Below are 47,211 nucleotides of genomic sequence, written 5' to 3' on the forward strand. Positions count from 1 at the left end.
AAGGAGCGCGGCGACGTGTCCTTCCTCGCGCAGGTGCTGTTCTACCCGGTGACCGACGCGAACTTCGACACCGGCTCCTACGAACGGTTCGCCGAGGGCTACTTCCTCAGCCGCGAGGGCATGCGCTGGTTCTGGGACCAGTACACCACCAGCGAGCGGGACCGCGCCGAGATCACCGCCTCCCCGCTGCGGGCGAGCACCGAGCAGCTGGCCGGCCTGCCGCCCGCGCTGGTCATCACCGCCGAGGCCGACGTGCTGCGCGACGAGGGCGAGGCGTACGCGGCCAAGCTGCGCGCGGCCGGGGTGCCGGTCACCGCCGTGCGCTACGGCGGCATCGTCCACGACTTCGTGATGGTCAACGCGCTGCACGACACCCACGCCGCCCGCGCCGCCGTCGCCCAGGCGGTGGCCACCCTGCGCACCGCACTGCACCCGGCCTGAATCGTTTCGAGGAGTACCTTCCGTGAGTACCGAAAACACCACGCCCACCGTCGTTCTCGTCCACGGCGCATTCGCCGACTCGTCCAGCTGGCACGGCGTCGCCCGGCGGCTGCGCGAGGCCGGGGCGACGGTGATCGCCGCCGCGAACCCGCTGCGCGGCCTCGCCGCCGACGCCGCCTACGTCGCGGCGGTGCTCGACGCGATCGACGGCCCGGTCGTCCTGGTCGGGCATTCCTACGGCGGCAGCGTCGTCACGGTGGCGGCCGCGGGCCGCGAGGACGTCCGCGCGCTGGTCTACATCGCGGCGTTCCTGCCCGATCGCGGCGAGAGCGCGCTCGAGCTGACCGACCGGTACCCCGGCTCGACGCTGGGACCGGCCACCACGCCGCGGTCCTACCCGCTGCCCGGCGGGGGCACCGGCACCGAGCTGACCATCCGGCCGGAGCGCTTCGCGGCGCAGTTCGCCGGCGACGTCGAGGTCGAGACCGCCGAGCTCATGGGCGTCACCCAGCGCCCGGTCGCCCTGGCCGCGCTCCAGGAGGGTGCCGACGCGGTGGCGTGGCGCGACACCCCGTCCTACGCGCTGCTCACGACGCGCGACAACAACATCCCGATCGAGGCGCAGCGGTTCATGGCCGCGCGTGCGGGCGCGGTCACCGTGGAAACCGAGGCCTCCCACGCGGTCTCGGTGTCGCGGCCGGACGTGGTCGCCGATCTCGTGCTGCGCGCCGTGCGCGCCTGAGCGACGGTGCGGGGCGGCCCGCCCGCCGCCCCGCGATCCGCTCACAGCAACCTCCCAGCGCGTTGCCGGCCATGCGCCCAGCATCCGCTCCTAGGGTCGTCGCCGAGACCACCGACACGAGGAGCACTGATGCACGAGCACGACCGGGGACTCCAGCACGACCTGCGCACCCTGTCCCGCAGGCGGGCACTGTCGATGTTCGGGCTCGCCGGCGCCGCGGTGGTGGCGGCCGGGTGCGCGAACGCCGCCGACGACACCAGCGCCACCGCGAGCAGCGGCACGGGGACCCCCACCGCCGCGACTCCCGCGGCGGCCCCGCAGGAGACCCAGGGCCCCTACCCCGCCGACGGCTCCAACGGGCCCAACATCCTCGTCGAGTCCGGCGTCGTGCGCTCCGACCTCACCACCAGCTTCGGCGCGTATTCCGGGAGCGCGCAGGGTGTTCCGCTGACGTTGACGATGACGATGCGCGACCTGGTGCGGGGCGCGGCCGGCACCGGCATGGCCGTCTACGTGTGGCACTGCGACCGCGAGGGCCGGTACTCGCTCTACAGCGAGGGCGTCACCGAGCAGAACTACCTGCGCGGCGTCCAGGTCGCCGGGGACGACGGGACCGTCCGCTTCACCTCGATCTTCCCCGCCTGCTACGACGGCCGCTGGCCGCACATCCACTTCGAGGTCTACGACGACCTGGCCACGGCGGTGGCGGGGAACAACGCCCGGTTGACCTCCCAGATCGCCCTGCCCCGGGACGTCTGCGAGCAGGTCTACGCCGCCGACTCCGGCTACGCGGCGAGCGTCCCCAACCTGGCGCGGGTCAGCCTGTCCTCCGACATGGTCTTCGGCGACGGCTGGGACGCCGAACTGGCCACGGTCGCCGGCACACCGGCGGGCGGGCTGTCGGCGTCGATCACCATCGGCGTGGCGGCGGCGTCGGAGAACACGCAGGCGCCCGGCGCGCCCGGCGGGATGCCGCCCGGTGGCGGGATGCCGCCGAGCGGCCGCGCGCCGCGCTGACCCCGCACGCGCCGTCGTCATCGGGCACAACCGGGGACCGGCCCGGCGGTGACTCGTCCCGACGTGCTGGGTCCACCCGCGCCGAACTCCTAATGTCGGCACCGTGTCACCGCAGACCACAGCTCCCGCGCCCCGTCATTTCGACGTGCTCGTCGTCGGTTCCGGCTTCGGCGGCAGCGTCACCGCGCTGCGCCTGGTGGAGAAGGGGTACACGGTCGGGGTGCTCGAGGCGGGCCGCCGTTACGCCGACGCCGACTTCGCGGCGACCAGCTGGGATCTGCGCCGGTACCTGTGGGCGCCGCGCGTGGGCTGCTTCGGGATCCAGCGCATCCACCGGCTGCGCGACTGCTTCATCCTGGCGGGCGCCGGGGTGGGCGGCGGATCGCTGAACTACGCCAACACCCTCTACCGGCCGGGCCCGGCGTTCTTCGGCGACCGGCAGTGGGCCGGGATCACCGACTGGGCCGCGGAATTGGGGCCGCACTACGAACGGGCGAGCCGCATGCTCGGCGTGGTCCGCACGCCGCGCCCCACCCCGGCCGACGCGATCATGCGCGAGGTCGCCGAGGAGATGGGCGTGGGCGACACCTTCGTCCCGACGCCGGTCGGGGTGTACTTCGGGGCACCCGGGCAGACGGTGCCCGACCCGTATTTCGGCGGAGCGGGCCCGGAGCGCACGGGCTGCATCGAATGCGGCGAGTGCATGACCGGGTGCAGGCACGGCGCGAAGAACACGCTGGTGAAGAACTATCTCGGCCTGGCCGAGGCGGCCGGGGCGCAGGTCGTGCCGATGACGACCGTCACCGCCGTACGGCCTCGGCCGGGCGGCGGCTGGCAGGTCGACACCGAACGCACCGGCGCGTGGATCCGTAAGGGCCGCACCGCGTTCACCGCCGACCGCGTCGTCCTGGCCGCGGGCACCTGGGGCACGCAGAATCTGCTGTTCCGGATGCGCGACCGGGCGATCCTGCCCGATCTCTCGCCGCGGCTGGGCGTGCTGACCCGGACCAATTCCGAGGCCATTCTCGGCGCGGGCCGCACCACCCTCGATCCGGCCACCGACCTCACCACGGGGGTGGCCATCACCTCGTCGTTCCACCCGACCCCGGACACCCATGTCGAACCGGTCCGCTACGGCAAGGGTTCCAACACCATGGGCCTGCTGCAGACCTATCTGGTCGACGGCGGGAAGCGCACGCCACGCTGGGCGCGGGTACTGGCGATCGCCGCGCGGCATCCGGCCCGGACCGCGCGCCTGCTGCGGACCCGGCAGTGGAGCGAGCGCACCCTGATCCTGCTGGTCATGCAGAGCCTCGACAACTCGATCACCACCTTCACCCGCCGTGGCCTGTTCGGCCGCCGGTTCACCAGCAAGCAGGGGTACGGCGAACCGAATCCGTCCTGGATCCCGGCCGGGCACGAGGTGACCCGGCGGGTCGCCGGGAAGCTCGGCGCGACCGCGGGCAGCACCTGGCCCGACATCTTCGGGGTGCCGGTGACCGCCCACTTCATCGGCGGCTGCGTCATCGCCGCCGATCCCTCCGGCGGGGTGATTGATCCGTATCACCGGGTGCACGGCTATCCCACGCTGAGCATCGTGGACGGCGCGGCCATCTCGGCCAATCTCGGCGTGAACCCGTCGCTGACCATCGCGGCCCAGGCCGAACGCGCCGCCGCGCTGTGGCCGAACAAGGGCGGGACCGATCCGCGCCCGCCGATGGGCGCGCCCTACCGCCGGATCGATCCGGTGCCCGCCCAGGCGCCGGTCGTGCCCGCGCACGCGCCCGTCGCGCTCGGGCTGCCGGTCGCCCGGCACGACTCGGCGTGACCGCGTCGCCGCGCCCGATCCGGGCCCGGGATCCGATCCCGCACACGGTCGCGGCCGAAACCTGCGACGATGTCCATCACACCGACCGGTACCTTCCCGGCCGGTCGATCGTGTAGCGGAGTCGGGACTCCCCGAGGACCAGGTAAGGCAGGTCGTGGCGTGGGTATCAGGAAGCAGGCCACGCGTGTCGGCGCGGCGGCGCGGACGCGGGTGGCGAACTGGGCGGCGCGCGCACGCGCGGGCCTCGGCGCGGGACGGCGGCCGGAGGGCGAGCGACTCCGGGATCAGCCCGGCGCATGCCCGGGGCACCCGGCCACCGCCGCGACGGTGGCGGAGACGACGGTGACCGACCCGGCCGCCCCCGCGCCGGTGGCCGACACCGAGCCCACGCAGGCGCCGCAGGCCGCCGACCCCGGAATCGCCGGCGTGCCCGCGGATCCGGAGCCGGGCGGGCTCGTCGCCGGCCGCATGCGGGAACCCGAGTACCGCCTGCGCCAGAGCGCCCTGGTCTACGCCGACCACGTCGCCCCGATCAACCGCCTCGTCGACGACCTGCGCGCCGAACACGGCGAGTGGATGCCCTATGTCGCCCCCACCTACGGCGGGGTCCGCGCGCGCGTCCTCGCCGTGTTCCGCGACCCGGGGCCGGGCAGCAGGCAGGACACCGGCAGCGGCTTCGTGTCCCTCGAGAACGACGACCAGGCCGCGGAACGGCATCTCGACTTCGTCTCCGCCTCGGGTGTCACCCCCGCCGACCTCATGGTGTGGAACACCTATCCCTGGACCATCGGCCGCAACCCGACGGTGGCCGAGATCGACCGCGGGCTCGACCCGCTGAACCGCCTGATCGGGCTGCTGCCCGACCTCGAGGTGATCATCGTCCACGGTGTCGCCACGCAGAACGCCTGGAAGCGCTTCGAGCGCGAATATCCGCAGACCGCCGCGCGTTTCACGGTGACGAAGACCTATCACACCGGCAAGCAGGCCCTGTGGACCCCCGACGCCGACGAACGCGACCGGCGCCTGGCCCACATCGCCGACGCCTACGACCGCGCGGCGCAGGCGATCGGCGTGGTGCGGGCAGGCTGAGACGAACCGCCGGCCGGGTCTAGGTCACCAGTTCCAGCACCGCCCGCGGCGCGGACAGCGAGACCTCCGTCGGGAAGCTCATGCGCACCAGCCGGTGCGGCTGAGCCGCGTCGAAGTGGGCGAGGAACGGCGGCAGCAGGCCCCCGACGATCTTGTCGACCAGCGAGTTCACCTGGGCGAAGCTGGGACGGATCCGGACCTGCCAGCACGGCAGCTCGCCCGCGGGCACGGTGACGGTCGTCCGCTTCTCCACCTTCGCCACCAGCGGCCAGGACACCGAGAACGCCAGCCACGCGTCGAGATCGCGGCCGGCGCCCTCGGTGAAGTCCAGGCCGCGCAGCAGGGTCAGCCCGCCCGCGACGGGCATGATGTGCACCGGGAACGGCGCGAGACCCGCGCCGAACTGCAGGTGCACCGTGTCGGCGAAGTCGACCTCCTCGCGGGAGACCACCTTGCGGCCGGAGCGGGTCTCGGCCCGGTAGTGCTCGGCCAGGATGTGCCCGTCGCGGCGGTCGAACCGCTGCTCGATCATCATGGTCAGTTCCGGGCCACGCGGGCCGGTTCCGCCGACGCGCACGTCGAGCGCGGTGCGGTAGCCGCCGCGCTCGCAGGCCACGATGTGGGTGAGTTCGGCGACGGGACCGCCGTCGCCGACGCGCACGGTGTAGACCGACTTCTCCCCGTCGGGGATGCCGGGGTCGCGGAAGGCGTGGTGCACGAATCCTCCTGTGGTCAGCCGGGATCGGCGGGCAGCCCGGCGACGGCGCGCATCGCCGCGCGCACGCTGCAGACGTAGCGGCGCACCGAGTCGTCGGCGATGTCGGTGCCGGGATAGATGGCGCTCATGGAGGTGCCCGCGGGTAGGCGGTTGATCCAGAACAGCGCCTCCTCCGACGCCGCCCGGTTGGCGTAGACGCCGGCGGTGACCAGGTCGAAGAACTCGTGTCCCGCGAAGTCGCGGGCGTCGACGAAGGAGATCATCGGCGTGACCCACCCCGGTTCGACCTGTATCTCCGAGTCCGGGGGCAGCAGTTCCAGTACCCGGTGGAACGACGTGGGCGCCAGCAGGAGCCCGGTCTCGTAGGCGCGCTGGGCCAGCGGCAGGATCCGTTCGGCCGTGGCGCGCGCGCCGATCGGGAAGGCCACCGGGACCAGCGTGACGTACCAGCCCACCGACGCGTTCTGCGCGGCCGAGGCGCGGGTGCTGATCGGGGTCATGCCGAAGTAGTAGTCGGCGCCGGTGAGTTCGCGCTCGGCCAGCGCCGCTGCGGCGAACACCCCGCCGACGAAGTCCGCGCCCGCGGCCCGGCACGCCCGCTCGAACGCCTCGCCCTCGGCCGCGTCGAGCAGCGGCACGGTCAGGTGCGCGCTGCGGTCGTAGCCGTCGGCCCGCCTGCCCAGGTCGAGCGGGAAGGTGGGCAGGGCGTTGTCGTTGCCCGCCAGCAGCGCCAGCCAGCGCTTGACCCCCGGCGAGGCCAGCGTGAGCTGGTCGCTGTGCGCCCGTTCGGCCGCGCAATAGTCGAGATAGCTGGCCGCGGGCGGCAGCGGGGGCGCGTCCTCCCACATCTCGGCCGCGTAGAGCTGCACGAAGTCCGAGGCCGACAGGTACTGGCCGAGCCCGTCGCTGTGCAGGTGGTCGACGGCGAGGTAGACCGTCGTCGACTCGCCGTGCTCGATCGCCCCGAAGGTGAAGCAGTCCCACTGGAACGGGCCGGGCGTGGTCTTCTCGACGTGCCTGCACACGGCCTCGGGGTCGTCGATCCAGCCGTAGTCCACCGGGACGAACTCGACGTCCTCGGCGGGCACGAGATGGCGGCGCAGCTCGGGTCCGTCGAAGTCGAACCAGGTGCGGAAGGTGTCGTGGCGCAGCAGGAACGCGTTGACGATCCGCGTCATCACCGCGCGGTCGATGTTCCCGGCGGGGATCTGCGCGGTGACCAGCAGCAGGCCGGAGAACCGGAAGTCGGCGCCGCTGTGGCGCGCCGCCAGGCGCAGGTACTGCTCCTGCTGCAGGGACGCGGGCACGGGATGCACGGGGGCCCGGGCCGCGCACGCCAGCGAAGCGGGCGAGGCGGTCCAGGTGACCAGCCGGCCCGGGGCGGGCCGCCAGTCGTCGATCAGTCCGAAGTCGACCATGCGCTCGCCCCGGTCACCGGGTGGACCCGGCGAGCTGCCGCTCGTCGAGTGGTTCGGGCCGGGGGGCCGCGGGCGCGGGGGCCGGGACCGCCTGCGCGGCACCGGGTTCGGAGGCGAGGATGAGTTCGGCGACCTTCGGCCCCGCCTGTTCGAGGCTGAAGGAGCGGCCCATCTGCAGCGACATCAGGTCGATGCCGAGGGTCTTGGTGACCCGGGCGCCGAGTTCGACGGCCATGAGCGAGTCGAGCCCGAGTTCGGGGACCGGCACGGTCATGTCGATCGATTCGACCGGCACGCTCATCACGACCGCCAGTTCCTCGGCCATCTTCCTGGCGATGTAGGGCCCCCGTTTGGCGTCGTCCATGGCGGCCAGCTCGCCGCGCAGCCGGGCCAGTTCGGAGGTGTCCTTGGCCGAGGCCTGCGCCAGGGCCGAGGTGCGGCCGGTGCGGGTCAGCTGCGGGAAGGTGCCGGTGAGTTTGGCCCAGTCGGTGGGGATGATCGCGGCGCGGGTCGCGCCCAGGCGCAGGGTCTGTTCCAGGTAGGCGGTGGCGTCGGCCATGTCGATGGGGCCGAAACCCACCAGATCCAGGTACTTCTCGGCGGTCTCGTCGGCCGCCATGCCGCCGGTGACGCCCGAGAGGTGCCCCCAGCCCACGCACAGCGCGCGTTCGCCCGCCCTGGCCCAGCGCTCGGCCAGCTGCTCGACCGCGACATTGGCCGCGCAGTAGCTGAACTGACCGTAGATGCCGTACATCGAGCCGCCCGAGGAGCACAGCACGAACATGTCCAGGGTGATCCCCGCCTCGGCGACGGCGGCGTGCACGACCTGCGCGCCGTGCACCTTCGGCCGGTACACCTTGTCGAGCTGGCCGAGGCCGAGCTGGCTGATCCGGTTGTCGGCCACCGCGCCCGCGGCATGGAACACCCCGCGCAGCGGATGCTCCGGCCGGTGCGCCCGGCCGACGACCGCGGCGACGGCCCGGGGATCGGTGACGTCGGCGAGTTCCTCGACGACCTCCACCCCCATCGTGCGCCAGGCCTCGAGCTGACGGCGCGCGGTCTCGGTGGTGGCGCCGCCGCGCCCGAGCAGCACCAGCCTGCGCGCGCCGCGCAACGTCAGCCAGCGGCCGATGGCCAGGCCGAACCCGCCGAACCCGCCGGTGATCAGGTAGCTCGCCGCCGGGTCGATCTCGACCTCGGGCAGCAGGGGCCGCACGGCAGGCGCGGGGGCGTCCATCCGCAGCGCGATGCGCGCGGGCCGCGACGAGCGCAGGGTCTCCTCGAACGCCTTGGCCACGTCGTCGGTGTCGTACATCTGGTACGGCAGAGGCGTGTACGCGCCGGTGGTGACCTTGTCGAACACCCGCTCGAGCAGCGCGGCCAGGCGCTGGGGGTCGACGGCGACCAGGCGGTCGAGGTCCATCGAGTAGTAGGCCAGGTTCTTGTCGAAGTTGGCCAGTTCCAGCAGGCCGCCGGTGTAGATGTCGGCCTTGCCGACCTCGACGATGCGCCCGAATTCGGCGGCGGCGTGGAAGTTCTGGCGCAGGATCTCCCCCGGCGCGCTGCTGACGATCACGTCGGCGCCCTTGCCGCCGGTCAGGGCGAGCACGTCGTCGACGAAGTCGAGCGACCGGGAGTTCACCGCGTGGTCGGCGCCCATGGCCAGCACGTGCGCGCGCCGTTCCTCGGTGCTGGCGGTGCCGATGATGCGGGCGCCGCGGGCCTTGGCGACCTGGATGGCGGCGGTGCCGACGCCGCCCGCCGCGCCGTGCACGAGGACGGTCTCGCCCGCCTCCAGGCGCGCGAGGTCGAGCAGCGCGTATTCGGCGGTGCCGAAGGCGATGGTGCTGGTGCAGTGGCCGGGGTCGGTGTCGGGCGGGACGACCACCACGAGCTGCCTGCTGACCACCGCGAACCGGCGCATCATGCCCTTGGAGGCCACCGCGACCAGGTCGCCGACCGCCACGTCGGTGATGTCGGGTCCGACCCGCACCACGGTGCCGACGCCCTCCATGCCGGGCACGGTGCCGAAATAGGTGGGGGCGAGCTCGCGTTCGCCGAGCAGGCCGATGACCTTGAGCGGGTCCTTGTAGTTCAACCCGATGACGTGCATCCGGATCTCGACCTCGCCCGGGCCGGGCGCCGGGCGCGGGCACCGGCGCCAGGCCAGCTGGGACAGCAGCCGGTTGCGTGGCATCTCCAGCGCGAAGTTGGCGTCGGGGTCGGTCAGCGGGGTGGCGGTGTCGAGCTCCTCGAGCCGCTCGGGCAGCGGCTTGGTGATCACCGGCGCCCAGCGCTTGCCGTCGCGCAGCAGGATCTCGTCGCAATTGTCGCCGGTGAACGCGCCGGGGACGGCGAGTTCGGCGACGACGGCCGAGACCGGGGTGGCGGTCTCGACGTCGATCAGCCGCCAGCGCAGCGGGGTCTGCTCGTTGAGCAGCACCCGCCGGGCGCCGGCCAGGGCCGAGCGGGCCGGGTCCGGCGGGACCGGGCTGCCGGGCAGGCTGAAGGCGTGTTCGGTGATCAGCGTGCAGTGCACGCGGCCGTCGCCGAAGACCGACTGCGGGGCGCCGCCCTCGACCGGGGGGTTGGCGTACTCGTCCACCGCGACCGCGATCCGCTTGAGCGTCCACAGCGCGGCCAGGTCGTCGGGGATGTCGCCGGCGACCACACAGACGTGCAGCCGCCCGGCGCCGTCGTCGACCGCGCGCAACCGATCGGCCAGTCCCGCTTCCAGATCCGCGTCGCCGGGCAGCGCGGTGAACAGCTGCGCGCCGGGCACGGCGTCGGCCAGTGCGAGCGCGAGGGTGCCCTCGCCGAGGGCGACGAGCAGGGTCGTCGCAGGCTCGGCGGCGAGGGTGGCCGGGTCGACGGGGTCGCGTTCCTCCATGGTGTCGGCGTAGTAGAAGTCGGCCATGCGGTGCAGGGGGTCGTCGCCGGGCTTGAGCGCGCCGATCTGCAGGCCGGCGAGCCGGGCGACGAGCCGGTGCTCGGGGTCGAGCAGGTCGACGTCGGCGCGCAGCCGGGCGCCGGGGTCGCGGCGGGCGACGACGGTGATCGTCTCGGGCAGCTCGCCGAGCAGCCGCACCGCGTTGACGCCCACGGGCACCATGACGCCCTCGTTGATGCGTTCGTCGGCGAAGAGCATGGCCGCGCACTGCATGGCCGCGTCGACCACGGCCGGATGGGCCAGGTGGCCCGAGTCCGCCGCGATGGCGCCGTCGACGGTGGCCACGACGACGTCGCGGCCCACCCGCACCGAGGTCACCCGCCGGAAGGCGGGCCCGTACTGCAGACCGGCGGCGGCGAGCCCGGCGTAGAACATCTCGGGGTCGATGTCGACGCCCCGGTCGATCTCGGGAACCTCGACGACCCGCTGTTCGTGGCCGCCGGTCAGGGTGCGGCCCGAGGCGTGCAGGGTCCAGGCGGTGCCGGTGGCGCTGCGCGAGCGCAGCAGGAACCGGCCGCTGGCCTCCTCGACCTGCAACGCGACCAGCGGCACGTCGGGCGCGCCCATGATGAGCGGCGCGACGAACCGGACCTGTTCGAGGGCGACCTGTTTCGATCCGGTCCGGGCGGCGGTCGCGCTCAGCGCGGCGTCGAGATAGGCGGCGCCGGGCATGATCTTGATGCCGTTGACGACGTGATCGGACAGCCACGGCAGCAGTTCGGTGCCGACCTGGAGCAGCCATTGCGACCGGCCCTCGAGGTCCGGGTCACCGAGCATCGGGTAGGCGCCCGGCGTGCCGAGCCGGGCCTGTTCGAACAGCGGCAGCGGCGCGTGCAGGCGGGTCCGCTGCCAGGGGTAGCGCGGCAGCGGCAGGTGCGGGGTCGCCGGGCGGGAGGGTGGGAACAGCAGGTCGCGGTCGAGCACCCCGGCGGCGTGCAGTCCGATCACGGTGTGGCGCAGGCTGTCGTGATCGGACCGGCCGCGGTCGAGGGTGGGCACCGTGGTGCCGTTGACGTCGGTGTCGATGAGGGCTTCGCGGATGTTGCCCGACAGCACCGGGTGCGGGCCGATCTCGAGGAAGACCCGGCTGCCCGCGCCGATCAGGCGGGTCACCGCGTCGTGGAAGCGCACGGGCCTGCGCACGTTGGACCACCAGTAGCCCGCGTCCCAGTCGCCGGCGGTGACCTGGTCGCCGGTGACCGTCGAATACAGCGGCACGCTGGGCTGCCGCGGCGCCAGATCGGCCAGGGCACGGCGCAGTTCGTCTTCGATGGGGTCCATGAGCCGGCTGTGATAGGGCACCTCCACCCGCAGCATGCGCGCGAAGACGCCCTCGGCGGTGAGCCGCTCGGCGATCTCGTCGAGCTGGTCGACGGCGCCCGCGAGGGTGACCGCGGTCGGGCTGTTGACCGCGGCGATGTCGACCCGCGGGTCGACATCGCCGAGGAGTGCCACGGCCTTGTCGCGGGTGAGGCCGACGGCGAGCATGCCGCCGGAGCCCGCGGTGGTGGCCTGGAGTCGGGAGCGGTGGTAGGCCACCCGCACGGCCTCGGGCAGGGTGAGCACGCCGCTGACGTAGGCGGCGGTGACCTCGCCGACGCTGTGCCCGACCACGGCCGCGGGGGTGATGCCCAGCGCGGCGAGTTCGCGCACGAGCCCGACCTGGACCAGGAAGTTCGCCGGTTGCGCCACGTCCGTGCGGGTGACCCGGGACTCGGCCTCGGGCCGACGCAGTTCCTCGACGATCGACCAGCCCGCCACCGCGCGGAACTCGGCGTCGATCAGGGCGGCGGTGTCGGCGAAGACGCCGCCCGCGTCCAGCAGGTCACGGCCCATCCGCCAGTGCTGGGGGCCCATGCCGGAGAACACGAACACCGGCTCGGCGGCGGCCGAGACGACGGTGCGGGCGGCGTCGCGGCCCTCGCCGTCGGCGTAGGCGCGCAGGTCGCGGACCAGGTCGTCGGTGGACCCGCCGACGAGCACGCCGGTGCGGAAGGGGTGGTGGGCCATGCGGGTCCAGGCGGCCTCGGCCAGCCGGTCCGGGTCGGCGCCCCCGGCGATCAGGTCGGCGAAGCGCCCGGCCAGGTCCCGGACGGCGCGGGTGCTGCGGCCCGACACCGGCAGGATGCCCAGGTGTTCGGGCGCGGGCGGCTCCGCCGCCGCGCCCACGGGGCGGTACTCCTGCAGGATGGCGTGGGCGTTGGTGCCGCCGTAGCCGAACCCGTTGACGGCCACCGCCATCGGGGCGGCACCCGCCGGGAGCGGCTGCGCCTCGACCTGCAGGTGCAGGCCCAGCTCGGCGAACGGGATGTCGGGATTGGGGGTGTCGAGCCAGCCCTGCGGCGGCAGGGTGCGGTGCCGGATGGCCAGGGCGGCCTTGATGACGCTGGCGACACCCGCGGCGGCCTCGGTGTGCCCGATGGTCGCCTTCACCGATCCCATGCCGACCGTGCCCGCGCGTCCGGAACGCGCGCCGAAGACGCGGCCGAGTGCCCGCGCCTCCACCGGGTCGCCGACCAGGGTGCCGGTGCCGTGCGCCTCGACGTAGGTGATCTCGTCGGGGGCGAGCCCGGAGCGGGCGCAGACCTCGCGCGCCAGCGCCTCCTGGGAGTCCACGTTCGGCACGGTGATGGCGGTGGTGCGGCCGTCCTGGTTCGACCCCGTCGCCTTGACCACCGCGTAGATCCGGTCCCCGTCGCGCACCGCGTCGTCGAGGCGCTTGAGCGCCACCATGCCCGCGCCCTCGCCGCGCCCGTAGCCGTCGGCGGTGGCGTCGAAGGACTTGCAGCGGCCGTCGGTGGCCAGGAAGCCGCCCTTGCACATGAGCACGAAGGTCTCCGGCTGCAGCATGACGTTCACCCCGCCCGCCAGCGCCACCCGGCAGTCGCCGTTGTCGAGGGCCTGGCAGGCCAGGTGGAAGGCCACCAGCGACGACGAGCACGCGGTGTCGACGGTGATCGCGGGACCGACCAGGTTGAGCGCGTAGGCGATCCGGTTCGACAGCATCGTGTAGGAGGCGCTGGCGGGGGTGTGCATGTCGGTGTGGAACAGCGCGGGCCCGACGACGCCGATGACCGACTGGTCGACCACGAAGCCACCGACGTAGACCCCCACCGATCCCCCGGCCGCCGCGCCGGCGATGCCCGCGTCGTCGAGGGCCTCCCAGGTGACCTCGAGCAGGAGCCGCTGCTGGGGGTCGAGCACGGTGGCCTCGCGCGGGGAGATCCCGAAGAAGTCGGGGTCGAAGGCCCACGGGTCGCCGGTCATGAAGGCGCCGCGCTTGGTGTAGCTACGTCCCGGCGTCCGGGGTTCGGGGTCGTAGTAGCGGCGGTAGTCCCACCGGTCCGCGGGGATCTCGACGACGCCGTCCCGTTTGTCGACGACGAAGTCCCAGAACGACTCCGGCGAATCGATCCCACCGGCGAACCGGCAGCCGATTCCGACAATGGCAATATCCGACACGAATTTCCTCCGGGCTCGGGCTCTCGGTTTCTTTGGCACCTGGCCGACACCGTCAACGTAGGAGCCCCGAATTCAGCGGGAACGGGTTTATCGAAGCTCTGGAGCCTCCGACGTAATTCAGGGCCCTCCCGTTGTGACGGCGCCCAGACCGCCCGGAAGAGGCCGCACCACAACGGAGATCGGGCATCGTTGTGAAGCGCCGGAATTCCGCGGCGGTACCGCCGTCGCGGCGGCACGCGGCAATATCGTGCGAGCGGTGTTCCCCGATTCGAGGCGGTGGGCCGCCGTCGTGGTGCGCCGCCGCTACACGGTCATCCTGGTGGTCGTCGCCGGGCTGCTCGCCCTCGGCGGCTACGGCCTCGGCCTCGGCCCCCACCTGGACTCCGGCGGCTGGGACGATCCCGGTTCGGAGTCGGTGCGCGCCGCCCAGATCCGCGAACGGGTGTTCGGGCGCGATCACAGCGCCGACGTGCTGCTGCTGTTCCGGGCGCCCGCCGGGTCGACGGTCGACGATCCGGCCTTCGCGGCCACCGTGGTCGCGGCCCTGGACGACCTGCCGCGCCGGTTCCCCGACCGGATCGGCCGGATCAACGGCGCGTACTGGCCGACCGCGACCGGGCAGGCGCTGCCGGACATCTTCGGCACCCCCGACCGCACGAGGGCCTTCGCCTCCGTCGCCATCCGCGGCGCCGACACCACCACCCAGTTGCGCAACTACCGCGCGGTGGCCGGGGAGTTCGGCGTGCCCGGCGTCGAGGTCGAGGTGGCGGGCGCGCAACCGGTCGGCGCGGCGCTGACCGACACGATGGCCCACGACCAGCGGCGCATGGAACTCGTCGCCGTGCCGCTGGTGGCGGTGCTGCTGTACGTCTTCTTCGGCGGGGTGGTCGCCGCCGCGCTCCCGCTGATCGTCGGCGGGCTCACCGTCGGCGCGGCGTGGGGCGTGCTGCGCCTGCTCACCGGGGTCACCGACATCAACTCCTTCACCTCGCCGGTGGTGTCGATGATCGGGCTCGGCCTGGCGATCGACTACGGGCTGTTCGTGCTGAGCCGCTTCCGCGACGAACTGGCCGACGGCCACGAGGTGGACGAGGCGGTGCGCCGGGCGATGGTCACGGCGGGCCGGACCGTGGCGTCCTCCGCCCTCGTCGTGGCGGTGGCCGCGGGCGGGATCCTCGTCTTCCCGCAGGGCTTCCTTCGTTCGTTCGCCTACGGCGCGATCATCACCGTCTGCCTGGCGGCGCTGACCTCGATCACCCTGCTGCCGGCGCTGCTGGCCGTCGTCGGCAGGCGGGTGGACTGGCTGGGCATCGCCTGGTTCCGCGGCGGCGCGCCCCGCCCGGACAACGCGTGGGGTCGCGTCGCCGGATTCGCGCTGCGCCGGCCGCTGGCGGTGACCGCGGTGGTGTGCCTCGCCCTGCTGGCGCTGGCACTACCGTTGCGCGTCATCGTGTTCGGCTCGGTGAACGAGCGCTTCCTGCCCCCGGATCACCCGACCCGCCTCGCCCAGCAGCACTTCGACGAGGTCTTCCCGCTGCGCCGCATCGATCCGATCGATCTGGTGCTGGTCACCATGGACACCCGCGCGGCCGCCGCGGTGGTCACCACCGCCGGCGCCGTGCCGGGGCTGGCCGCGCCGTTCCCGGAGCCGCTGCGCTGGCCCGACCGGCCCGACGTCCTGACCACCCAGACCGTCCTCGCGCCCGGCGCCGACCGGGCCGCGACCATCGATCGGCTCCGGGCGCTGCCGACGCCGCCCGGGACGACGCTGCTGGTCGGCGGACAGCCCGCGGTCGAGAAGGACAGCATCGACGCGCTGCTGCGACGGCTGCCGCTGATGATCGGGCTGGTCTTCCTGAGCACGACCGCCCTGCTCGCGCTGAGCTTCCGTTCGGTGGTGCTGCCGCTGAAGGCAGCGGTGCTGAACCTGCTCGGTCTCGGCGCGACCCTGGGCGTGCTGACCTGGATCTTCGTGCAGGGCAACGGTTCCGGCGCGCTCGGCTTCACACCGCAGCCGATCATGTCGCTCGTCCTCGTGGTGATCGTCGCGGTCGTCTACGGGCTGTCCACCGACTACGAGGTGTTCCTGCTCTCCCGCATCGTCGAGGAGCGGGACGCGGGCGCCGACACCCCGGCCGCCATCCGCGCCGGGGTCGCCGCCACGGGCCGGATCATCACCGCGGCCGCGCTCATCCTGCTGGTCGTCACCGGCGCGTTCGCGTTCTCGGATCTGCTGATGATGCAGTACATCGCCTTCGGAATGGTGACCGCGCTGCTGATCGACGCGACCGTGATCCGCCTGCTGCTGGTGCCCGCGGTGATGCGAATACTGGGCGACTTCTGCTGGTGGTCACCGATACCGTGGCGGCGCACCGAACCCACCGACCGGGACGACACGGAATTCGCCGTCGCGGTCACCCCCGACTCCTCGGAATCCTCGGACTCATCCCGGGAAAAGCCCCGGAAACCGGTCCGGCGAGAAGGAATACGGCACGTCCGCGTTTCCCGGTGACGCGGCGGGTCGATGCCGTGTCCGCCGGCGACCGGCTCGTCGGCAAATCGCGGGCACACGCGTCGACGACGACCCGATCACCACCGGTCGGACGGCCCCGGCCCCCGGTCCACCGGCGAGCGCCCGTGCACCCCTGCACAATCCGGACAAATCAGTACGCTGGGGAGCGTGATCACGCTCAAGAAGGAAGACGGCGCAGCAGATCTCGCCGGTATCACCAAGCTCAGTGTCGGCGTCAGCTGGGATCCCTCGGCGGGCGCCAGCGGCGGACTGCTCGGCCTGGCGCGGCGCAAGCGCGGCGTCGACCTCGATCTCATCGCCGTGCTGCTGCAGGGCGGCGACCCCGTCCGCTTCGCCGGGCTGGACTCCCTCGACCCGCTCGGCAACGGCGCGGTGCTGCACTCCGGCGACGAACAGACCGGCGCGGCCTCCGGGGACGACGAGACCGTCCACGTGACGTTCGCGAACGTGCCGCCCGCCATCGACTCGATCGTCTTCGTCGCCGCCGCGTTCAAGAAGGGATCCAGCTTCGAGAAGGCCAACAACGTCTCGTTCAAGATCTACGACGCCACCGGCGCCGACACCCAGCAGGTCGCCGACGTGTGGCCCTCGCTGCTCGGTACCGAGAACGCCAACGCCATCGCCCGCGCCTTCCGCAACGGCGCCGTCTGGCAGCTCGAGGTCCTCGACCGCAAGGGCAAGATCAAGCAGGGCGATCGGCAGGCGCTGCTCCGCTTCGCGATCGCCTGACCGGCCCCGGACGGAACCGCCGGGACGGCCTCCCCGGTACTGTGGCCAGAGCCCGCCGGACGCGGCGCGGGCGAACCGATACGACAATCTGGATGTAATTGATGAGTGCTACTGCCGAAAAGCTTGCCGACCTGCGCGAGAAGCTGGAGCTCGCGCAGGAACCGGCCGGAGAGGCGGGAGCCGCCAAACGTGCCCGCAAGGGCATCCCGTCCGCCCGGGATCGCATCAACATGCTGATGGATCCGGGCACGTTCGTCGAGATCGGCGCGCTGGTGCGCAACCCGACCGACAAGAACGCCCTCTACGGCGACGGCGTGGTCACCGGGCACGGCCTGGTCGACGGCCGCCCGGTCGCGGTGTTCTCCCACGATCAGACGGTCTACGGCGGCACCATCGGCGAGATGTTCGGCCGCAAGGTCGCCAAGATCATGGAGCTGGCCGGGAAGATGGGCTGCCCGCTGATCGGCATCAACGACTCCGGCGGCGCCCGCGTGCAGGAGGCCGTGTCCTCGCTGCGCTGGTACGGCGAGCTGGCCACCATGATGGAGCCGCTCTCCGGCGCGGTGCCGATGGTCTCGCTCATCCTCGGCAACTGCGCGGCGGGCGCGGTCTACCAGCCGATCTGCACCGACGTCGTGGTCGCGACCGAGAGCGCGCACATGTTCGTCACCGGCCCGAAGATCATCGAGGACGCCATCGGCGAGAAGGTCGACATGGAGGAGCTGGGCGGCGTCTACAACCAGGCCGCCTACGGCAACATCCACCACGTCGCCAAGGACGAGGAGGCGGCCTTCGCCTGGGTCCGCGCCTACCTGAGCTACCTGCCGTCGAGCTCGACCGAGCTGCCGCCGGTGGTGAACCCGGGTCTCGAGCCGGAGATCACCGAATCGGACCTCACGCTGAACAAGCTGGTCCCGGACTCCGACAACATGGTCTACGACATGCACGACGTGCTGCTGCGGATCTTCGACGACGGCGAGTTCCACGAGATCGGCGCCGCGGCGACCGAGAACATCATCACCGGTTTCGCCCGGGTCGACGGGCGCCCGGTCGGCGTGGTCGCCAACCAGCCGACGGTGCTCGCGGGCGCGCTCGACGCCAAGGCCAGTGACAAGGCCTCGCACTTCATCCACATCTGCAACGCCTTCGAGATCCCGCTGGTCCTGGTCGTGGACACCCCGGGCTTCCTGCCCGGCGTCGAGCAGGAGAAGGCGGGCGTCATCAAGCGCGGCGGCCGGTTCCTGTTCGCCTACGTGGAGGCCACGGTGCCGAAGGTGACCGTGGTGATCCGCAAGGCCTACGGCGGCGGCTGGGCGGTCATGGGCGCCAAGGCCCTCGGCTGCGACGCCTACCTGGCCTGGCCGACCGCGCGCATCGCGGTCATGGGCGCCGAGAGCGCCGTCGGCCTGACCCAGCGCAAGATCCTCGACGCCACCCCGGAGGACCAGCGCGCCACGGTCCGCCAGCAGATGATCGATTTCTACAACGCGACGATCGCCACCCCGTGGATCGCCGCCGAGCGCGGCTACATCGACCGGGTGATCGAGCCGGCGCAGACCCGCCTCGAGATCCGTCGCGCGCTGCACCTGCTGCGCGACAAGCAGGTCATCCGCTACCCGCGCAAGCACCACCTGCTCCCGCTGTGACCGCGGTGCGGGCGACGAGACCGCCCGCACCGACCACCTACGCGACACCGATCGGCCCCCGGAGATCCTCCGGGGGCCGATTGCCGTGTCCGGCACCGGTTCCCGGGCGGACGAGTCGCGGCGCCCGTTGCCGGACACCCGACACTAAGTTACTTTTCATTTACCTACAAGACGGTTCATCGCCGCCCGGTAACCACCATCCAAAACGCGAACACCGAACTGGAACGCGTGCTAAGTTACTCCTCATTCTGGCAAGTGATGGACGGGCGATGCAGCAGCTCCCCGTCCGGCCGGATGGCTTGGTACTCAACGAGGAGTGGCGTCATGGACGCAATCAACAGGCGCAATGCCCTGAAGGTCGGCGGCATCCTGGGCGCGGCGGGCGCGCTGGCCGTCGCCTCGCCCGCCCGCGCGGAACCGTGGACGTGGTCGCCGGAGGGATCCGTCGCCGGAGCGGGCGCGGGCGCCGACCCGATGACCCTGTGGGACCCCGAGGCGGACGCGGTGGTCCCCGGCCTGATCGACCGGGGCGACGTTCCGCACGTGAACGAATTACTACGAACCTGGAAGACCAACGGGCAGCCGCTGCCCGCCGGACTGCCCGCCGATCTGCGCGATTTCATGGAGTACGCGCGCAGGCTGCCGCAGTGGACCGACCCCGGCAAGCTCGACGCGGCGATCCGGTTCAACAAGAAGCGGGGCCTCTACCTCGGCGTCCTCTACGGGTTCGCCAGCGGCATGATGAGCACCGTCATCCCCAAGGAGGCCAAGGCGGTCTACTACTCCAAGGGCGGGCACGACCTCAAGGACCGCATCACCAAGACCGCCAAGCTCGGCTACGACATCGGCTCCAACAACGCCTACGCCGCCGACGGGGAGATGATCGTCACCTGCGTCAAGACCCGGCTCGTGCACGCGGCCGTGCGGCACCTGCTGCCGCAGTCGCCGCACTGGGTCGGCTCCGCGGAGGAGGACATCCCGATCAGCCAGAACGACATCATGGTCACCTGGCACAGCCTGGCCACCACGGTCATGAAGTATCTGCTGTCCTGGAACGTGCCGATCCCGGTCGACGAGTCGGACGGCTTCCTGCACTCCTGGCAGGTGGCTGCCCACCTGCTCGGCGTCCGCGACGAGTACATCCCCAACTCCTGGGCCGAGTCCAACGCCCAGGCCGCGCAGGTCCTCGATCCGATCCTGGCGGTCACGCCGGAGGGCACCAAGCTCGCCGACCGGCTGCTCGGCCTCGGCGCCAACATCGACTTCGCCATCCTGAGCAAGCCGGTGCTCGGCGCGTTCACCCGCTTCCTGCTCGGCGACCGGATCGCCGACGGGCTGGCCATCCCGCGCGAACCGGTGTGGGACCCGCTGCTGCGCTTCAGCTGGGGCCCGTTCATCGCCGTCCGCGAGGGTCTGCTCAGCGCGGTCCCGCCCATCGGCGACCCGTACTGGCTGCTCGACGAGTTCCTGCGCAAGGCCGCGCTGATCTACCTGGCCGAGCTGCGCATGCCGATCAGCATCGAGATCCCGACCATGAACCGCGACATGAGCCAGCCGCACCGCTGACCACCCCCGGAAGAGAAGGCAGTCCCCATGCGAAACTCCCTCGGTCTGGCCGCGACCACCCTGGCGGCCACCGCACTGGTCGCCGCCGCCCCCGGCGCGGCCGCCCAGCCCGGCGCCGCACCCGTCGCCGACACCGGCTCCTCGGCCGTGGACTCGGCGACCCGCGCGGCGGGTTCCCTGGTCGAACTGGTCCAGCGCGGTGACGTCATCGGCGTGATCGTCCTGCTGGGCATCACCCCGATCCAGATGGTCACCGGCGGCATCTGCGACCTGGTCACCGGCGCCGGATCCTCGAACCCCTGTAGCCCCACGCGCTACTGACGCCGACGACGACGGCCATGGGCGGGCGCGGATCACGCACCCGCCCATGGCCGTTCCCGCGTTCAGGCCGGACTCCGGCCCACCGCGACGCGTCCCGCGACCGGGCGCACGTCGCGGTGGGCGATCAGCCACCGCCCCTCGTACTGCTCGAACCGGTCCCGGACCAGCCCGATCACCGTCCAGTCCGCGGGCCGGTCCGCCGCGGTGGTGAACCAGTGCCACACCGTGGCGTAGGCGGTCAGCAGCGGCCCCTGGTCGGTCCAGTCGATCGTGGCCTGACCGACGACGTGGGCGACCGGCGCCCGCAGCTCCCGGGGGACCCGGCTCATGTAGGTGGCGAACTCCTCGCCGCCGTGGAAACGCACGACCGGGCCGGGCATGATCCGGTACTCGATCAGCGCGTCCGGGGTGAAGACCTCGGCGAAGCGTTCGCTCTCGCGGGTGTCGGCGATCCGGAAGAACTCGTGGAACGTGCGGAAGATGGCCCGCTCGGCCGCGATGGTCTCCAGCAGTTCCGTGTGCGCACAGGTCATCCCGATCCCCTTCCCGGGCAGGGCCTCCGGCGCGGGTACCCTGCGTCATGTCAGTCGGACGAGTTAGTCGGCATCCCGAGTATCTCGCCTGCACGAGATAATAGGAGGAAACCGTGGCCACCGCATCCGCTGACCGCGCCGCCACGATCCGCGCGATCGAGGCGGCGGCCCGGCGCTACGCCGCCGCGTCCGCGCGCACCGATCAGCTCGCCGCCGACGCCGCGCCGCTCACCCTGAGCACCTGCGAGTACAACTTTCTGAACCTGCTGCGGCTGCACGGCCCGCTCTCCCCCGGCGAGCTGGGCAGGCTGACCGGCTTGACCTCGGGCACGACCACCGGGGTCGTCGACCGGCTCGAGAACGCCGGATACGTGGTGCGCGAACGCAGTACCACCGACCGGCGCAAGGTGCGCGTCTCCCTCGACGAGGCGCGCCTGGCCGCGGCCGAGGACGCCCGCGCGCGCAGGCTCGCGCCCGTGCTCGCGGGCCGGAGCGAGGCCGACCTCGCGGTGATCGCCGATTTCCTCACGGCCCTGGCGGACGCGGAGTCCGCGGCGACCGGCCGTCCCGGAAGATGAGCTGGGTCCGCAGGTGCCGGATCAGGCCGATCAGGCGGTCGCGGGTGGCGTGGTCCGGATCGGTGATCCGCAGCTGGAGCAGTTCCCGGCCCGCGGCGTGGATGATGCGGGCGGTGTACTCCGGATCGGGCTGATCCGGGAACGCCGCCTCCAGCTCCGCGCGCAGGAACTCCAGTACCCGCCCCTGGGACGCGGCGAGGTGACGGTACAGCTCCGGCGGCGCCCCCTCCGGCGGGAAGAGGAACAGCCGCCAGGTACCGGGGTGGGCGTCGACGGCCTCGAGCGCGCCGGCGAAGGCGCGGATGAACGGGTCGGTCTCCCCCGCGTCCACCGGATGCGTGACCGCCTCGACGTACTGGGCCACCGCCCGGGCGGCCTCGCGCTCGACCAGGGCGACGAACAGGCCGGCCAGGTCGCCGAACTGCTGGTAGAGCACCGGCCGGGTGACCCCGGATTCGTCGGCGATCCGGTTCGGCGTCGCCGCGTGGAATCCCTCGGCGGCGACGATGGACCGGGTCACGTCGAGGATCTGTTCGCGTCGGTCCTCGCCCGTCATCCGCCTGCGCACACCCGGAGTCTCCCGCACCCTTGACAGCATAACTTACACCCTGTCAGTCTCTAACTGACAAGGTGAAAGTTGAGGCTCCCGATGACGCTCCACTACCCCGAGCTCGATCGCCGCGCGCGCGGCCAGCGCGAAGCCCAGCCCGGGCTCTACGGCGCGATCGACTTCGACCACACGCCCTACCGGTTCACCACCGATCCCGCCGTCGAGTCGACGCTGCCCGCCTGGCGGGGCGAGCGCGCGCCCCTGCTGGACGACGACCGCATCGTCGAACTGATGCGCACCGCGACGATGCTCGGCGACGCGGTCGCCGACCCCTACGCGAGCCTGGTGCGCGAGTACGGCGTCCCCGGCCTGATCCGCATGCTGCGCCGGGCGTGCCGGGAGGGGGTCGACGCGGTGCCCGGCGCGCCCGCGGAACTGCGCGCCTTCCTGGCCGCGATGGAGGCGACTCCGGACTGGGTGGACATGGACCTGGTGGAGCGGGGCGCCCGGCACCTGCGGATCGGGGCGGCGTTCCTGTCGCCCTTCCTGATCCGGGGCGCCTTCCTGGCGACCTTCCTCAATACCTATGCGGCCCTGCCGATGACGCTGACCGGCGCCCTGTCGGGGCGGCGCGCGGCGCGGCGGGTGCACGAGACCGCGACGTTCTTCTCGATCACCACGCTGCCGAACGCCCTGCGGCGCGACGGCGAGGGTTTCGAGGCCGCGGCCATGGTCCGCCTCATGCACTCGATGGTCCGCGTGAACGCGCTCGCGCGGTCGGACCGCTGGGACGCCGCGGTCTACGGCGTCCCCGTGCCGCAGGTGGATCAGATGCCCGCGGGGCTGATCAACATGTACATCCTCGCCGCGCTCGCGGTGCACCGCGGCCGCGAGTTCGACGCGCGGGAACGGGCGATGCTCGAGTTCTGCCGCTACCGGTGCTTCCTGCTCGGCCTGCCCGAGGAACTGCTGCCCACCACCGCGGCGGGCATCGTCGACGTGCTGCACGCCCGGGCCGCGATGCTGCGGGCCGATTTCGACGACGCCACCTGCGGCGAGCTCGTGCGCTCGACCATGGCCGCGTATCTGCGCCCGGGCCGCACCCCACGGGACCGGATCGCCGACGCGGTCGAGCGGAGCTGGAGCAGACTGTTCTTCCTCGGCTTCTGCGGCGGCGACCGCGCGGCCGCCGCCGCCATGAGCGTCGACTTCCGGGCCGGGGACGCGGTCCGGATCGCACTCACCGCGCCGTTCGTGCTCGGCCGCTTCGTCGGGGCGATCGCGCTGGGCGGCAGGCCGTGGGCACGCGGGCCGATCGATCGCTACGCCATCCGCACCATCCGGCGCGAGCTGGCGATCTACGGCCACGCCGAATACACCACGGACGCGGCGGATTACCCGTCCGGACACGCGGCCGCCTGACCGCCCGGCCCGGTCAGCGCCGCGCGCGGACGAGCGACAGCGCGGCGGCGGCCAGCGCGCCGAGCAGGACCAGCGCGAGCAGGACCTGGGGGTGCAGGCCGAGCACCGTCGGATTGTCGAAACCGGGATCCTGGACCGCCGTGCCGGGGAAGAGGCCCGCGGCGAGCAGGCCGAGCCACGGCGTGGACAGGATCGCGCACGCCGTCCACACCCGTGACCGCGCGCCGTCACCGCGGCGCAGGACCAGCGCGAGGGCCAGCAGGCCGAGCAGGACGGACATGCCGATGTACTGCGCGTCGTGGAACTTGGCGTGCGGCGGCCACGCGTCGTTGCGTAGGTGCTGGGCCGCGCCGCCCGGAACGAGGAAGTCGGCGAGCGGCGCGCCGACGAGGGTGACGACGGCGACGAGCGCGGTCGCGACCCGGGCGGTGGCGGGAACAGGGGCCGCGGCGCGGGCGGCGGTATCGGGCATGGGGTCACGCACTTTCGGGGGTCGGGTGCCGCGGTGGACGGCCGCGCAGGAAGTCGTCGACGACGGCGTGGACGTGGTCGTCGCCGAAGGCGCGGTGCGCGACGAGCCTGCGGAAGAACAGCGGTCCGAGGAGCAGATCGACGGCCAGGTCGACGTCGAGGCGGGCGGGGAGCTCGCCCCGGTCCACCGCGGCCGTCAGGGTCTCGCGCACCGAGCGCGTACCCGCCTGGTACAGCGCCTCTTTCACCTCGGCGAAGGCCGGGTCGACCCCGGCCCGTTCGATCATCACCCGCATCCCCTGTTCGGTGACGGGCTCGTGCAGCATGGCGCGGGCCGCCGACAGCGCGGCGCACAGGTCGGCCCGCAGGTCGCCGGTCGAGGCGGGGCGGGCGCGCTCGATGTGCAGGGTCAGGGTCGCGCGGACCAGGTCGGCCGGCTCGGGCCAGAGCCGGTAGAGCGTGGCCCGGCTCAGGCCGCTGCGCGCGGCGACCGCGCCGTGGGTGATCCCGGCCAATCCCTGATCGATCAGCAGCGCGCGGGCGGCGGCCAGGGCGCTCTCCCGGCTGCGCACGGTCCGGGGGTCGGGGGGACGCACGGCACCTCCTGCGAGACAGAGTGTTTCAAAATTTCGAGACAAACTGTATCGAAGATTGCGCGCGGAGCACAAGGGTCCGTCGGACGGCGGAGTCAGGCCGGGTAGGTGCGGATCTCGGTCGCCTTCACCGAGGCCCACAGCCGCAGCCCGCTCTGCACCCGCAGGTCGGCGACCGTGGCCGGGGTGACCTCGGCCAGCACGGCGGGCGCGCCGTCGAGGCGGATCCGGGTGAGGTGGGCGTGCTGCTCGACGCCGGCGACGGTGACGGGCCACGTGTTGCGCGGGCTGCCGACCGGCGGCTCCGGGTACAGGGCGACGGCGCTGGGCGGGAAGGCGAGATACACCGGGCCACGGGCGGGTTCGGCGACGGTGAACGCGCCGCCGTCCGCGACGGTGACCGTCGTCCGATCGGCGACGCCCCGATACAGGTTGAGCCCGACCAGGTTCGCGACGTAGTCGGTGCGCGGGCGCCGGGCGACCTCGGTCGGCGCGCCCTCCTGGACGATCCGCCCGTTCTCGATGATGACGAGCCGGTCCGCCAGCACCATGGCGTCGAGCGGGTCGTGGGTGACGAGCACGGTGTGCCCGGCGAAATCGGCCAGATGGTGGCCCAGTTCGGCCCGCACCCGCAGGCGGGTGCCCGCGTCGAGCGCGGCCAGCGGTTCGTCGAGGAGCAGGACGGCGGGGTCGGTGGCCAGCGCCCGCGCCAGCGCGACCCGCTGCGCCTGGCCACCGGACAGCGCGCGCGGCCGCGCGTCGAGATGCCCGCCGAGGCCGACCCGGTCGAGCCACCGCGCGGCCTCGGCGCGGGCGTCCGCGCGCCGTCGACCACGGGCGCGCAGCCCGAAGGCGACGTTCTCGACGGCGCTCATGGTGGCGAAGAGCAGGTAGTCCTGGAACACGACCCCGGCCCTGCGGTGTTCGGGCGGGACGAACCGCCCCGGCGGTTCGTCCCAGAGCTGGTCGTCGAGCGCGACCACGCCGTGGTCGAGGGGGGTGAGGCCGGCGAGCGCGCGCAGCGCGGTGGTCTTGCCCGCGCCGTTGGGCCCGAGCAGGGCGACGACCTCCCCCGGCGCCACCTCGAACGCGATGTCGAGCGCGAACGCGCCCCGGTCGACCCCCAGCGATGCCCGCAGCGTCACAGCGGCCCCCTGGTCCACCGGTCGCGCAGGGCGGCCAGCACGGCCACCGACACCGCGAGCAGCACGATGCTCAGCACGATCGCGTCCTCGGGGTCGGTCTCGAGCGCCAGGTACACCGCGAGCGGCATGGTCGTGGTGGTGCCGGGGAAACTACCCGCGAAGGTGATGGTGGCGCCGAACTCCCCCAGGGCGCGGGCCCAGCACAGCACCGCGCCCGCGACGACGCCGGGCATGATCGCGGGCAGGGTGACCCGCCGGAACGTCAGCCACCGCGACGCGCCGAGGGTGGCCGCGGCCTCCTCATAGCGCGGATCGCTCGCGCGCAGGGCGCCTTCCACGGTGATGACGAGGAACGGCATCGCCACGAACGCCTCGGCCACGATCACCCCGGCGGTGGTGAACGGCAGCGAGACACCGAACCACTCGTCGAGGTGGCGCCCGATCAGCCCGCGCCTGCCGAGCACCAGCAGCAGCGCGACACCGCCCACGACGGGCGGCAGCACGAGCGGCACCGTCACCAGCGCCCGCACGAACCCCCGCCCCCGGACCTCGCCGCGAGCCAGCAGCCACGCCAACGGGATTCCGAAGATCAGGCACAGGACGGTGGCCGAGCTCGCGCACACCAGCGAAAGCCGCAGCGCCTGGCCCACTTCGGCGCTGGTCAGCCGCTCGGGCAGGGTGCGCCAGGGCGCGCGCGCCAGCAGCCCGATCATGGGCAGGACCAGGAAGGCCAGCGCCATGACGGCGGGCAGCACGAGGATCAGCGGGCGCCCGGCCCGTGCCGATCGTCGCCGGGTGCTCGTCGTCACGGCGTCTCGAACCCGGCCTGCGCGAAGACGGCCCCGGCCTCGGCGGATCCGATGAAGGTCACGAACGCGGCCGCGGCGGCGGCGTTGGGAGCCGTGGCCAAGGGCGCGATCGGGTAGTCGTTGATCGCCTCGGCCGATTCGGGGAAGTCGATGCCGGTGACCTTGCCGCCCGCGGCCCGCACGTCGGTGCGGTAGACCAGGGCGGCGTCCACCTCGCCGAGGGTGACCTTGGTGAGCACGGCCTTGACGTCGGCTTCGCGGGTGTCGGGTCGTGGGGTGATCCCGGCGGCCTCGAACACCGTCTTCGCGGCCGCGCCGCAGGGCACCTGCTCCGCGCACAGCGCGATCTTCTCGTCGGGGTTCGCGAAATCGGTGAGCCCGGCGATCCGGCCGGGATTGCCCGGGGGGACCGCGATCTCCAGGCGGTTGCGCACGAAGGTCACCGGTGTCGCGGTGACCTCGCCCGCGTCGACCACCTGCTGCATGTTCTTCGGCGCCGCCGAGGCGAACACGTCGGCCGGCGCGCCCTGCTGGATCTGCTGGGCCAGCGCCGAACTGGCCCCGAAGCTGAACACCACCCTCGTGCCCGGGTGGGCGGCCTCGAACCGCTCGCCCAGCGCGGTGAAGGTCTCGGTCAGCGACGCCGCCGCGAACACCGTCACCGTCCCCCCGACGCCGTCGCTCGGGGCCGCCCGGTCGCTGCCGCAGCTGGTCGCGGCCAGCGCCACCGCGCCCGCCGCGACCACCGCGCCGACACTGCGCATCATGGGGTTCACCTCGTCAGCTCTCCGGGATCTCGACGACGACATGCGTGGATTTGACCGAGGCCACCGCGACGCTGCCGACCTCGAGCCCGAGCTCGTCGACCGAATCCCGGCTCATCAGCGAGACCAGCCGGAACGGCCCGGCCTGCATCTCGACCTGCGCCATCACGGTGTCCTTCACGATCCGGGTGACGATCCCGCGCATCCGGTTCCGCGCCGAGCTGGCGACGGTGACCCCGGCGTCGGCCGCCTCGCCCGCGCCCGCGGCGAGGAAGTCGGCCAGTTCCCGGCCGGAGATCCCCTTGCGCCCGTTCTCCAGCTGGATCGCGGTCAGCCTGCCCTGATCGAGGTACCGGCGCACGGTATCGTCGCTGACCCCCATCAGGGCGGCCGCCTCACTGATCCGCAGATTCGTCACTTCCACAGCATATTGTCCGCATCTGCGGGCCGCATCGGGCACTGCGCTCCGCATCGGTGACATTCCGGTGACAGGGCGCTCTCCGCCCTCCGGGCGCGCCGGTGAGGCAGCCGACGGGTCGTGCGCGCGCACGGCGAGGCCGCGGTGGTTATTCGTGCGGACCTTCGCCGGTGACGAGGTGGTCGGCGAGGTTGAGGCCCTCGCGGACCAGCCGGGTGAGGTGACCGTCGCGGATGCGGTACACGATGCGCCGTCCGTCGCGACGGGTCTCGACCATGCCGGTGAAGCGGAGTTTGGCCAGGTGCTGGCTGACCGCGGTGCGGGAGGCGCCGCACGCCTCGGTCAGGGCGGTGACGTCGGCCTCGCCCTCGGTCAGCCGCCACAGCAGGTGCAGGCGGGTGGGGTCGGCGAGCATCCGGAACGCCGACGTCGCGGCGTCGAGGCGGGCGCGGTCGGGCTCGACGGCGTGGACCAGGCTGGGCGGCGCCGCGCTCGCGCCGGCGCCGTGATCGCCGCCGCCCATCGCCGTCACCGCCTTCCCGCTGTCACCGCCTCGGCGTCCGAGGGCACGCTCGCCGGCCACAGGTGCGCGGCCGCGATTCCGGCCAGTGTAGCCAGCCCGGCGAGCAGGACCGCGGCGGCGAACTGCCCGCCCGTCGCGCCGACCCATCCCGCGATCGGGTAGGTGATCAGGAAACAGGCGTGGGACAGGGAGAACTGGGCGGTGAACACGGCGGGCCGGGTGGTCTCGGTCGACCGGGCGCGCAGCAGCCGCGCCGACGGGGTGGAGATCAGCGAGGTGCCCGCGCCGAGGACCGGCCACGCCGCCGCCAGCAGCGCCCAGCCCGCGACCCCGGACCACGATCCGGCGGCGAGCACGGCGGCCGCGAACAACCCGCCGGGCAGCAGCGCCGCCCCGGCCAGCATGAGCCGCCGATCGGTGTACCGGCCGAGCAGGCGCGGGACCGCGAGCGCGACGGCCATCGATCCCGCGCCGTAACAGCCGAGCGCCAGCGCGACCGCGGCACCCGACCCGCCGAGCAGGCCCCGCGCGAGGACCACCGTGTTCACGACCACGGTGGCGGTCGCGGCGGCCACGGCCGCGTTCAGCGCCAGCAGCCCGCGCAGCACCGGGTCACCGGCCATGATCCGCGCGCCCGCGGTGATGCGCCGGGTCAGCGGCGCCGAGCGATCCGCCGCGACCGGCCGCGGCAGCGCGGTGCCCGACACCAGCACGGCGGAGGCCACGAACCCCAGCGCGGTACCGGCGAACAGCAGGTGATAGCCCACGACGGTCAACAGCAGCGCGGCGAGCACGGGGCTCAGCAGCGACTCCAGGTCGTAGGCCAGGCGCGACAGGGACAACCCGCGGGTGTAGTCCTCCTCGCGCGGCAGCAGGCCGGGGATCACGGACTGGAACGCGGGCGTGAAGGTCGCCGAGGCCGCCTGCAACACGAAGATCAGCAGATAGACCTGCCAGACCTGCCCGACGAACGGCAACAGCACCGCGACAGCCGCGCGCACGGCGTCCGCCGAGACCAGCAGCGTCCGCCGGGGCACCCGATCGGTCACCGCCGAGATCACCGGCGCCACACCGACATAGGCGGCCATCTTGATCGCCAGGGCGGTGCCGAGCACCGCACCGGCGGCGGCGCCGGCCAGGTCGTAGGCCAGCAGGCCGAGCGCCACCGTGAGCAGCCCCGTGCCCACGAGCGCGACCACCTGCGCGGTGAACAACCGGCGGAATCCCCGATGCCCCAGCACCTCCAGCACGATTCCGACCTCCTCACGTCCCGCACCATCCTAGGACAACATGTGCGCAACTGCGAACATGTGAACCCGACTCGCGGCTGATCTCGCGACGGCGGCGCGCACGGCCTTCGGGTCTTCGTCCTCCGCCGGATCCCGGGCGCCCAGACAGCCGACCGCGGTGCGCACGACGCCCATCGGATGGCACGTCTCGGGCAGCCGGGCGATCAGCGTCGGTGAAATCATGGATACCGGCGTCGAATTCGCCGTAGCGCGTATCAACACCGACCGATCCTTCTCGGCGACCGCCTCGAGCAGATCGCTGCGGCTGCCCGACAGGGCATAGAGAGGCGGCAGCGCGGCTGCCTGCGATCCGGTAGCCCCGTTCGGGCGCCCTCGGCGTGGATCTCGCGCAGGCCGGTCTCGGCGGCGGGCATCGCCGGCCGCAGGGTCGGCACCGGACAGATGACGGCGTGGTAGCCGATGGATTCCAGCGCCGCCGGGATCAGCGCCGACGTGCCGAACTCGGTCCTATTCGCGGGCCGCGGTGTCGATACCACCGCCCCGGAACTTCTCGAATTCGGCGGCGCCGGAGAGCGCTGCGGTGAATATCAGGTCCGCGCCGACGGGCACCGCGGCCGTGCCGTCGCGATGGCCGCACCGATCTCGTGCGCGTGCGGGCAGATACCCCGCGCCTGGGCGATCCGGATCTCGTACGCCGTGGCGACGCCGCGGATCAGGTCGTGACCCGAGCGGCCCGCGTGCTGCGCCACGGCGAGGACGGCGGGAATGGTGTCGGGCACCGCCCCGGGGGTCGGCGATGACCTCGGGGAAACGTCACGCGAGATGTTCCCCGGGCGGGAATTGTCCGGCGGAACGAGGCGTGCGGGCGATGTGATTCTTCACAGTGCGGCGCCTCCCGGACGGGTGCGAATTCCGATACTTTTCGCACGCTGCTCAGCGGCGCGAAACCGGGAAATACCTCGCAGATACCGACGGTTGCCGTGCCGAATCGGCGGAGTTGCGTAGTTTGCGAATACGGCGCGGCCCCGCCGGGTGGCAGATATGCGCATATCCGCCGATCATGTTGGGAATCAAGCTGGTTCGAACGAATCCCGGAAGAGCGGGTACGGTGATCGGGCGGCCGGCTGTGCTGTTCCGGCGGGCCGCTGTCGCATTCTCTGGGCACGTTCTCGATCCCGATGCTCTACCCCCTCGCACTGCGAATAGGAGATGAAACATGGGTTCCACCACTGCCACGGCCGTTCGCGCGGGCAGAATCGCCGAGATTCCCGGCGGGCTCGATCTGCTGTATCCGCAGACCGAAGTCGGCCTGACCTTCACCCTGATCCATTCCGACGGCACCCGCCACGGCGGGCACGCCGTCCTCGCCACCGCGGGCGACCAGCTGACGCTGCAGCAGATCCTCGACGGCCTTGCCGCGGAGGCGGGCACCGCCACCGGCCTCTACGTCCTCGGCGGGATCGCGCTGTGGAACCGGAACTGGAATCTGCCACAGACCCGCGATCTGATCGTCAACGCGCTGCCCGTCGGCAGCGTCGGGCAGATCGGCGGCGCCCTCGGCCTCGCTCCCGACCAGGTGGTGCAGTTCGACACCACCGGCTGGACGGCCGATGACCTCGACGTCCACTTCGGCTACCGCTACGACCGCCGCGCCCTGTGTGCCCTCGACCGGCAGGGCACGGAGTTCACCGTGCCGCACCACCCGGAGTGGTAGCCACCTCCGCGCAGTGCGAGACGGCCCCGCGACCGGCGACGGTCGCGGGGCCGTTCCGCCGCCGGATCAGGGCGTGACGATCGGGAACGCGGGATCGAAGGTGTCGAGCAGTGCGCCGAGCCGCGCGAGGGCCGAGCGATCGCCCTCGGTGGTCACCGCGCCGGAGGCGACGAGGTCCTCGGCGCCGCTCGGGCGCAGCAGGACCCCGATCAGCGCCGGCTTCGGTCCCGTGACGGTGAGCTGGGGCTCCGGCCCCACCCCGCGCCGGGCGTTGAGCACGCCGCGGCGCACCCACAGGTGCCACTGCTCACCGACGTCGGTGAAGTCGAACGCGATCCGGAGGTCGGCGTCCGCGGCCGCGTCCCCGAGGACGTGGATCGCGACGAAGTCGAACAGGATGTCCAGCGGCATGGCCAGGATGGAGTCCTGGCTGGCGGTGACGTACGGCGCGGGCTGCGCGCCGAGGCGTAGCTCCTTGGCCGCGGACAGGAAGATGCCGCGCCACTGCGGCCCCTCGGCCTGATACCCCATCTGCTCGTAGGCGTCGGCCTGGAGCTCACGCGCGGCGGTGTGGCCGGGGTCGGCGAACACCAGCTTGTGCAGGATCTCGGCCGCCCACCGGTAGTCCCCCGCGTCGAAGGCCCGCCTGCCCTCGGCGAGAATCGCGTCGGCACCGGCGAATTCGACGAAGCGCCGGGCCGAGTCGACCGGGGTGTGCGGGTGCAGCGAGACCGGGTCGCCGTCCCACATGCCCAGTTCCTTCGTGTATACCGCGCGCACGTCGTGGTGCAGGGTGCCGTGGTAGCCGCGGTTGGCCCAGGTGCGGCCCAGCTGGTCGGGCAGCTCGATGACCTCGGCCGCCTCGAGCGGGGTGTAGCCCTTGTTGGCCAGGCGCAGCGCCTGGTCGTGGATGAACTTGTAGGTGTCGCGCTGCGACTCCATCAGCGCGGTCACCTCCTCGTTGCCCCAGATCGGCCACGTGTGCGGGCCGTAGTGCACCTGCGCCTGATCGCCCCAGCGTTCCAGCGTCTCGTCCAGGTACCGGGCGAAGTTGCGGGCGTCGCGGGTGCGCGCCCCCCGCAGGGTCTGGATGTTGTGCAGGCTGTGGTTGAGGTTCTCGGCGCAGGTCAGGGCGGCCAGTTCCGGAATCCAGATGTGCATCTCCTCGGGCGCCTCGGTGTCCGGGGCGTACAGGAACTCGAATTCCAGGCCGGCGAGTTCGCGGCGGGCACCGGTCTCGGTGATGCCGTCGGTCGGCGACAGGTAGGAGACGGTGGGCCCCTTGGTGGAGGCGACGCCGATCCCGCAGGTGATGTGGCCGGTGGCGTTCAGGTCGAGCAGGGCGCCGAAGGCGTAGAAGCTGCGGCGCGCCATGGCATTACCCGCGACGACGTTCTCCCCGATGGCGTACTTGTCGAAGGAGGCGATGGTGCCGGGCGCGATGATCGGGACCTTGCCCGAGGCGACGTCGGCGGGGTCGACCACGCCCTTGACGCCGCCGTAGTGGTCGATGTGGGTGTGGGTGTAGATGATCGCGGCCACGGGCTTGTCGCTGACGTGGGCCCGGATCAGCGCCATGCCCTGCCGGGCCGACTCCACCCCGGCCATGCAGTCGACGACGACGAGCCCGTCGTCGCCCTCGATCACCGTCAGGTTGGCGATGTCGTTGTTGCGCACCTGGTAGATCCGGTCGGTGACCTGGTAGAGGCCGCCGAGCTTGATGAGCTGCGACTGCCGCCACAGGCTCGGATTCACCGAGTCCGGTGGCGCCGCGCCCTCCTCGATCCAGTCGAAGTCGTGCGGCGCGAAGATCACCGAGCCGTCCGCCGCGCCGACGTTGCCCGGCAGTTCCGCGATCAGGCCCCGCTTGGCGTCGGCGAAGTCCTGGACGTCGGCCAGGTCGTAGCGCGCGGCGGCATCGCGGTTGACCTGCGCGGTCCGTGGTGTGGCCGGTTTCGGCTGATAGCACATGTACCCACTCCGATCCGTCGGGTCCGAAGCCTCCAGGCTCACCCGGGCGCCGCCGGGTCGCCTCACCCGTCGCGGGTGAGATCCGCCGGTGACTGGCAGGATCGTGCCGTGTCTACCGCGAACCTGTCCCGTTCCGAGACCGCCGCGCGCTCGGCGGCGGTCACCGTGCGCTCCTACCGGGTGGAGCTGGATCTGTCCGGTGCCACCGATCCGGAGCGCGCGGGGTTCCCGACGACGACCACCGTGGAATTCGACACCACCGCCCCGGCGACGTGGCTGGACTTCCTCGGGTCCTCGGTCGAGGAGGTCACCGTCGACGGCGCCCCGGTCCCGGTCGAGTACGACGGCGCGCGCGTCGCGCTACGGGGTCTGACCGGGCACCACGTGGTGCGGGTGCGGGCGAGCGGGGTGTACAGCCGCTCCGGCGAGGGCCTGCACCGGTTCCTCGACCCGGCCGACGGCCGGACCTACCTCTACACCCAGTACGAACCCGCGGACGCGCGGCGGGTGTTCGCCTGCTTCGAGCAGCCGGACATGAAAGCGCCGTTCACCTTCGTGGTCACCGCGGACGCGGCGTGGGAGATCGTGTCCAACCGGCCCGCCGCGACCGAACACCGCGACGGCGCCACCCGCACGGTGGAGTTCTCCCCCACCCTGCCGATCTCGACCTACATCACCGCGATCGCCGCGGGGCCGTACCATCGCGTCGAATCATCGTGGAGCCGGGGCGATCTCACGGTGCCGCTGGGTGTGCTCTGCCGCCGGTCACTGGCCCGTCACCTCGACGCCGACACGGTCCTCACGGTGACGAAGCAGGGCCTCGACTTCTTCGCCGACCACTTCGGCTACCCGTATCCGTGGGGCAAGTACGACCAGATCTTCGTCCCCGAGTACAACCTCGGAGCCATGGAGAACCCGGGGCTGGTCACCTTCACCGAGGCCTACGTGTTCCGGGGCGCCGCCACGGCCGCCCAGTACGAGGGCAGGGCCAACACCATCCTGCACGAGATGGCGCACATGTGGTTCGGCGATCTCGTCACCATGGTGTGGTGGGACGACCTGTGGCTCAAGGAGTCCTTCGCCGACTACATGGGCGCGCTCGCGGCCGCGGAGGCCACCGAGTGGACCGACGCGTGGGTCGCCTTCGCCCATCGGCGCAAGGCGTGGGCCTACGCGCAGGACCAGCTGCCGACCACCCACCCGATCGTCGCCGACATCGCCGACCTCGAGGCCGCCAAGCTCAACTTCGACGGCATCACCTACGCCAAGGGGGCGGGCGTCCTCAAGCAGCTCGTGGCCTATGTCGGCCGTGACGCGTTCTTCCGCGGGGTGCGCCGCTACTTCCGCGCCAACGCCTTCGGCAACACCACCCTGGCCGACCTGCTCACCGAGCTGTCCGCCGAATCCGGCCGGGACCTGACCGGCTGGGCGCGGGCCTGGCTGACGACGACCGGCATGTCGACCATCGTGCTCGACGGTGCCGAGATCGTGCAGACCGATCCGCGCCCGCACCGGATCGGGGTCGGGCTCTACGACTTCGACGGCGCGGGTGACCTGGTGCGGCGGGAGCGGCACGACATCGACCTGGCCGCCGCGCGCACCCCGGTCGACCTGGCGCCCGCGCCGCTGCGGCTGCTCAACGACGGCGACCTCACCTACGCCAAGGTGCGCCTCGACCCGGAGTCGCTGGCCACCGTGGAACGGTCGCTCGACCGCGTCACCGATCCGCTGGCCCGCGGGCTCGTCTGGTCGGCGCTGTGGAACGCCACCCGCGACGGCGTGTACGACCCGGCCCGCTACCTCCGGGCGGCAGGCGCCTTCGCGCCCGCCGAGGCGAACACCGCGCTGCTGGGCGCCGTCCTGGCCAACGCGGGGTTCGCCATCGAGCACTATCTGACCGGCGAGTCCCGCGACCGGTGGCGCGGCGACTGGCTCGAACGGTGCTGGAGCGCGCTGCACGCGGCCGAGCCGAGTTCGGGCCCGCAGCTGGCCTGGGCGCGGGCGACCGCGGCCGCGGCGACGACGCACGACGGGCGCGCCGCCGACATCCGCGCCGTGCTGACCGGCGCGGCCACGGCGCCGGCGGGCCTGGCGCTCGACCCCGACCTGCGCTGGCTGCTGTGGACGGCCCTGGCCGCCACCGGCGCCGCCGACGCGGCCGACCTGGACGCCGAACTCGCCCGCGACGACACCTCCTCGGGCCGCACCGCGCACCGCGCCGCCCTGGCCGCCCGGCCCGATCCCGCGGTGAAGGCCCGCGCGTGGGCCGCCGCGCTCGACGACACCGCGCTGACCAACGACCAGCTCGACGCCGTCATCGCCGGATTCCGGGCGGGCGGGCGGCGCGATCTGATCGGTCGCTACGACGCCGACTACTTCGCCCGGCTGCGTGGGGTGTGGGAGCGGCGCAGCATCGAGATCGCCCGCCGGATCGTCACCGGCCTGTTCCCGGCGGCGGATTCGCCGCGCGACGTCGACGCCTGGCTCGCGGCGAACGCCGACGCGCCCGCGGCGTTGCGCCGCCTCGTCGTCGAGCAGCGCGACCACCTGGCCCGCGATCTGCGGGTGCGCGCCGTCGCCTGGTGACGGCTCAGCGGTCCGGGGTCGAGAAATCGCGTTCCCGCCAGTAACTCTCGGCGAAGGCGGCGAACCGCGCGGCCGCGTCGGTGGCCGCGCGGTGCAGGGTCCTCGCGTAGAAGACGCCGGGAATCGGCAGCGGCAGATGGAGTTCGGCGTGGTAGTCCACCACGGTGTCCGGCGGCTGGGAGGTGAGCCGGAACCAGCCGCGGCTGCGCGCGCCGATGATGCTGTCGTCCACCCACCAGGTGACCGAGCGGTCCGTCCAGCTGAAACCGAGCACCTGATCGTCGCTCCGGCCGCCGAGGCGCCCGCTGACGAACGCGCGCAGCGGCCTGCCACGCGCGTCGCGGTTGCCCGCCCTGACCTCGTGATAGAACGCCGACCACTCGGGCATCCGCTCGACCGCGATCAACGCGTCCATGACGTGATCGGCGTCGGCGGGAACCACGAATCGGATATCTGCCCTCGTCCGCACACTTCGCTCCCACCCCGGCGTCAGCGCCGAGTGTGACCCACCGGAACCGGGGCCGTCAACCGACCTCGTGACGCGCACCGAACTCGCCGGGGTGGCGGTTGTGACGGGACGGCGACACGGCGCGCGACACGGCGGGAACGGTTCGAAGCCGCGCGAAACCTATTGCCGAACACTAGTATTCGCAATGCACTCGCATCTCCCCCGAGAGGACCCACCATGTCCGGACCCCGCCGGCTGGCACTGGCCGCGCTCACCGTGCTCACCGCACTGGCCGCCTCCTTCACCACTCCGGTCACCGCGCACGCCGCCGCGGGCACCGTGCGCTGGGAGACCCGGGTCAGCGACCGCATCCTCGACATCGGCATCTCCTCGCCCAACCTGGAGGGGCCCGACTGGTCGGTCAAGGTCGTGCGCCTGCTGCTCCCGCCGGGCTGGTCCAAGAACGCCGCCCGCACCTGGCCGACGGTGTGGGTGCTGCACGGCGGGTTCGACGACCACAAGTCCTGGACCGACAAGGGCGATCTCGCCGCGCTCACCGAGGGCACCGACGCCATCTACGTCCTGCCCGAGACCAGCTGGTGCAGCGCGTATTCCGACTGGTACAACAACGGCGCCTACGGCGCGCCCGCCTGGGAGAAGTACCTGCTCGACGACGTGCGCACCCTGCTCGAGTCCGGATACCGGGCGAGCACCACCCGCGCGGTCGCGGGCAACTCCATGGGCGGCCTCGGCGCGATGAAGTTCGCCGCGAACCACCCCGGCTGGTTCCGGTCCGCGGCGGCCTTCAGCGGCAACGTCGACCCGCTGCACGACTCCGGCGCGCCCGGCGACCCCGACAAGCCCGGCCAGGGGTGCGCGGCCGACTGGAAGCGGGTATGGGGCGACTACACCACGACGGCCGGGCGCGCGATCTGGGCGGCGAACAACCCCTACACCCAGGCCGCGAAGCTGACCGGCATCCCGCTGTTCGTCTCCTACGGCAAGGGCGATCTGGTCGAACAGCCCGTCTACGAACAGAATTACCGCTTCGTCGACCACCTGCAGAGCCTGGGCGCCCAGGTCGACGAACGCTATGTCCCCTCCCAGGGCCACAACTGGGACGCCTGGAAGATCCAGATGGGCAACGCGCTACCCATGCTGCTGTCCTCCGTCGGGGCGCAGTAGGCGGGCCGGCCGGACGCCCGGCGGTCAGGCGCCGGGCGCGTGGTGTCGCAGGATCGCGGTGGCGGTGCCCGCCACCGCGCGGTCCGCGTCGCCGGTCAGCTCCGACAGGACGGCGCGCGCGGCCCCGCCCGGGATCTCGGCCAGCGCCTGGGTGACCCGCACCCGGGTCGGCGCGTCGCCGGTGGCCAGCGCGCGGCCGAGGGCGGCGAGGACGGTGTCGGCGGTCTCCGGGTCGTCGGCCGCGAGCAGGCCCAGCGTCTCGGCGGCCTCGACGTCGGAGCGACCGGCGATCACCATCGCGAGCAGCGCGGGCACCGCCGCGGGCACCTGCCTGCCACCGAGGGCCAGCGCGGCCCGGTCCCGCACCGCGGCGTCCGCGTCGGCCAGGGCGGGCCGCAGCACGTCCGTGGCGGCGGCGGTCGGCACGGCCGCGACGGCGAGGACGGCCCGGCGGCGGACCGCCACGTCCGCGTCGGCCAGGCCGGCCGCCAGTTCGGCCAGCCCCGCGCCCGCCGAGCGCGCCAGCGACCAGCGCAGCGCCCCGGCCACATTCGGGTTGTCCTCCGACAACGCGGCCGCGACGAGCGCCTCCACCGGCAGCCCGCCGTCCGCGCGCTGGGACAGCACCGCCCGCTGGCGCCGCCCGCTGTCCTCGGAGTCCAGCCCGCGCAGCAGCGGCACGATCTCGAGCACGTCACCCCACTGCGCCGGGGCGGCGGCGTCGATGCGTTCCAGGTGGCGCAGCAGCTCCTGCTCGGCGGCGATGCGCGCCCGGGTGTGCCGGATCAGGTCGCCGACGAGTTCCGACGGGGCGAAACCGGGTTCGTCGAGCGCGCGTCCCGCGTCGCCCAGCGACAGCCCGAGGGTGCGCAGGCACTCGACGTGGAAGAGGCGGCGCAGGTCGTCGGCGGAGTACTCGCGATACCCGCCGGGCGTGCGGACACTCGGCTGCACCAGGCCGAGCGCGTCGTAGTGCCGCAGCATCCGGGTGCTCACCCCCGACCGCCGCGAGACCTCACCGATCAACATGCCGCCTCCGCTATCCCTGGACGCCGGTCGCGGCGACGCGCTCGGCGTAGTCGATCGCGAACCCGCTCTCGGGGTCGAGGCGCAGCCGCTCGGCCGCCCCGGCGTGTGCCCGCACGCGCGGATCGCGGCTCGCCGCGGCGGCCGTCACCGCCGCGACGGCCGCGTCCCCGAGACCGACCAGCGCGCGGCTGAGACTCCGTCGCAGGTCGAGGTCGCCCCGACCCAGCGAGCGCGCCAGCCGGGCCGCGAGGGCGGCCTCCTCGCCGGGCGGGACGAGCGCGACGGCCGCCCGCCACGCGCTGCGCGCGACCTCGTCGTGGTCGTCCTCGAGCAGCGCGACCACCGCGGGGTACACCCGCCGGTCGCCGATCTTGGACAGCGTGTGCAGCGCCTGGCTGCGCGCCTGGGCGCCCGCCGCGCCGAGTTCGGCCGTGACACCGGGCACGACCTCGGCGGCGGGCATGCGGCACAGCGCCCAGGTCAGCATGTCGCGGACGAAGAAGTCCGGCTCGACCGCGCACCGCGCGATCACGGCGGGGACGAGCCGGGCGTCGCCCGAGGTCCCCGCGGCCAGGGCGGCCCGCAGCCGCGCCGAGGACGTGCCCGCGGCGAGGGCGGCGACGAGACGGGCGTCCGGCCCGTCGTAGTGGGTTGTGTTCACGACAACCACCTCCTTCGCCGTCCATTCGAGCCCTTGTCACTGTGTCAAGGTCAAGGGCGCTGTCGCGCGCGCCACGCCGCGGCGCGTTTCAGCGGGCCTGGAGCCGGTGCAGGATCTCCTCGAGCACCTCGCGCCCCGGCGCCCGGCCGGTCTGGTCGCGCAGGGCCGAGTTCGCGGGGTCGACCCACCGCCACAGCTCCGGGCCGAACTGCAGTTCGCCCGCCGCCTCGAGGGCCCGGCGATTGCGGGAGATCCGCACGCCGGTCGACAGTTCGAACTCCTTGGCCAGCATGGGGCGCAGGTACCTGTCCCAGTCCGCGCGCGTGCCGTCGGCGCGCGAGACCCGCATCTCGGCCCGCGCCCGCCAGTCCGACAGCATCTGGGCCGGACCGTTGCCGATCTCCTCCGGCAGCGGCTCGAGCCGCATTGGTCGGTGCCGCAGTGACCACACCAGCGTGCCCAGTGCCAGCCCCACCGGCAGGGTCACCCCGAGCGCCAGCCAGCCGGGGTGGCGGCGTAGGAGCAGCGCCTCGATCCCCGCGATCGCGAACAGCGCGACAAGGATCCAGGACACTCTGTGCATCGACACACTTCCACCCGTGACTACCGACGATTCGGGGCCACCGTAGAGGCGATCACGCCGCCGGTCCCCCGTTCCCGCGCAGTTCGGGCGGACAGACGAAGGAACCGGGAAACACCTTGTGACCGGGCCCAGGCGCGCATAGCTTACGGTTCCGCAATGTTGCGCCGATCACGAAGACATAAAGTTGTGTAACCGAAGCAATTGCGTGGCCGATACGCCCTTCGTCAACCGGTTGAACACGCAAGCCTCAGCTACGAAAAGGATGTACTCATGATTCCCGTCATCATCGACTTCGGCAGCTCGGCCCTCCAGGTCGGCATCGACACCCTCGGCGCCGCCCTGCACGGCATCGTGAACACCCTCTGGACCGGCTCCTTCGGCGGCCGCTGATCCGACCGAAACCGCAGGTGGACCGCCCTTCTCCGATGTCAGGAGTACGGGGCGGCGCCGGGAGCCCGCCGAGCGCGGCGGTGGCTCCCGGCACTGCGGGACGGTGACGAATTCGGACATTGCGCCGATTCCAAACAATTCACCGAATTCGATGTCCGGCGCCGGTCCACGACGCCGAGGGCGACGCCGTCACATCGACCCGAATTTCTCTGCCCCTGATTCTCGGGGCATTCCCCCGCAATTCCTCGCCGGCGCGGACACCCGTGTCCGGCTAATTCTCGTGGGCGGCCCGCCGTCGTTCAGGACGGTGAACCGTCGGCCGTCGTCCCCCCGAGGGGCATGGCGGGCAGGCCCAGTTTGCGGTGGTCCCACGTGCGGATCCGTTCCGGCACGACCCGCACCGCCACCCGCTTGTGCAGCATCTGCTCCACGAACGGGCGCATCTCCGGGGTGTAGGGCCCGGTGTAGCGCTCCCACACACTGACGCCGACGGCGAACAGCCGCTCCGGGTCCTCGACGATCTCGGCGCGGCCCTCGATCGACACGCCACGCAACTGGTCGTAGGTGTCGCCCGCCTCGACCAGCACGGTGACCCGCGGATCGCGGCGCAGGTTCACCGCCTTCTGCGACTTGGCCTTGGTCTCGACCCAGATCTCGCCGTCCAGCAGCGCGAACCACATGGCGGTCAGGTGCGCCACGCCCTCCCTGCCGAGCGTGGCCAGCGTGGCGATGCGGCTCGTCTCCAGGAAACGGGCGATCTCCTCGTCCGACATCACGATCTGCTTGCGTTGGTTGGCTCCCATGCGAACACTGTAGAACCTGTTACAGAAATTGCGCGCGGTCGCGGGGATTCAGGACCGGCGCGCCGCGGCCGCGCCGTGCGCGCCCGCGCGCCGCCCGGAGAACACGCAGTCGGCGATCGACAGGCCGCTGACATAGGAGTTCGAGCAGATCCCCACCGCGGTCCGGCCCGCGGCGTACAGCCCGGGGATCGCGGCGCCGGAGCCGGTGACGACCGCGCCGGAATCCTCGTCCACGACGAGGCCACCCAGGGTCAGCATGGGCATCGGGTAGGTGAGCCGGGCGCTGAAGGAGATGTCGAGCAGGGTGAACGGCCCGGTGCGCAGCGGGCGGCGGAGGTCGTCGGGCTTGCCGAACGGATCGGTGCGGTGCTCGTCGATGGCCCGGTTGTGCTCGTCGACCGTGACCCGCAGGGCCGCCGGGTCGATGCCCGCCTTGCGCGCGACCTCCTCGACGCTGCCGCCGCTGACCCGGCCGAGCCGGAGCAGGCGCTCGGTCTGCATGCGCTGGAACCACACCGACTGCGGGCCGAGCTGCTCGCGCCCGGCGGCCACCAGCTCGCTGTCCATGAGCAGCCAGGCCCGATGGCCCGGCGCCGCCGCGATCGCCGCGCCCAGCGCCGCGCCGTAGCGGGATTCGTCGATCATGCGCCGCCCGGTGACATCCACGGCGAGCGCGCCGAAGAACGCGCTCGGCGGCGCGATGAACCGCCACGTCGACAGCGAGTCCATCTTGGCGGTCGCGGCGCCGGCGTCGACGGCCATGGTGATGCCGCTGCCGTCGTCCGCCGCGGTCCCCAGCGGCAGGCCCTCCGACCAGGGATAGGTGGGCGCGTGCTCGGCCACCATCGCCTCGTGGGCGATGAATCCGCCGGTCGTCAGGACGACGGCGGCGCGCGCGCCGATCCGCACCGGCACCCCGTGCCGGTGCTCGATACGGTCGAGCTGCGCCTGCGCGGCGCGGCGCAGACCCGGGTGGTACACACCGGGTTTGGCGGAGACACGGGCCAGCAGCGCGAACCGGCGGCGCACCGCGACCGGCGCGTGCTCGAGCGTGATCGCCTCGACGCCGACGACCCGGCCGCCCTCGACCACCAGGCGGGTCACCCGGGTGCCGGTGCGCACCCGGACGCCGTGGCGGGCGGCCGACTCGGCCAGCGGCGCGAACACCTTCTTGCCCGAGACGCCGGGCCCGTGCGCGCGATGGCCGCGCTGGCGCGGCTTCGCCAGATCGCGGTAGCCGCCGGAGTTCTCGCTGCCGGAGTAGTACAGGTAGTAGTCGTCGGTCGGATAGGAGGTCTTGTAGGGGGCGAGGGACGCCTCGAAGGGCACGCCGTGCGCGGTCAGCCAGTCGATCATCGCCGGGGACTCCTCGCAGAACCGGCGCAGCGTCTCCGGGCGCACCGCGTCGCCGACCTCGGCCTCGAGATAGGCGAGCATGTTCTCGACGTCGTCGTCGACGCCCGCCGCGCGCTGTACCCAGGTGCCCGCGCCCGCGTAGATGATCCCGCCGGACAGGGTGGTCGCGCCACCGCCGAGGTAGCGGTCGAGGGCGAGCACGTCGGCGCCCGCCTCCCGCGCCGCCAGCGCCGTGACCACGCCCGCGCCGCCGTAGCCCGCCACGACGACATCGGCCGAGTAATCCCAGGACTGCACGCGTACCACCTTCCGGCCGATGCGCGCTCGGCACCGTTGCCGCGTGGTCGACTATAACGTGTTCTAGAAACATCGCCGGGCGAGTCCGCGCGGCGGGCTCGGTCGGCGGTCGCGTCCCCCTCGGCACCCGCACCGCGGCCGTGTCGTCCTCGTCTCGTCCTTCGTCGCCGCCGGCGGAACACGCCGGGACCGCCCCGGGTGGCGGGGCGGTCCCGGCGGCCGAACCTTCACGGAGCGCGGCCTGCACGACGCTGGGCAGGAGACCGGTCTGGCTCGTCCGGGGGATACCCGATTTCGTCGCGCGCTATCGCCGTCGTGCGTGTCGCCCGGCCCCGGGCGGGTCAGGCGGCGCGGCGCCCGCCGAGCGCGCGACCCGCCTGCACGCAACGTTCCTTGGCGTCGGGACCCGGCCACACCGGGACCTTGAGCGGCTCGGCGACCAGCGCGCCGCGGCTGCGCAACTTGTCGTCGAGCAGGTCGACCGCCGCGCCGGTAGGGGCTGTAGGCGGCGTCGCAGGACCCGAAGGCCAGGCCGAGTTTGCCGCTGAGATCGACGGTGTCGAGCGCGTGGTAGAGCGCGAGGCACTCGTCGGCCAGCTCGCCCTCCATCCACGTGTAGGAGCCGAGCGCGACGATGTCGTAGCCGGACAGTTCCGCGGCGTCGACGGCGAAGATCTGCTTGACCTCCGTCGTCACGCCCGCCTCGCCGAGGCCGGTCGCGAGCAGATCCGCGATCTCCTCGGTGTTGCAGGTGATACTGGCAAAGAGCACGATCGCTTTCAAACTGTCTTCCGTTCCTGGTCTCGAATCGCTAACCGTTGTCATGCAACCCGATTCGGCGGTCAACCACATTACAGTGGGCCGGAGAACACATCGACGACTCGAGGGGGCTCGTGGTGGCCGAACACCTGACGCAGGGGCACAGCGGCGACCTCGCCGAGCACGATCTGGCGGTCATCGTCGACACCGACGCACCGGTGGACGTCTCGGCGCTGCTGGTCGGCGCCGACGGCGTCGTCGGCGCCGACGACGATTTCGTCTTCTACAACCAGCCCAGCGGGACCGGTGTCGCGCTGCTGCCCGGCTCGGCCGGTCAACCCGCCTGGCTGGCGGTGTCGCTGGCGGCGGTGGGCGCGGCGGTCGAGCGGATCCGGATCGTGGTGGCGCTGGACGGCCCGAACGCCGCGCTGGGGCGCTACGCCCCGCCGGTCGCCACGGTGGCCGACGCGGCGGGCCACGATCTGTACACCTATCGCATCGACGGGCTGACCGAGGAATCGGCCGTGGTGGCGCTCGATCTGTACCGGGACGGCACGGCCTGGCGGGTCCGCGCCGTCGGCGAGGGCCGCCCCGACGGTTTCGCCGCGCTGCTCACCGAGCACGGCGTGCGGCTCAACGGCCGGGCGCGGGCCCCGCGCCCGGCGTCGGTCCTCACCGAAACGCCGGCGGGCGCACCCGCATTCGCCCCGCCCACGCGCACGATCCAGGTGCCCGACGACGGGTGGCGGCCGCGACAGCCCGCCCAGGACGGCCCGGTGATCCGCCCGCTGGACCTGCCGCTGCAACCGGAGTACCCGATCGCGCTCGAACGGGGCCACCAGATCACCCTGCGCAAGCGGACCGGGTCGGCGCTGAGCTTCGTCAAGATGGGCCTCGGCTGGGACCCGATCCGCCGCAACGGCTACGGCGGCAACCGGCTCGTCGACATCGACCTCGACTCCTCGGTGTGCCTGTTCTCCGGACACCAGCTCGTCGACGTCGCCTACTACGGCCAGCTCACCGCCAAGGACGGCTCGGTCCGGCACCTGGGCGACAACCTGACCGGTGAGGGCGACGGCGACGACGAGATCATCCTGGTCGACCTCACCCGGGTCCCGGAGCGGGTCACCACGCTGGTGTTCCTGGTGACCTCCTACAAGGGCCACACCTTCGAGCAGATCAACAACGCGTTCTGCCGCCTGGTCGACGGCGCCGACAACGCGGAGCTCGCCCGCTTCGCACTGCGCGGCGGCATGCCCTACACCGCGCTGGTGATGGCCGTGGTCTTCCGCGACGGGCCCGACTGGAAGCTGCGCGCGCTGGGCGAGGGCTTCCACGCGACCCATCCCGGCGAGGCCATCCCCCAGCTCGGCCGGTTCCTCATCGCCTGACCGGGCCGCTGGGCACGAGATCGGTGGCGGGGCCGGGCGGTTCGTCGTCGAGGACGACCTCGCCCAGCCCGGCCCGGCGCTGCCACCGTTCCAGCCACGCCGGCGCCCACCAGCACCGGTCGCCGAGCAGGCGCATGGTGGCCGGGACGAGCAGCATGCGCAGGAGGGTGGCGTCGATGACCAGCGCGGCGATCATGCCGTAGGCGATGTACTGCATCATGACCAGGTCCGACAGCGCGAAGGCGCCGACGACCACCAGCAGGATCAGCGCGGCCGCGGTGATGATGCGTCCCGTGTGCGCGGTGCCGATGCGCACGGCGTCGGTGGTCGAGGCGCCGCGGGCACGGGCCTCGACCATGCGGGAGAGCAGGAACACCTCGTAGTCGGTCGACAGGCCGTAGACCACGGCCATGATCACCACCAGGATGTTCGCCTGGATGGGTTGCGGGGTGAAGTTCAGCAGCCCGGCGCCGTGCCCGTCGACGAAGATCCAGGTCAGGATGCCCAGGGTGGAACCGAGGCCGAGCGCGCTCATCAGCGCCGCCTTGATCGGCAGCACCAGCGAGCCGAAGGTGAGCAGCATCAGCACGGTGGTGACCAGCACGACCAGGGCGATCATGATCGGCAGCCGGTAGAGCAGGGCGTTGATGGTGTCGTACTGCAGGGCGGGCATGCCCCCGACGAGCATGCGCACCCCCTCGGGCCGGTCGAGGCCGCGCAGGTGGTCGACGGTGGTGCCCGCCTGGCCGGAGTCGACGAGAGTCGTGCTGGTGCGGAAGATCTCGGGGTCGCCGGGCGACCGGGTGGGCGCGGGGAACGGGTCGGCCAGGCCGGGCGCGCCGTTGGCCTCGCGCAGCAGCGCGCCGATCGCCGTGGTGTCGCGGCCGGTGAAGATCAGCTCGATCGGGTCGGAGCGGCGGTCGGGGAAGGTGGTGTCGATCTCGGTCTGCGCCAGGCGGGTCGGGTTGTCCGGCGGCAGGTACTTCTCGCTGAAGCCGCCGAAGATCAGGTTGCCGATCGGGATGATCAGCGCGATCAGCAGCACGACCAGCGGGACGGCAACCGCGCGCGGATACCGCATGACCCAGCGGGTGCTGCGGCCCCAGAATCCCGCTTCGACCTCCTCGGCGGTGCGGGTCCGGGTGAACCGCTTCAGCCCGCCCGCGTCGACGCGACGGCCGAGGACCGCCAGGAGCGCGGGCAGGATGGTGACGGCGGTGAGCGCGGCCATCGAGACGGTGGCCATGGCGCCGTACCCGATGGACTTCAGGAAGCCCTGCGGGAACAGCAGCAGCCCACCGAGACTCGCCACGATCATGATCGCCGAGAACAGCACGGTCCGGCCCGCCGTCGTCACGGTGCGGCGCACCGCGGCGGCGGTGTCGTGGCCCTCGGCCAGCTCCTCGCGGAACCGGCTGACCACGAAAAGGCCGTAGTCGATGGCCAGGCCGAGCCCGATCATCGACACGACCGGGGAGACGAAGGTGTTCACCTCGGTGACCTCGGTCAGCAGGCGCACGATCCCGAAGGCGCTGAACACGGTCAGGCCGCCGACGACGAGCGGCAGCGCGGCGGCGACCAGCCCGCCGAAGACGAAGAACAACAGCACTCCCACCGCGGGGAAGGCCAGCAGCTCCATCCGGTGGATGTCGGCGGCGATGGTGTCGTTGAGCGCGCCCGCGACCGGTTGCAGGCCGCCGACGCGCACATCGATGCCGGGAATCGCGAACGCGTCCTTGACGATCCGGTAGTTGCGCAACATGGCGGTGTCGTCGTCGCCGCGCAGGGCCAGGGCGGCGACCGCGCGGGTGCGGTCCGGGGTCGCGGCCGCGCCGCCGCTGAGCTTGCCGGTCTCCGTCGGCCAGTAGGCGGCGTTCACCCCGGCGATCTGGTCGGGGTACCGGCGGGGCAGCTCGTTCAGGCTCGCGACGACCGTGGCCGCGAAATGCGGGTCGTCGACGGTCTTTCCGGGCGGTGCGACATAGAGCACGACCACGTCCACGTCGTGGTTGCGCCCGAACGCGGCGTCGGCGAGGCGGCTGGCCTGTGCCGACTCGGAGCCGGGGTCGAACATGCCGCCCGAGCTGAGCCGTTCGGCGTGGCCGAGACCGAGCAGCGACATCCCGAGCAGGCCGGCGGCCACCACCCCGATGACCGGCCACCGCCACCGCGCGACCCGTTCACCCCACCAACCGAACACCGTGCCCCCTGTGCTGCCGCTCGTCCACCATCGAACCGCCGACCCTCTCTCCCGCCGTGCCAGGGCGCACGGATACACCCTCTCCCCCGAACGGTTCACCGCCGCATCGGGTTCCCGGTGGAGGGTGAAAGACCGTCCGAGGTGTCGGCACATGGGGATCGAAGTGACCTTCGATGTGGGGGGATTCGCGGCGGCGGCGGAGGCGTTGCTGGCCCGAAACCCTCTGCGGCACACGGTGATGGACACGTGGGTGTCCGAGCAGGCGACCGCGCCCGGCACCGCGCCGGTGCTGTTCGCGACGGTGCGCGACGGCGCGGGGGCG

Annotated in this window: 39 protein-coding genes and 1 pseudogene; 16 read left to right on the forward strand and 24 right to left on the reverse strand. The window is 72.5% G+C overall.

The window, feature by feature from the left end; genetic code table 11:
• The 5 genes from ON36_RS14345 to ON36_RS14365 form a co-directional block, all read left to right on the forward strand.
• A partial coding sequence (locus ON36_RS14345; RefSeq protein WP_043652685.1) for an alpha/beta hydrolase fold domain-containing protein occupies nt 1–441 on the forward strand: 441 nt, incomplete at its 5' end.
• 22 nt (nt 442–463) lie between these two features.
• Nucleotides 464–1,183, forward strand: a complete 720-nt coding sequence (locus tag ON36_RS14350) for an alpha/beta fold hydrolase (RefSeq protein WP_043652688.1) — start codon at nt 464–466, stop codon at nt 1,181–1,183.
• A gap of 129 nt (nt 1,184–1,312) precedes the next feature.
• Entirely contained in the window at nt 1,313–2,200 is an 888-nt protein-coding gene (locus tag ON36_RS14355; RefSeq protein ID WP_043652691.1) for a dioxygenase family protein, read from the forward strand.
• A 103-nt stretch (nt 2,201–2,303) separates the two neighbouring features.
• Nucleotides 2,304–4,028, forward strand: a complete 1,725-nt coding sequence (locus ON36_RS14360; protein WP_052313983.1) for a GMC family oxidoreductase — start codon at nt 2,304–2,306, stop codon at nt 4,026–4,028.
• Between the two features lie 159 nt (nt 4,029–4,187).
• Complete coding sequence (locus ON36_RS14365) at nt 4,188–5,117, forward strand: uracil-DNA glycosylase (protein ID WP_245558079.1); 930 nt, start codon at nt 4,188–4,190, stop codon at nt 5,115–5,117.
• 19 nt (nt 5,118–5,136) lie between these two features.
• Here ON36_RS14365 and ON36_RS14370 read toward each other — a convergent pair whose 3' ends face one another.
• The 3 genes from ON36_RS14370 to ON36_RS14380 are packed head-to-tail and all read right to left on the reverse strand — an operon-like array spanning nt 5,137 to nt 13,665.
• Nucleotides 5,137–5,835 carry a DUF3108 domain-containing protein gene (locus ON36_RS14370; RefSeq protein ID WP_043652697.1) on the reverse strand — a complete coding sequence of 233 codons (699 nt, stop codon included), beginning with the start codon at nt 5,833–5,835 and terminating at the stop codon, nt 5,137–5,139.
• 14 nt (nt 5,836–5,849) lie between these two features.
• On the reverse strand, nt 5,850–7,253 hold the full coding sequence (locus ON36_RS14375; RefSeq protein WP_043652758.1) for a condensation domain-containing protein: 1,404 nt from the start codon (nt 7,251–7,253) through the stop codon (nt 5,850–5,852).
• A gap of 13 nt (nt 7,254–7,266) precedes the next feature.
• Nucleotides 7,267–13,665, reverse strand: a complete 6,399-nt coding sequence (locus ON36_RS14380; protein ID WP_043652701.1) for a type I polyketide synthase — start codon at nt 13,663–13,665, stop codon at nt 7,267–7,269.
• A 256-nt stretch (nt 13,666–13,921) separates the two neighbouring features.
• Between ON36_RS14380 and ON36_RS14385 the strand changes: the two genes are divergently transcribed.
• The 5 genes from ON36_RS14385 (at nt 13,922) to ON36_RS14405 (ending at nt 20,460) form a co-directional block, all read left to right on the forward strand.
• Nucleotides 13,922–16,177 carry an MMPL family transporter gene (locus ON36_RS14385; RefSeq protein ID WP_083885141.1) on the forward strand — a complete coding sequence of 752 codons (2,256 nt, stop codon included), beginning with the start codon at nt 13,922–13,924 and terminating at the stop codon, nt 16,175–16,177.
• A 168-nt stretch (nt 16,178–16,345) separates the two neighbouring features.
• The gene (locus tag ON36_RS14390; protein WP_043652703.1) at nt 16,346–16,927 is read left to right on the forward strand and encodes a TerD family protein; all 582 of its coding nucleotides are present in this window, start codon (nt 16,346–16,348) and stop codon (nt 16,925–16,927) included.
• A gap of 101 nt (nt 16,928–17,028) precedes the next feature.
• Complete coding sequence (locus tag ON36_RS14395) at nt 17,029–18,573, forward strand: acyl-CoA carboxylase subunit beta (protein WP_043652706.1); 1,545 nt, start codon at nt 17,029–17,031, stop codon at nt 18,571–18,573.
• A 324-nt stretch (nt 18,574–18,897) separates the two neighbouring features.
• Complete coding sequence (locus ON36_RS14400) at nt 18,898–20,139, forward strand: oxygenase MpaB family protein (protein ID WP_043652708.1); 1,242 nt, start codon at nt 18,898–18,900, stop codon at nt 20,137–20,139.
• Nucleotides 20,140–20,166: 27 nt separating this feature from the next.
• Complete coding sequence (locus ON36_RS14405; protein WP_043652711.1) at nt 20,167–20,460, forward strand: hypothetical protein; 294 nt, start codon at nt 20,167–20,169, stop codon at nt 20,458–20,460.
• Between the two features lie 62 nt (nt 20,461–20,522).
• Here the strand turns inward: ON36_RS14405 and ON36_RS14410 are convergent, their stop codons facing one another.
• Nucleotides 20,523–20,993: a nuclear transport factor 2 family protein gene (locus ON36_RS14410; RefSeq protein WP_043652714.1), complete on the reverse strand. Its 471-nt coding sequence runs from the start codon at nt 20,991–20,993 to the stop codon at nt 20,523–20,525.
• Nucleotides 20,994–21,106: 113 nt separating this feature from the next.
• Between ON36_RS14410 and ON36_RS14415 the strand changes: the two genes are divergently transcribed.
• Nucleotides 21,107–21,571, forward strand: a complete 465-nt coding sequence (locus tag ON36_RS14415) for a MarR family winged helix-turn-helix transcriptional regulator (protein ID WP_052313985.1) — start codon at nt 21,107–21,109, stop codon at nt 21,569–21,571.
• On the opposite strand, the gene ON36_RS14420 is transcribed toward ON36_RS14415, so the two are convergent.
• On the reverse strand, nt 21,519–22,157 hold the full coding sequence (locus ON36_RS14420) for a TetR/AcrR family transcriptional regulator (protein ID WP_306306910.1): 639 nt from the start codon (nt 22,155–22,157) through the stop codon (nt 21,519–21,521). The two genes, ON36_RS14415 and ON36_RS14420, sit on opposite strands and share 53 nt — an antisense overlap.
• Before the next feature lie 63 nt (nt 22,158–22,220).
• On the opposite strand from ON36_RS14420, the gene ON36_RS14425 reads away from it, so the two are divergent.
• Nucleotides 22,221–23,543 (forward strand): oxygenase MpaB family protein, encoded by a 1,323-nt coding sequence (locus ON36_RS14425; RefSeq protein ID WP_043652715.1) that lies wholly within the window; start codon nt 22,221–22,223, stop codon nt 23,541–23,543.
• A 13-nt stretch (nt 23,544–23,556) separates the two neighbouring features.
• On the opposite strand, the gene ON36_RS14430 is transcribed toward ON36_RS14425, so the two are convergent.
• The 10 genes from ON36_RS14430 to ON36_RS36165 form a co-directional block, all read right to left on the reverse strand.
• Complete coding sequence (locus ON36_RS14430) at nt 23,557–24,015, reverse strand: DUF6640 family protein (protein WP_043652717.1); 459 nt, start codon at nt 24,013–24,015, stop codon at nt 23,557–23,559.
• Nucleotides 24,016–24,019: 4 nt separating this feature from the next.
• The gene (locus tag ON36_RS14435; RefSeq protein WP_043652719.1) at nt 24,020–24,610 is read right to left on the reverse strand and encodes a TetR-like C-terminal domain-containing protein; all 591 of its coding nucleotides are present in this window, start codon (nt 24,608–24,610) and stop codon (nt 24,020–24,022) included.
• A 92-nt stretch (nt 24,611–24,702) separates the two neighbouring features.
• On the reverse strand, nt 24,703–25,752 hold the full coding sequence (locus ON36_RS14440; RefSeq protein ID WP_043652769.1) for an ABC transporter ATP-binding protein: 1,050 nt from the start codon (nt 25,750–25,752) through the stop codon (nt 24,703–24,705).
• Nucleotides 25,749–26,561, reverse strand: coding sequence for a molybdate ABC transporter permease subunit (gene modB, locus ON36_RS14445; protein ID WP_043652722.1), 813 nt, complete (start codon nt 26,559–26,561; stop codon nt 25,749–25,751). The genes ON36_RS14440 and modB overlap by 4 nt, the downstream gene beginning before the upstream one ends.
• Nucleotides 26,558–27,328 (reverse strand): molybdate ABC transporter substrate-binding protein, encoded by a 771-nt coding sequence (gene modA / locus ON36_RS14450; RefSeq protein ID WP_043652724.1) that lies wholly within the window; start codon nt 27,326–27,328, stop codon nt 26,558–26,560. Before modA ends, modB begins: the two co-directional genes overlap by 4 nt.
• Before the next feature lie 13 nt (nt 27,329–27,341).
• Complete coding sequence (locus ON36_RS14455) at nt 27,342–27,743, reverse strand: TOBE domain-containing protein (RefSeq protein WP_043652727.1); 402 nt, start codon at nt 27,741–27,743, stop codon at nt 27,342–27,344.
• Nucleotides 27,744–27,891: 148 nt separating this feature from the next.
• Nucleotides 27,892–28,266: an ArsR/SmtB family transcription factor gene (locus ON36_RS14460; RefSeq protein WP_052313989.1), complete on the reverse strand. Its 375-nt coding sequence runs from the start codon at nt 28,264–28,266 to the stop codon at nt 27,892–27,894.
• A 5-nt stretch (nt 28,267–28,271) separates the two neighbouring features.
• A complete protein-coding gene (locus ON36_RS14465; protein ID WP_043652730.1) occupies nt 28,272–29,516 on the reverse strand; it encodes an MFS transporter in 1,245 nt (414 codons plus the stop codon).
• Nucleotides 29,517–29,546: 30 nt separating this feature from the next.
• On the reverse strand, nt 29,547–29,777 hold the full coding sequence (locus tag ON36_RS14470) for a hypothetical protein (RefSeq protein ID WP_157224875.1): 231 nt from the start codon (nt 29,775–29,777) through the stop codon (nt 29,547–29,549).
• 326 nt (nt 29,778–30,103) lie between these two features.
• On the reverse strand, nt 30,104–30,295 hold the full coding sequence (locus tag ON36_RS36165; RefSeq protein WP_043652736.1) for an MmgE/PrpD family protein: 192 nt from the start codon (nt 30,293–30,295) through the stop codon (nt 30,104–30,106).
• Between the two features lie 437 nt (nt 30,296–30,732).
• Here ON36_RS36165 and ON36_RS14480 point away from each other — a divergent pair, with 437 nt between their 5' ends.
• Nucleotides 30,733–31,230, forward strand: coding sequence for a hypothetical protein (locus ON36_RS14480; protein ID WP_043652739.1), 498 nt, complete (start codon nt 30,733–30,735; stop codon nt 31,228–31,230).
• A 66-nt stretch (nt 31,231–31,296) separates the two neighbouring features.
• Here ON36_RS14480 and ON36_RS14485 read toward each other — a convergent pair whose 3' ends face one another.
• The gene (locus ON36_RS14485; protein WP_043652742.1) at nt 31,297–33,201 is read right to left on the reverse strand and encodes an alkyl/aryl-sulfatase; all 1,905 of its coding nucleotides are present in this window, start codon (nt 33,199–33,201) and stop codon (nt 31,297–31,299) included.
• Between the two features lie 108 nt (nt 33,202–33,309).
• Between ON36_RS14485 and pepN the strand changes: the two genes are divergently transcribed.
• On the forward strand, nt 33,310–35,787 hold the full coding sequence (gene pepN / locus ON36_RS14490) for an aminopeptidase N (RefSeq protein ID WP_043652745.1): 2,478 nt from the start codon (nt 33,310–33,312) through the stop codon (nt 35,785–35,787).
• 4 nt (nt 35,788–35,791) lie between these two features.
• Here pepN and ON36_RS32735 read toward each other — a convergent pair whose 3' ends face one another.
• Nucleotides 35,792–36,229, reverse strand: a complete 438-nt coding sequence (locus tag ON36_RS32735) for an SRPBCC family protein (RefSeq protein ID WP_052313987.1) — start codon at nt 36,227–36,229, stop codon at nt 35,792–35,794.
• A gap of 243 nt (nt 36,230–36,472) precedes the next feature.
• Between ON36_RS32735 and ON36_RS14500 the strand changes: the two genes are divergently transcribed.
• Nucleotides 36,473–37,420 (forward strand): alpha/beta hydrolase, encoded by a 948-nt coding sequence (locus tag ON36_RS14500; protein ID WP_043652747.1) that lies wholly within the window; start codon nt 36,473–36,475, stop codon nt 37,418–37,420.
• Between the two features lie 24 nt (nt 37,421–37,444).
• Here ON36_RS14500 and ON36_RS14505 read toward each other — a convergent pair whose 3' ends face one another.
• The 6 genes and pseudogenes from ON36_RS14505 to ON36_RS36925 form a co-directional block, all read right to left on the reverse strand.
• Nucleotides 37,445–38,449: a MerR family transcriptional regulator gene (locus ON36_RS14505; RefSeq protein ID WP_043652749.1), complete on the reverse strand. Its 1,005-nt coding sequence runs from the start codon at nt 38,447–38,449 to the stop codon at nt 37,445–37,447.
• A gap of 10 nt (nt 38,450–38,459) precedes the next feature.
• Nucleotides 38,460–39,119 carry a HEAT repeat domain-containing protein gene (locus ON36_RS14510; protein ID WP_174377571.1) on the reverse strand — a complete coding sequence of 220 codons (660 nt, stop codon included), beginning with the start codon at nt 39,117–39,119 and terminating at the stop codon, nt 38,460–38,462.
• A gap of 79 nt (nt 39,120–39,198) precedes the next feature.
• Nucleotides 39,199–39,693, reverse strand: a complete 495-nt coding sequence (locus ON36_RS14515) for a hypothetical protein (RefSeq protein ID WP_043652777.1) — start codon at nt 39,691–39,693, stop codon at nt 39,199–39,201.
• Between the two features lie 689 nt (nt 39,694–40,382).
• Nucleotides 40,383–40,886, reverse strand: coding sequence for a pyridoxamine 5'-phosphate oxidase family protein (locus ON36_RS14520; RefSeq protein WP_043652752.1), 504 nt, complete (start codon nt 40,884–40,886; stop codon nt 40,383–40,385).
• A 48-nt stretch (nt 40,887–40,934) separates the two neighbouring features.
• On the reverse strand, nt 40,935–42,539 hold the full coding sequence (locus ON36_RS14525; protein ID WP_043652753.1) for an FAD-binding protein: 1,605 nt from the start codon (nt 42,537–42,539) through the stop codon (nt 40,935–40,937).
• A gap of 492 nt (nt 42,540–43,031) precedes the next feature.
• Nucleotides 43,032–43,391: pseudogene (locus ON36_RS36925) on the reverse strand (flavodoxin domain-containing protein); the annotation flags it as partial.
• Nucleotides 43,392–43,435: 44 nt separating this feature from the next.
• On the opposite strand from ON36_RS36925, the gene ON36_RS14530 reads away from it, so the two are divergent.
• The gene (locus ON36_RS14530; RefSeq protein WP_052313990.1) at nt 43,436–44,689 is read left to right on the forward strand and encodes a TerD family protein; all 1,254 of its coding nucleotides are present in this window, start codon (nt 43,436–43,438) and stop codon (nt 44,687–44,689) included.
• Here ON36_RS14530 and ON36_RS14535 read toward each other — a convergent pair.
• On the reverse strand, nt 44,679–46,889 hold the full coding sequence (locus tag ON36_RS14535; RefSeq protein ID WP_052313988.1) for an MMPL family transporter: 2,211 nt from the start codon (nt 46,887–46,889) through the stop codon (nt 44,679–44,681). The genes ON36_RS14530 and ON36_RS14535 overlap by 11 nt on opposite strands.
• Nucleotides 46,890–47,211 lie beyond the last annotated feature (322 nt).

Origin of the sequence: Nocardia thailandica NBRC 100428, assembly GCF_000308795.1 — a bacterium.
Lineage (GTDB): Bacteria > Actinomycetota > Actinomycetes > Mycobacteriales > Mycobacteriaceae > Nocardia > Nocardia thailandica.

Bases quoted from the DNA above. Each gene is read 5' to 3' on its own strand.
- ON36_RS14355 (WP_043652691.1), top strand. From the start codon at position 1,313: ATGCACGAGCACGACCGGGGACTCCAGCACGACCTGCGCACCCTGTCC.
- ON36_RS14375 (WP_043652758.1), bottom strand. From the start codon at position 7,253: ATGGTCGACTTCGGACTGATCGACGACTGGCGGCCCGCCCCGGGCCGG.
- ON36_RS14395 (WP_043652706.1), top strand. From the start codon at position 17,029: ATGAGTGCTACTGCCGAAAAGCTTGCCGACCTGCGCGAGAAGCTGGAG.
- ON36_RS14400 (WP_043652708.1), top strand. From the start codon at position 18,898: ATGGACGCAATCAACAGGCGCAATGCCCTGAAGGTCGGCGGCATCCTG.
- ON36_RS14405 (WP_043652711.1), top strand. From the start codon at position 20,167: ATGCGAAACTCCCTCGGTCTGGCCGCGACCACCCTGGCGGCCACCGCA.
- ON36_RS14410 (WP_043652714.1), bottom strand. From the start codon at position 20,993: ATGACCTGTGCGCACACGGAACTGCTGGAGACCATCGCGGCCGAGCGG.
- ON36_RS14425 (WP_043652715.1), top strand. From the start codon at position 22,221: ATGACGCTCCACTACCCCGAGCTCGATCGCCGCGCGCGCGGCCAGCGC.
- ON36_RS14430 (WP_043652717.1), bottom strand. From the start codon at position 24,015: ATGCCCGATACCGCCGCCCGCGCCGCGGCCCCTGTTCCCGCCACCGCC.
- modA (WP_043652724.1), bottom strand. From the start codon at position 27,328: ATGATGCGCAGTGTCGGCGCGGTGGTCGCGGCGGGCGCGGTGGCGCTG.
- ON36_RS14460 (WP_052313989.1), bottom strand. From the start codon at position 28,266: ATGGGCGGCGGCGATCACGGCGCCGGCGCGAGCGCGGCGCCGCCCAGC.
- ON36_RS14480 (WP_043652739.1), top strand. From the start codon at position 30,733: ATGGGTTCCACCACTGCCACGGCCGTTCGCGCGGGCAGAATCGCCGAG.
- ON36_RS14485 (WP_043652742.1), bottom strand. From the start codon at position 33,201: ATGTGCTATCAGCCGAAACCGGCCACACCACGGACCGCGCAGGTCAAC.
- ON36_RS14500 (WP_043652747.1), top strand. From the start codon at position 36,473: ATGTCCGGACCCCGCCGGCTGGCACTGGCCGCGCTCACCGTGCTCACC.
- ON36_RS14505 (WP_043652749.1), bottom strand. From the start codon at position 38,449: ATGTTGATCGGTGAGGTCTCGCGGCGGTCGGGGGTGAGCACCCGGATG.
- ON36_RS14515 (WP_043652777.1), bottom strand. From the start codon at position 39,693: ATGCACAGAGTGTCCTGGATCCTTGTCGCGCTGTTCGCGATCGCGGGG.
- ON36_RS14520 (WP_043652752.1), bottom strand. From the start codon at position 40,886: ATGGGAGCCAACCAACGCAAGCAGATCGTGATGTCGGACGAGGAGATC.